This window comes from Siphonobacter aquaeclarae, from assembly GCF_900103285.1.
Taxonomy (GTDB): domain Bacteria; phylum Bacteroidota; class Bacteroidia; order Cytophagales; family Spirosomataceae; genus Siphonobacter; species Siphonobacter aquaeclarae.
In genome coordinates, this window is sequence record NZ_FNGS01000003.1 from 415,340 (window position 1) to 473,010 (window position 57,671).

Below are 57,671 nucleotides of genomic sequence, written 5' to 3' on the forward strand. Positions count from 1 at the left end.
GGGTACTCCAATGGGTGTTGTTCTCGCCCTTGCTGGTACCGCTGTGTATTGTGATGGGGGCGTTGGAAGGTATTCAGCACACGCTGGAGAAAGTGATTCAGCAAATCAAATCCGATGTAGCCTCCTGAAGGTTTTTATTGCCATATCTTAAAGCCCGGGCGTTTGTCCGGGCTTTTTGCTGCCCAGGTATTCAGCGGTTTTTTCCACGAGCTGATTGTGCCCGCATCGGAGTACCACCCGGGTCGCGGTTTCAGACAGCAGGTGTTCGACCGATGCAGGAGGCATCAGCCGGTCATACTGACCCATGACAAAAAGGATAGGTACACCGGGAAGAGTACCGGAAAACGTAAGCTTCCGGAAAGCCGTCCATGCCAGGTATACCCGGGTCTGTTTTTCCCGCGAATCCAGCATCCACCGCACAAACCGCGTGACGCTGGCATGAACCCAGCCCCATTTTTCTGCCCAGCCACCGAACGCCAGGAGTAGTTCAGGACGAAACACAAGAAACCGGAATACTGCGCGACCCGGAGCAGTGCCCACTGCCAGGCGGTAAAACGGATTTTCCCGGATACCGTCGGGCGCTATGAGGTATACGCCGTTTACCCGGCCTGCCAGGGCCTCCAGCGCTACGAGCGCCAGCCGCCCGCCCATGCTGAAGCCGGCGAGGCTGAACCGGTCGATTCCTTCACCGGCCAGAAACGCCGTCAGCCAGGCAATCCATTCTTTCTTTTCGATAACCTTGCCCGGCGGCACGGTTGATGCTCCGTGAAAGGGCAAGTCAATAGCATACACGGTGAAACGCGATAGCTCCTGCCAGTCGGCAAAAACCCGGTGATCCTGCCCGATCCCGTGGAAGGCGAGCAGGGGCTCCGGTCCGTTTCCCCATTTCTGTACAAAAAGCATAGCGGCAAGATAAAAGAAAAAGCCCCGCCGAAGCGGGGCCGGGCAACTTATCCGTTTTGCTCTTCGCTGATGTCCGACATCAGGTAGGCTTTGATGAACTCGTTGATGTCTCCGTCGAGTACCGCATCTGTATTCGATGTCTGATAGCCGGTGCGGTGATCTTTCACGCGGCGGTCGTCCAGGACATAGCTGCGGATCTGGCTGCCCCATTCGATCTTTCGCTTGGTAGCGTCGAGTTCGGCTTTGGCGGCGAGTCGTTTTTCCAGCTCCATCTGGTACAACCGCGATTTCAACAGGCGCATCGCTACTTCCTTGTTCTGTAGCTGGCTGCGTTCCTGCTGGCATTCGATGATGATACCAGAAGGTTTGTGTCGCAGACGTACGGCCGTTTCGACCTTGTTGACGTTCTGCCCGCCGGCGCCGCCGCTTCGGAAGGTATCCCAGTCGATATCGGCCGGGTTGATTTCAATTTCGATGGTATCGTCGACCAGCGGATACGCGAATACCGACGCAAAGGAGGTATGGCGGCGTGCGTTGGAGTCAAACGGTGAAATCCGCACCAGGCGATGAACGCCGATTTCGGCTTTCAGGTTACCGTAGGCATATTCTCCGAGGATTTCGATTGTAGCCGATTTGACGCCGGCTACGTCGCCGTCCTGTACGTTGACGACGTTGATCTTGAACCCGTTTTTCTGTGCCCACATCGTATACATCCGGAGGAGCATGGAAGCCCAGTCCTGCGACTCGGTTCCGCCGGCTCCGGCGTTGATTTCGAGGACGGCGTCCATGTTATCGCCTTCGTCCGACATCATTTTCCGGAATTCCAGCTCGGCCAGTTTGGCTTCGAGTTTGGCGGCTTCGGCATCTACATCAGCTTCTGTCGCCTCGCCCAGTTCCTGAAATTCCAGCATGGTTTCGGTATCGCCGACGTGCTGCTGCAACTGGTCAAATCCTTCGGTCCAGAACTTGATACCCCGAATTTCCCGGAGGATTTTCTCCGCGCGGTCGCGGTCGTTCCAGAATTCGGGATCAAGTGTTTTCTGTTCCAGTTCTTCTATCTGGTATTTTTTCCCGTCGTAGTCAAAGATACCCCCTCAAGGCCTCTACGCTGGCCTTCAAGTCTTTCAACTTGTCTTGTGTCATGGTGTCGAAAAATAAAGCGACAGGTGTCGCGGTAAGCAGGGATTCCGGCAGGAGTATCCGGCCGGGGCACAAAAATAACGCCAAAAAAGGAAAAACCCGGCGGGGCCGGGTCTTTCCTCTGGTGCGAAGTCTTTATCAGAAGTACTTGGCGCGGTAGTCTTTGACTTTCGCGTTTTCGCGGATGGCTTCGTTGGCGAAGTAACCGGAACGCTGGAGTTCAGAGAGCTGAGCAGCGGTTTTGTACTGCGTGTAATCTGCGATAGCCGGAGCGTCTGCCTTTTTCAGGGTCTGGAGGATGAAGACACCGCCTTCTCCCTTGAACGGAGCCGATTTCTGGCCGGGTTTCAGACCGAAGGCCTTACCGAGCGCGGTCGGATCTGCACCGGCTGAAGTCAGCAGGCCGTTCGCCATGGAAATATCGTTGACCGTTTCCACCAGAGCGCCGGCGCCGTATTTCTGGGCTACCTGCTCCAGCGAGCTGAGGTTGGCCAGGCCGCCGAGTTTCTTCAGGATCTGATCAGCTTTCAGGTCATTGCGGACGCGGGCGGTGAGTTCGTCACGGAAATCATCCACTTTCACGTCTTCTTCCGAGGTCTTGCCGGTGAGGGCAGCCACGATATAGGCGTCGTTTACTTCGAATACCTGCGATACGTCACCAACGTCGGTCTTGTCGTCAAAGGCCCAGCGGACAACCGTACCGGCATTCTGCATCATGTTCAGGTTGGTTGAACCTTCCGGAATCCGGTTGGCCTTCAGCAGAACGATCGATTTGTCTTTCTTGACAGCGGCTTCGATTTCAGCGAGTGATTTGTTGGCAGCTGCAAACGCGTCAGCCTTGCGGTATACCTCGTCACGCGTGGCTTGCGAGGGGCCGAGTTGCTTCGAAACGGCAACGATGCGGTACAGCAGGTTGTTTTTCGCTTCGGTTACTTTGATAATGTGGAAGCCGAAGTCCGTTTCCACGAGGTTCGGGAGGAGACCGGTTCCATTGAATCCGAAGACAGCCGTTTCGAAAGGTTTCACCATCGAACCGTTGTTCTGGAAGTAACCGAGGTCGCCACCGCGTTGCGCGGTTCCGTCCTGGCCGTTCTGCGCAGCCATTGCGGCGAAGTCAGCGCCTGACTTGAGTTGCTTCAGGATGTTTTCAGCACGCAGGCGGGCAGAAGCCTTGGCCGTGTCCGACTGGTTGGCAGCGCGGATCAGAATGTGGCTGGCCTTTACAGTGTACAGGGAGTCACGCTTGGTGCCGCCGTACTTATAGACCGTATACGTGTTGTCGGTGCGGTAGGGGCCGGCAATCTGACCCGGGAAGAACGTCTTCACGGCTTCTTTCAGTTGGTCGTCCATGTCGCGGAGGCTCCAGTACAGCGGGTGCGGTACATCGGAGTTCATCCGGGCGAAAGAAGAGTCGTTAGGCGTCTTGGCCAGGTCTTTGGCAACCTGGGTGAGGGTGTTCTTGAGCGCCGTGCTGTCAGCTTTGGAAGGAGCTACGCCAAATGCCACATAGTCGAGGCTGCGGGTATTCGCGCCTTTGTATTCGTCCTTGTGAGATGCGAGGAAATCTTTCAGCTCGGAATCCGTGACTTTAACTGTAGAGTCTGCAATGGAATAGAACGGAACGTATACGTATTTCACATCGGCCTTGGCTGTCTGTGCTTCGTAATCCCGCTTGGCTTCCGCAGAAGTAACGTAGGTAGACAAACGGATCAGGTTCACGTACCGGTTCATGAGGTGGCTCCGCTGAATATCGCGGACGAATGCCTGCCAGCCTACCTGCTGGATAGAACCTGCGGGCAGTTTCATGATCTGGTTCCGCTGCTGAATCACGCGGTTTTTGTCGAAAATACCGGTTTGCGGATCAGTGAAGCTCTGACGAACAGAAGGATCAATGTATTTTCCGAAGAACATGTCCGTCTTTTCAGCATCTGAGAGCGTCAGGCCGAGGGCGTCGAACTCTTTCTCGTAGGCATAATCCACGAGCAGATCGTTCCATACTTTTTCACGAAGTTGGGCCAGTGCCTGGTCGTTGGCCGACTGACCGGATTGGGCTTCGTATTCCACCCGGGCCTGATCCAGTTTTTTCTGAAAGTCCTGAGCCAGAATAGTATTCCCGGCAATTTCTCCTACTTTTTGTGTTTTGGATCCGAAAAGTCCCCGTGCACCGAGGAGGTCACCGCCGACAATAAATAGAATGAGCGCGACGGCAATAATGGTAATTGCAATCCCTGAACGTTCTCTGATTTTGTTAACTAAAGCCATACGACCATTTTTTAGACCCGCAAAATAAAACCATTTTGAACTGATTGCCAAATGGCTGCAGGAACAATTACTGACAATAAAGAAAGTTGACGGAACGCAGATTTTTTTCGCATCCGGCCGGATTTTAAAATGCCTTGGAGGGTTTTCCCGGTCATTCCGTATTTTCACCGGGTTGAAATTCTTTTTTTACGTTGAACGAAGAGCGAATGACACCGGAGGTAATTACCGTGATCGGCGGCGGCAGCTGGGCAACGGCCATCATCCGGATATTGTCCGAAAACGATGTCCGCATCCGCTGGTGGCTACGCAACCGGCAGGATGCCGAGCATATCCGGAAATACCACCATAATCCCCGGTACCTGAGCGGTGTGACCCTCCACCCGAAAAAAGTCAAACCCTTTACCCGCCTGTCGGAAGCGGTGAAAGGCGCTGGTATTTTGGTACTTGCGGTACCCGGCGCGTTTATTTCTGACGTCCTTTCCCAACTCCGGCCGGAAGACTTCGCCGGCAAAACCATCGTCTCTGCGATCAAAGGCATGGTTCCCGGTGAAAATCTGCTCGTGACCGACTGGCTGGAAAAGCATTACGGCGTTTCCCAGGATCAGTTTTGTGTGATTGCGGGGCCCTGCCATGCCGAAGAAGTAGCTTTGGAGAAGCAATCCTATCTGACGATCGCGTCGTCCGACCGGGAGCGGGCTACCCGTTTCGCCGGCCTGATGCGGTGCCGCTTTGTGAATACGCATCCGCTGACCGATCTCTATGGGGTAGAATACTGTGCGGTGATGAAGAATATCGTAGCACTGGCCTGTGGTATCTGCCATGGGCTGGGTTTCGGCGATAACTTCCAGGCCGTTCTGGTCTCGAATGCCATGCAGGAAATCAAGCGGTTTCTGGATGTAATTTACCCCTATTACCGGGACCTGATGGGATCGGCATACCTGGGAGACCTGCTGGTGACGTCATACTCCCAGTTCAGCCGTAACCGCACGTTCGGAAGTATGATCGGAAAGGGGTACAGCGTGACTTCGGCCCAGGCCGAAATGAACATGGTAGCCGAGGGGTACTATGCCGTTAAATCGATTGACGAAATCAACCGGAAGTACGAGGTCGACATGCCCATCACCCGGGCCGTATATACGATTCTATATGAGAAGGCGAGTCCGGCGACGGAAATCGCGCAGCTGAAAGAGCTGCTGACATAAAAAAGGCCCCGGATATCCGGGGCCTTTTAACTAGGGTTGCGTAGTAGTAAGCGACTTGAGCTTAAGCCATTTGCCGGTTTTGGGAGTGTTGCCGGGATCGATCATCAGGCGTCGGATGTTTCCGCGCCAGCCTTCCTGTTTGGACAGGTCGATTTCATAGGTATGATACTGACCGTCGGGAATGAGGTCAATCAGCAGAGACAGCGATTCATAGTTATCATACGGCTGAGGCGACGACTGCCGGTGCCAGATAAAACGGAGCTGTTGCGGGTCCCCCTGATAGGCAGCCCGGAGATACATCTTCTTGATCTTGGAGGCATCCCACGCTACACTCGGACCCCACAACGGGGTTATTTTGGAATCGAACTTAAGAAACCACTCTCCCTGAAACGGATATTGTCCGTCGTCCAGCGATTCATAATACACCCAATGCTGGCGGTCGGTGGAGAAATCAAATTCCGGCTGCGTCCGGTCCTTCTCATGCTCTTGGGCATACTGACGAACCTCGTCTACGGTGCCTAGAATGTAAGACATTTTGGTCTCGAACCGCATTTTCGGGTCGAGGATTTCCATTTCTCCGGAGTTAAATACGCCGGAATTGCCGGAGAATTCATCGCCGGCATTCGGTGTGCCGAGGAAATACGTGCTGAACGTTGTCGACTGCGGTACCCACATGCCGAGGCCCACGCCCGCATCGTTGTGAAGATACAGCCAGCTTTCCGGCAGGTACATTTCAACGGATCCATCCTGTCGGGCAAACGGCGGTGTTTTAATAGCGAAGTCGACCAGCGGGCCGTCCGTAAATGGTTCTCCTCCGAAATAGGCCTTCACTTTGGTAAAGGAAGAATTCATAAAGGCTACTGCCAGTTCCTGGCCGCGCGGCACGTGGTCGTATGTATCAGTACGTGCGAGTTGCAATACATGCTTGATTTCAAGAGCTTTCCCGTTGAGTTCGGCGGTCGTTTCGACAGAGCAGTCACACGGGACGTTGTAATACCCCCATTGTTTCGGAATAGTTTTAAAGACGACCCGGTTTCCGGAGCGGCTCCGGGAGACCACCTGTGAAGGGTTTCCGTATGCGTCGCCGGTCTGGACCGGATCCCATCCGATGGTAGTCCACGACGGGTGTGGCTTCACACCGTTCGGCGTATAGTTTTCGACGGGATACGAGTAATAGGCATACTGAAACTGGCGGCCGAGATCAAAATTATTGACCATGTTGACGTTGCTTCCGGCCGGGCTGAAATACGTGATCGAGCCTCCATAGTTCATGTTGAACCCTACTTTCACGAACTCGTTTTCGAGGTATTCAGTCGATGCCGGCGTCGTCACAGGAGGGTTAGGGCCGCCAGGAATGGTGGTCGGATCATTCGGGTCGATTTTCTTTTTCCGGAAGGCATAACCGATATCATCAAAGAAACGCCCGCAACTGATCATCGACGAGGTACAGACGGCCAGCAGCAGGACAGATAAAAAACGCTTCATGAGTGGATGGATTTAGTCGAATCCTGATGGTAATAATTCGTTTCCGGAGTCAGTAGCAGTCGGTGTCAGATCGCATGGTCAGGACACCAGAAGGTATGAAAACGTTGTCGGCAGATTCAGTCCGAAACGCGCATCATTCCCTGATACAAAGAAAAAGTTAATTTCCCGAAAGGCAACCCGCCAACCGAAGCCCAAAAACTTTCAGATAAAATTTGGCCTGGGGCTACTCTCTTTCGGTTGTAACCTCTAATTTTGCACGAATTTTGCCCGGACGAATCCGGAATCGTAACCGTTATTCGCTGTCTTTTGCAGGTAATCCGCTGAATAACAAGTGTTTGTCTGTAATTGATGACTGTTGACTGATACACTGAAACAATGCCCAAAAATCCCGACATCAAATCCGTCCTGATCATTGGCTCCGGTCCCATTATCATTGGTCAGGCTTGCGAGTTCGATTATTCCGGCTCTCAGGCAGCCCGTTCTTTAAAAGAAGAGGGAATAGAGGTCATTCTGATCAACTCGAACCCGGCGACGATCATGACGGACCCGATCAGTGCCGATCACGTTTACCTCAAGCCGCTGGAGCGAAAGTCCATTGTTGAGATTCTTCAGAAACACAAAGTCGACGCCGTTTTGCCAACTATGGGTGGCCAGACGGCGTTAAATTTAGCTATCGACTGCGACAAGGCAGGTATCTGGCAGAAGTACGGCGTGCAGATCATCGGGGTGGACATCAAAGCCATCGAGACCACCGAAGACCGGGAGAAGTTCCGCCTGAAGATGCTCGAACTGGGTGTCGGTGTCTGCAAGGGCCGTACCGCGCGCTCCTTCCTGGAAGGCAAGGAAATCGCCCAGGAAGTCGGGTTCCCGCTGGTTATCCGTCCGTCCTACACACTCGGCGGTACCGGTGGCGGCTTCGTCAACGACCCGAAAGAATTTGACGAGATGCTCAACCGCGGGCTCCATGCCTCGCCGGTTCACGAAGTACTCGTCGAACAGTCGATCCTCGGCTGGAAAGAGTATGAGCTGGAATTGCTCCGTGACGGCGACGGTAACTTCATCATCGTCTGCTCGATCGAAAACTTCGACCCCATGGGTGTTCACACCGGTGACTCCGTGACGGTTGCCCCCGCCATGACCCTGCCCGATACCCTGTATCAGAAAATGCGGGATATGGCGATCATGATGATGGACGGCATCGGGAAATTTGCCGGCGGCTGTAACGTTCAGTTCTCCGTCAACCCGGAAAACGACGACATCATCGCCATCGAAATCAATCCCCGGGTATCACGCTCGTCGGCCCTCGCCTCGAAAGCTACCGGTTACCCCATCGCGAAAATCGCCGCGAAAATGGCGATCGGCTACCGCCTCCATGAACTGATGAACCCGGTAACGGGCAGCACTTCAGCTTTCTTTGAGCCGGCGATCGACTACGTCATCGTGAAGGTTCCGCGGTGGAACTTCGATAAGTTCAAGGGCGCCGACAAACGCCTCGGCCTGCAGATGAAGTCAGTAGGTGAAGCGATGGGTATCGGCCGCAACTTCCAGGAAGCGCTCCAGAAGGCGTGCCAGTCCCTCGAAATCAAACGGAACGGCATGGGCGCCGACGGAAAAGAGCTGACCGACCAGGATGCTATCCTCAAGTCGCTCGCCAATCCGTCCTGGAACCGCCTCTTCCATATTTACGATGCCTTCCGGCTCGGTATTTCCTTCAAGAAAATCCAGCAGCTGACGAAGATCGACAAGTGGTTCCTCTTCCAGGTGGAAGACCTCGTCCGTCTCGAAAAGGAAATCGAAAAACAAAGTCTCGAAACCATCTCGAAAGAACTGCTCGAAGAAGCCAAAGTCAAAGGCTTCGCCGACCGCCAGATCGCGCATATGCTCGACTGCCTCGAGAGCCAGGTATACGAAAAGCGGAATCAGCTCGGTATCAAGCGGGTATACAAATGCGTAGATACCTGCGCCGCTGAGTTTGAAGCCCGGACGCCGTACTTCTACTCGACGTTCGCGAGCGGTACGGGATCGACCGACAACGAATCGATTGTTTCTCCGAAGAAGAAAGTCGTCATCCTCGGTTCAGGTCCGAACCGGATTGGTCAGGGGATCGAATTCGACTACTCCTGCGTACACGGGGTACTCGCGGCGAAAGAAGCCGGCTACGAGACGATCATGATCAACTCGAACCCGGAAACGGTGTCGACGGATCCGGATATTGCCGACAAACTGTACTTCGAGCCGGTCTTCTGGGAACACGTATACGACATCATTCAGCATGAGAAGCCGGAAGGCGTAATCGTGCAGCTGGGTGGACAAACGGCCCTGAAACTGGCTGAAAAACTGTCGAAACACGGGATCAAGATCATCGGAACGAGTTACGAAGCGCTTGACCTGGCAGAAGACCGGGGAGCATTCTCGAGCCTCCTCCGTGACCTCGAAGTACCCTACCCGCTGTTCGATACCGTGGAGTCGGCTGACCATGCCGTGGAAGTAGGCCGCAAACTCGGCTATCCGCTGCTGGTTCGCCCGAGCTACGTACTCGGCGGGCAATCCATGAAGATTGTCATCAACGAGGAAGAACTCGAACAACACGTTGTCGATATTCTCCGCGATATTCCGGGTAACAAGATTCTGCTGGATCACTTCCTCGAAAACGCCATTGAAGCCGAATCGGATTCGATCTGCGACGGGGAAAACGTCTACATCATCGGTATCATGGAGCACATCGAGCCGGCCGGTATCCACTCCGGTGACTCGCATGCGGTTCTCCCCGCTTTCGACCTGAGCGAAAACGTCATCAAACAGATCGAAGACTATACCAAAAAGATCGCCGTAGCCCTCAAAACGAAAGGCCTTCTGAATATTCAGTTCGCCATCAAGGACGAGAAAGTATACGTCATCGAAGCGAACCCGCGTGCTTCCCGCACCGTGCCGTTTATCTGCAAGGCATACCAGGAACCGTACGTGAACTATGCGACGAAGGTCATGCTGGATGACAAGAAAGTCACCGACTTCAACTTCCAGCCGGTGAAAAACGGATATGCCATCAAGATTCCGGTGTTCTCGTTCAACAAGTTCCCCGGTGTCAACAAGGAACTCGGACCCGAAATGAAGTCGACCGGCGAAGCCATCTACTTCATCGACGATCTGACCGACGAAGCCTTTCAGCAGGTGTACAGCGAACGCAACCTGTACCTGAGCCGATAAGCGGAATTACCTTTCTGAAAACGCCTCCTGTCACAGGAGGCGTTTTTGTTTGGAAGGGTATCATCCCCCGAAAACAACCTTTGGTCCCGTCAATCGTACGCGCCGTCCGGTTCCGTTCGGGCGGAATACCTGTTTTTTCCTACTTTTACCGCGACCCGTTTTTATACCGGTCTTTCTGCCCATGAATCGCATTCTTGAAGCCGCCAAGCGACTCAATGCCCTGGCACAAGCCGGGCTGACGTATTCCACCAACGCGTATGATCTCGAGCGTTTTGAAGAAATCCGGGCGATCAGCGTGGAAATGCTGAATGAACTGACGGATGAGCCGATCGAAAAAATTGCTCCTCTGTTTGCCGCCGGTGAAGGGGAGTACCCGACGCCGAAAGTCGATATCCGCGCCGTGGTATTCCGGGGAGACGACGAGCTGCTGATGGTTCAGGAGAAAATTGACGGGCTGAAATGGACGCTTCCGGGCGGCTGGGCGGACGTTGGCTATACGCCTTCCGAAGTAGCGGTGAAGGAAACCGAGGAAGAAACCGGCCTGCATGTTAAACCAGGCCGGCTGCTGGCCGTCTTTGATAAACGGGTTCACCCGCACCCGCCGCAGCCCTGGTATGTCTATAAATTCTTCATCCGGTGCGAAGTGACCGGAGGAGAAATCCGTACCGGCATTCACGACATCGGCGAGGTCAGATGGGTGAAAAGAGAGGAGTTGTCGCATATCCCGCTGTCGACCGACCGGGTAACAGCCTCACAACTCGAAATGCTTTTTACCTTTGTAACAAATCCGGAAGCTCCGGCGTTGTGTGACTAAGTGACTTATTTCCAGTGAGATGAAAATACTGTTCAATATTATTCTGGTTTTTCTGGCGATTGCCTTCATCTTTCCGAGGGTGATTCGCTGGGTATTCCGCCTTTTCCTCAACGACCAGTTCTCGAAAGCCGAGCGGGAGTTTATGCGGGAAAAGACCAATGCCCGCAAGCGCGAAGGAAAGGTCAATGTAGATTATTCTCCGCCTGCCCGGGAAGGGTATAAGGGGGGAGATTACATCGACTACGAAGAAGTCAAAGACTGAGTATGTCCGCTCAGTCTCTTTTTCGCGCGTTGTCCGGTCGCCTGACCGGTTTATACGATGGACAGGAAGCCAAGGCGATTGCTTACCTGGTACTGAAGGAGCAATTCGGGCTGGACCGCACTGCTGTTCTGACGGATCAGCCCGCTTCAGTCGACGGAGATACCTGGAGTACTCTTCTCGATCGCCTTCTTGCCGGTGAACCCGTTCAATATGTACTTGGCCGGGCCGACTTCTACGGTCGGTCTTTTTCTGTTACCCCTGCTGTACTTATTCCCCGTCCGGAGACGGAGGAGTTGGTCCATTGGGCCCTGCAATTACTGCCGGAAAGCGCGTCGGTTGTTGACCTTGGTACCGGAAGCGGCTGTATTGCCGTGTCTGTCGCTGCCGAGCGCCCGGATGCACGTGTCGAGGCCTGGGATATTTCGCAGGAGGCCCTGACCGTCGCGAAAGCCAATGCGGCTGCGTTGACTACTGCTGTCGGGTTTCATTTACGGGATATGCTCGATGAATCGACATGGCCGTCCGAAACCTTCGATGCCATTCTTTCCAATCCTCCTTACGTCAAAAACGAAGAGGCCGCCGGTATGCTGCCGCACGTACTCGATCACGAGCCACATCTGGCTTTGTTCGTTGAAGACAATGATCCTTTGCTTTTTTACCGGTCCATCGCCCGGTTTGCGGCAGGTCGCCTGCGGCCTTCGGGTTTCTGCCTGGTGGAAATCAACCAGGCGTTAGGCCCTGAAACGGCTGCTGCGTTTACTCAAGCCGGCTTTTCATCCGTCGAAATCCGAAAAGACCTGTCCGGCCGCGACCGGATGATTCTGGCCCGCCATTCCTCTTAATCAAACTCATCATGCGCGTTTTTTATACGATCGGACTGCTCGTTTTGTCGAATATTTTCATGACCCTGGCCTGGTATGGCCACCTTCAGTTCAAGAACTATCCACGATTGGCTCAACTAGGATTGATGGCGGTCGTGCTTATCAGCTGGGGGTTGGCATTTTTCGAGTACATATTTCAGGTCCCCGCCAACAAAATCGGGTACAAGGGTAATGGAGGGCCGTTTTCCCTTTTCGAACTGAAGACGATTCAGGAGGCCGTTTCGCTGATTGTTTTTATGCTGATTACCGTCTTCGTATTCCGGACGGAACGGCCGGCGTGGAACCACCTCGTCGGTTTCGGCCTCATCGTACTGGCCGTTTACGTGATCTTCCGGAAGTGGTAAGGTTGTATTTCCTGCCGTCTCTCCCTATTTTTCGAACCGAATCAATTCCTCCCGCCACATGGCCGATCTGCATTACTCCCGGAAAATAAAACACATGTTCGCCGAGATGGGCAAGGTCGTTGTCGGGCAGGAACGCCTCCTGAACCGCCTGCTGATCGGGCTCTTTACCGGGGGGCATGTATTGCTGGAAGGCGTGCCGGGTCTTGCCAAGACTTTGACCATCAATACATTGGCGCGGGTATTGGACCTCGACTTTCACCGTATTCAGTTTACGCCGGACCTGCTGCCTGCTGACCTCGTCGGGACGATGATCTTCGACCGGAAGATGGATGATTTCCGCGTCCGGAAAGGCCCGATTTTTGCTAACCTTATTCTGGCAGACGAAGTCAACCGGGCCCCGGCCAAGGTACAATCGGCCCTGTTGGAAGCCATGCAGGAAAAACAGGTAACCATCGGCGACTTTACCTTCCCGCTCGATAAACCGTTTTTTGTCATGGCCACCCAGAACCCGGTCGAGCAGGAAGGTACCTACCCGCTGCCTGAAGCACAGGTAGACCGGTTTATGATGAAGGTATTCGTCGATTACCTCGAAAAGTCCGACGAGCTGGAAGTCATGCGGCGGATGACGAATATGGAAGCCGTCTACGAGGCAAAACCTATACTGAGCAAGGAAGATATTGTAACAATCCGCAAGGAAATCAACCGGATCGCGATCTCCGAAACCCTCGAACATTACATTATCGAGCTGGTTTTCGCGACCCGCCGCCCGCTGCAATACGGTCTGAAAGACGAAGCAAAGTATATACAGTTCGGCGCTTCTCCCCGCGCCAGTATCGCTCTCAACCTCGGTGCGAAGGTACTGGCGTACTTCGACGACCGGGACTACGTTCTTCCCGAAGACATCAAAGAAATAGCACCCGATGTACTGAACCACCGGGTGCTGCTCAATTACGAAGCGGAAGCCGACGGTATCACCAGTCTGCAGGTGATCGATTCCATTCTCCGCCGGGTGGCCATCGGTCGGTAATTACTTGCTGATCTCCAGCATCGCCTTCACGGCTTTCAGGGCTTTGATCCGCGTTTCTTCCGGAACGTGGATTTCCGGCATTTCATAGTACATGCAATTGTACAGCTTCTCGAGGGTATTCATCTTCATGTACGGGCACTCCGAACACGCGCAGAAGTTGTTTTCGTTTGCCGGCGCCGGGATGATTACCTTGTCGGGGTTGGCGATCTTCATTTTGTGAAGAATACCTGCCTCGGTCGCGACGATGAATTTCTTGTGTTCCGACTTTTCGACAAATGTCAGAAGGCCTGTCGTACTGCCGACATAATCCGCAGCGAGAAGAATATCCTCCTTGCATTCGGGGTGGGCGATGAGAAGCGCGTCGGGGTTTTCGGCCCGCAGTTTCGCGAGTTTTTCCCGTGAGATATCGATGTGGACAATACAGGCGCCGTCCCACAGAATCAGTTCCCGGTCCAGCTTTTTCGACACAAACCGGCCGAGGTTGGCATCGGGTGCAAAGATGATCTGCTTGTCTTTCGGGATGGACTCAACGACTTTGAGCGCATTGGAAGACGTACAGATAATGTCCGTCATCGCCTTGATATCCGCCGAGCAGTTGATGTAACTGACGACCAGCGCATCCGGATACTGCGCCTTGAAAGCCGCAAATTCGGCGGCAGGGGCAGAATCAGCCAGGGAGCAGCCGGCATTGAGATCAGGGATGACAACCTTCTTGTTCGGGTTGAGGATTTTCGCGGTTTCCCCCATGAAATGCACCCCGCAGAAGACGATCATATCGGCCTGGGTCTGTTCGGCCGCCTGGGCGAGGCCGAGACTGTCGCCGACAAAATCGGCCAGGTCCTGGATTTCTCCGTCGACGTAGTAATGCGCCAGGATAACGGCGTTTTTCTCCTTCTTCATCCGGAGGATTTCCTCCTTCAGATCTATGTTTTTCGGGACCGAACGGCTGATGTAACCAATCTTGGTCACTTCCTGTTCGGGAGTCATCGGAAATACAGCAGGCATTTGATTCAGTTTTTTTGCTTCGAAGTAAAAATCTCTACCAGGCTTTCAGGCTCAGGTCCAGGCTGTTGACGTGGTGGGTCAGGGCGCCGACCGATACGTAATCCACGCCGCAAAGCGCATAGTCCCGGATGGTCGTTTCGTTGATTCCGCCCGAGGCTTCGGTTGGATACCGCCCGCCAACCCGACGGACGGCTTCCCGGAGGGTATCGTAGTCAAAATTATCGAGCATGATCCGGTGAACGGACTGGGATTCGCCTACCCGTAAAACCTCATCCAGCTCCGCGAGGTTTCGGACTTCGATCTCAATTTGCAAATTCCTTCCTGTTTCGCGGAGGTATGCGTTGGCCTTGGTAATGGCAGCCTCTATTCCACCGGCATAGTCAACGTGGTTGTCCTTGATCAGAATCATGTCATACAAGGCATACCGGTGGTTGACGGCGCCGCCGATGCGGGTAGCCCATTTCTCGCAGATACGGAAGTTGGGCGTTGTTTTCCGGGTGTCGAGGAGCTTGCAGGGAAGGTCGGCGATGAGGTCGGCCATGCTCCGGGTATAGGTTGCGATACCGCTCATGCGCTGCATGCAATTGAGGACGAGGCGCTCGGCTTTGAGGATGGACTGGGAGCGTCCCCCGACCGTCAGAACAATATCACCTTTTTTGATCCGGGCGCCGTCTTCGAGCAGGAGGTTGACCTGAAGGCCGGGATCTACCTGCTGAAAGATAAGGCCGGCAAGTTCGACACCGGCGAGAATGCCTTCGTCCTTGACGAGAAGGCGGGCGCGTCCGGCCGCGTCGGCGGGGATGGTGGCGAGTGAGGTATGGTCGCCGTCTCCGATGTCCTCTTCCAGGGCCAGGCGGATGAATTCGTGGATATCCTGTCCGTAAAGCATAAGCTGTTCATTTCCGGGAAAGTAGGGTGATTCCCGGTTTTTTTGGGGACGAAAGTAGTTATTTTTTCTTCGCGGTATGGGAACGTCCATTTATCGGAAAGACCATTCGGCCTTCCGGAATTTGTACGTTGGGAGAGAAGGCCCTTATTTTCCCTATCACAATCTTCCACCAGCATTCGATGAAGACAACCATTTGCTCCCGGTATCACGTCGGGTATTTCTGGGCGAATTACGCCAGCCTCGTTTTGATGCTGACCGGAGCAGGAATTGCAAGTCACTACATTTTCTGGTCGCACTATGGGCATACCAATACCGGGCAGCAGTTCTTTATGATTGCCGGCTCTTTTTGTGTGATTGTGGCTTGCTATGCCGTCTACTACGCCTTTCTGGGAAACCCGAAAATCCGGATGGATAAGGAATTTATTACGGTTGGTGACAGGACGTATCGCTGGGAAGACCTGGAGTCGACCCGACTCAATAGCCAGGTTTATACAGGTTATGGGACCGGTCGCGGCGTCGAACTCCATTTTTCCGGGAAAAGAAAAATCGCCTGGATAGCTGATTACTATGCCAATAGCGGGGAAATGCTGCGCTTTATTGAGGAGTGTATTCTGGGTGGAAGGGAGGAGCCGGAAGAAAGGCCCTTTATCCCTCCGATTTTTGCCGATAAACCGGAGGTGGAATGGAAGGGAGAACTGTTTTCCAGTATGTTTTTCTATTTGGCGCTATTTTTCGGTATGGTGGGGTTGATACCGTTTCTGCTTAAACGGTGGGATATGCTGCCGATATTGATTCCGGTGCTGATTGTCTGGATCGCATTCGGATACCAGCTCTTTTACGTCGGTCTGTCAGAAGGTCAGCTGATTGTCAAGAACTGGTTTTTCCCCTGGGTAGAGAAAGGATATCCCTTTCAGGACATCAGGCATGTGAGGTTTGAGTACCGCGGGCGTGACGTTTATACCCTCTACATAGAAACGTCGGACTACCGGTACCGACGCTTTCGCTGCGATACCTATACCGCAGAAACCCGCCGCAACCTCAAACGCCTTCTGACAGAAAAAGTCAGCTTCCGCGACGAAACCACCATCAATCCCGAACCGCCTTCCCCCGTAACGCACGAATAATCACCGCGAAATACTTGGCTCTCGGGAAAAAGTTTTATTTTCGTCCCCGCAAATGAAAACCCCCGGATCCATATCGCGCTGGCTGAGCCTGTTCCTGACAGGTGTGCTGCTTGTTGCTTCGGTAGCGGTGAAGGGCGTGTCTGCCCGGACCCTTCCGGTGGAGAAGGCACAGACGGAGAAAAAGGCCGTTCCGGCGCCCAAGGCGACGGTGCAGGCCATGTCTCCGATGGCAACGGTATCGGTGGCGGATTTCTCGTTTACGCAGGAATTCTACCTCCTTCCGCCCGCGGTATTCTCGTTTGAAGTACCCCGTTCGGAAACCGTATCCGCCGGTTCCTCTCCCTTTCTGCATACGTACCTGGAAGTGCTTTTTGAGCACGTGATCTCACCGAACGCCCCGTAGTGTCGGGCCGGTTTCCGGCTTCTTCATCCCTTTTCAGGGAAATCCGTATCCATTTTATTCCAAGTCATCATTTCAATTTCTACTATAAATGCAAAACCGTAGTGTAACGGTGGTGCTGACGGGCATTTTCGCTCTTCTGTGCCTCTACTACCTCTCGTTCACGTTCGTCTCTCAGGACTACAAAAAGAAGGCGACGGAGTACGCGACCAACCTGAAAGGTGAGGTCGACAAAGCCAAACGCCAGCGGTACATCGACTCTCTCTGGAAAGAAGATGTATGGCTGGGAAGTACCCTCCAGCAGGTAACCGAGCGCGAACTCAACCTCGGTCTTGACCTTCAGGGCGGTATGCACGTCATGCTGGAAGTTTCTCCGGTGGAAATCATCAAGTCCCTCTCCGGAAACAGCAAGGATCCGAAATTCCTCGAAGCCCTCGCTGCTACCCAGAAAGACCAGGCCAGCTCGCAGTCCAACTTTGTCGATGCGTTTGCCAGCAACTTCCGGAAACTGAACCCGGACAAGAAACTGGCCGACATCTTCGCGAACGCGGCGAACCGCGGCTCGATCAACTTCCAGACGTCTGACGGCGAAGTTGTCAAGATGATCAAAAAGGAAGTGGACGGCGCGATCGACCGTGCCTTCAAAATCATCCAGCAGCGGGTGGATAAGTTCGGGGTATCCAACCCGAACATCCAGCGGATTCCGGGAACGGGCCGTATTCAGGTGGAATTGGCCGGCGTAGACGATCCCGTCCGCGTCCGGAAGCTCCTTACCGGCGCTGCCAAACTCGAATTCTGCGAAGTATACGAACTGCAGGACTATGCTCCGGCCCTTGACGGTATCGGCGCTATCCTCCTCCAGGAAGAGCTGGAAGCGAAAGCGGCTGTAAAGGCTGCTCCTGCTGCTCAGAAATCCGCTGCTGATACGGCTGCCAAGGCTGACAATGGCCTGGCTTCTGCTCTGACGAAGAAAGATTCAGGCGCTGCCAAGAAAGACACCGCGAAATCGGCCAACGCCGGTACCGCGCTGACGAAGCTCTTCATCCCGATGCAGGATGCACTCGGTGTAGCCGTCCTGGATACGCCCCGCGTAAACGCACTCCTGGCCCGCCCGGACGTACGTTCCCTGCTCCCGACCGATCTCAACTTCGCGTATGAAGTGAAGCCCCGTGCCATCAACGGCAAAGACGTTATGGCGCTCGTTGCTGTGAAGCGCGGTCCGAACGGCGAAGCTCCCCTCGATGGTTCCGTGATCACCAACGCCTCTCAGGATTTTGACCAGAGCGGCCGCGTGGACGTATCCATGCAGATGAACTCCGAAGGCGCCCGCAAATGGAAAAACCTGACGGCTGCCAACGTAGGTCGCCGCATCGCGATCATCCTCGATGGATATGTGTACTCTGCACCGGTTGTAAACGGCGAAATCCCGAACGGTAACTCTTCGATCTCCGGTAACTTCACCATCGAAGAAGGACAAGACCTTGCCAATATCCTGAAGGCCGGTAAACTGCCTGCACCGACGAACATCGTCGAAGAAGCCATCGTAGGTTCTACGCTGGGTTCGGAAGCGGTTACCGCCGGTATTCTTTCTTCTGTAATCGGTCTGCTCGTGGTACTTGCCTTCATGGTCGCGTACTACAACCGTTCCGGTTTCATTGCTGATATCGCGCTGCTCATCAACCTGTTCTTCCTGATGGGTATCATGGCGTCTCTGGGCTCCGTTCTGACACTGCCCGGTATCGCCGGTATCGTTCTCTCAATCGGTATGGCGGTGGATGCGAACGTGTTGATTTTCGAGCGGATCAAGGAAGAGCTGGAACTCGGCAAGCCGTTGTCCATCGCGATTTCCGACGGTTTCAAGAACGCCCGTTCGTCTATCATTGACTCCAACGCCACGACGCTGCTCTCGGGTCTGATCCTGCTGTTCTTCGGTACCGGTCTGATCCTCGGTTTCGCTGTGACGCTGGTAATCGGTATTTTCACGTCTCTGTTTGCTGCCTTCTTTGTCAGCCGCGCGCTCCTTGAATTCTGGGTTGCAAAAGGCTGGAAGATCAACTTCTTCTCTAACCTGACAAAGAACTGGTTCAAGGATTCTTCGTTCGACTTCGTCTCAAAGCGTCGCCTTTACTACACGATTTCCTCCATCATCATCGGTGCGGGTATCGTATCCATCATCCTGAAAGGCTTTGGCCTCGGTGTTGATTTCAAGGGTGGCCGTACGTATGTCGTTCGTTTCGAACAGAGCATCAGCACGGACGAAATCCGTGACGCGCTCGAAGCTCCGCTGGGCGCCGCTCCGGAAGTGAAAACCTACGGTGGCAGTGGTATCGGCGGCAACCAGGTGAAGATCACGACGAGCTACCTCGTTGACCAGACGACGGTAGAAGCCGACCGCGAAGCCCAGGCGAAAGTCCTCCAGGGTGTAGCCAAGTTCGGTAAGGCCGAAGTACTCAGCTCTTCGAAAGTAGGTCCGACGATTGCGGATGACATGATCTTCTCGTCGCTCTATTCGATTCTGGCGGGTATTGCCGTGGTATTCGGCTACATCCTTCTCCGGTTCAAGAAGCTGGCGTTTGGGTATGGCGCGATGGTGGCGGTATCGCACGACGTTCTGATCATCCTCGCCATCTTCTCGATCTTCAACGGATTCCTGCCGTTCTCGCTCGACGTAGACCAGTCCTTCGTAGGCGCCTTGCTGACGATCATGGGGTACTCGATGAACGATACCGTCGTCGTCTTTGACCGCGTACGGGAATACCTCAGCGACAGCACGAAGAAGAACGAATCAATCCCGACGATTATCAATAATGCGTTGAACTCGACACTGAGCCGTACGGCGGTGACGGGTCTGTCGACGATGTTTGTACTCGTTGTCCTCTTCATCTTCGGTGGAGAAACGATCCGGGGCTTCTCGTTCGCCATGCTCATCGGGGTTATCGTAGGTACGTATTCCTCTCTGTTCGTGGCTACGCCGATCGTCGTAGACTTCCTTACGAAAGACCAGGAAAAGAAGAGTGTCGAGCCGAAAGCCCCCAAAGCTCCGGACAAGTTTGCCGTTCCTTCTCCCAAGGATTTCCTGATCGAAGGCGAAGAGCCCCAGCAGGACGCCGCTCCCGAAAAGGAGAAAAAAGTGAAGAAAGACCGCATCATCAAGCCGAAGCTGTAAGGTGATCAGTTGATAACCAAAAAGCGGGGCTGCCCTTTGGGCGGCCCCGCTTTTTGGTTGTTTTCGGTTTTCTGTCTTCAGTTTTCAGTTGGGAAGAGGAGCGACTTGCCGGGTCCAAGCGGACTAGCTATCTGAAAAGAGGCACGGTTATTGCCTGCCCAACTGAAAACAAAAAACCGAAAACCATGGGAGCGAGGTTAAGGCGGGTCGTCAGACCTGCCTCAACCTCGCTCCCACGTCTGGAAGGAGTAGGCGACAGCATGGCGATCATCCGCCGGGTGGTCTTCCTGTGCGGTGAGCTCGAAACCGAGGAAGTCGGGGAAATAGGCATCTCCCTCATAAGTGCCATGAATCAGGGTCAGGTATAGCACAGAAGCTCTTGGTATCGTTTCGGCGTAAATCTGGGCGCCGCCGAGAACGACGACCTCGTCTTCGTCTTTGTACCGGTCAAAGGCTTCTTCCATGCTGTGCACGACTTCGAAACCCGGATCAACCCGGTAGTTGAGCTGACTGGTCATGACGATGTTGCCGGCGTCCGACCAGATGCGGTCGGGCGTGTCATAGCTTTTCCGGCCCATGATGGTCTTCCGGCCTTTGACCAGGCGTTGAACATGAGCATGATCATTGGGCAGAAAAGGCCAGGGGAGGCGGCCATCGTTTCCGATGAGCCGGTTTTCGTCCATGGCTGCGACAATCAGGATACGCATAGAAGTAGAAAAGAAGCAGGCCTGCTCCGGCGGAACAGGCCTGCGGACTGAATAGGAACAGGTCTAAGCGGCTGCCATGACGAAGCGGTCGGCCGTTTCGTCCGGCTTGACGGAGAGCACGTTTGCCAGCGTCAGGGTAATCAGTGTTTTGGAAGCCATCCAGAGCGGAATATGGGCGATCCGGGAGAAATCCTCGACAGTGATTCCCGGATTTTCATCCAGGTACTTCATGAGCACCTGCTCTTTTCTGCCGTAGTTGAATTTCACGTCGCGGGCCCGGTTTTCCCATTTAAGGATCTGCCGGACTTCCTTGCTCGCCTGAATAGAGCGGTCGTTGACCCGTACGTAGGTCTTCTTTTCACCTTCCGGCTCCAGGCTGACGTGGTGCGGCCGGCGGTCGCTCTTCGGGATACGAAAAACGAGTACCTCGCGATCTTCTGCGACAGGTACTCGTTCGAGTGTGTATTCAATTTCTGGAAAGCAGTGCTTCTCGAGGGCCCGGCAGAGGATAAATTCATCGTCGTCGGCAAACTTCAGACCCGGAATCGATTTGTCATCCCCGACGCCGACCAGCAATGTGCCGCCGACCGTATTGGCGAAGGCCACAACCTCTCGGATAATCTTCTCTGGATGGGTCGCCTTTAACTTGAACTCCAGTCGCTCATTCTCTCCCTGTCTGACGAGTTCTTTTAGGGCTTTCAAATCCATGTTGCCCCGAATACTGCGGGTAGCGGTTTTTTCCGCCATCCCCCACCAGCCATCCTTCATGACGATTCGTAGTTAGAGGGTTTGTCAAATTTAACCAATCCACCAGAAGAACAATAGTTCGGCCGGAATAATTTTTTCGGAGAATAGAAGGTGCATTTACAGCGCAGAATTCAAACAAAAGAGGCTATTTTGTGTTTAGTGAGAGGAATAAATCCCGTCTGACAACATGGCCTGGTACTGGAATCTGCTGATCGCGCTGGCAACTTTTCTGCTGATGGAGGGCGTTGCCTGGTCGACGCACAAATACATCATGCACGGATGGCTGTGGTCCTGGCACGAAGACCACCACCGGCCTCACAAGGGCTTTTTCGAGAAGAACGATTATTTCGCGCTGGTGTTTTCCGCCATTGCCATTTTGCTCATCATTGCCGGAGCAAACGGCCGGCCGGCCCTGCTGTGGGCCGGTGTCGGGGTGACGGGTTACGGCCTCTTCTACTTTGTTTTCCACGACGTCATCGTCCATCGCCGCCTAAAAATCCGTTTTGTCGCCCGTTCCCGCTACATGAAGCGCATCATGCGCGCGCACTACATTCACCACAAAGTTCATACCAAAGAGGGCGCGCAGGCGTTCGGTTTTTTGTATGCGCCGAAGAGGTTTGAAGGCGGGAAGCTGTAGGGAATTGCTTTAAGCCATAGGCTATATGCATTAGGCAGGTGCTGCATGAATCATGTGTATAAGCAAAGAGAGCTCACCATTTCCGGTGAGCTCTCTTTGCTTATAGCCTAAAGCCTATAGCACCAGGCCGCCATTCAAACGCTTTATCGCTTCATCATCGGCGGTAATTTCATCTTTCCGTCCTGGACCTTATTCATGGTCTTCATCATCTTCCGCATTTCTTCGAATTGCTTCATGAGGTTATTGACCTGCTGGATAGAGGTTCCGGAACCCGTGGCGATCCGGCGGCGGCGCGAGCCGTCGATCAGATCGGGGTTTTTCCGCTCTTTCAGCGTCATAGAGCTGATGATGGCTTCGATGGGCTTGAAGGAGTCGTTGCTGATGTCGACGTCTTTCACAGCGCCGCCCAGCCCCGGGATCATGCCCATAAGGTCCTTGATATTCCCCATCTTCTTGATTTGCTGAAGCTGGGAGTAAAAGTCTTCGAAGTTGAACTGGTTCTGGCGGATCTGCTTGTTGATCCGGGCCGCTTCTTCTTCGTCGAACGCCTGTTGTGCACGTTCGACGAGGGAGAGGACGTCACCCATGCCGAGAATCCGGCTGGCCATCCGGTCAGGATAGAAGATGTCGAGGTCTTCCATCTTTTCGCCGGTAGACATGTACTTGATCGGCTTCTCGACCACGTGCCGGATCGAGAGCGCGGCCCCGCCGCGGGCATCGCCATCGAGCTTGGTAAGCACCACCCCGTCGAAATTGAGGCGATCGTTGAACGTCTTGGCCGTGTTGACAGCGTCCTGACCGGTCATGGAGTCGACGACAAACAGTGTTTCCGTCGGCTCGATGGCCTTTTTCACATTTTCAACCTCCTGCATCATGGCCTCGTCAATGGCGAGACGGCCGGCGGTATCGACGATGAGGACATTCTTGGAATTTTCCTTCGCGTATTTCAGCGCGTTTTTCGCAATCTGAACAGCGTCTTTGTTATCCGGCTCGGCGTACACTTCCACGCCGATCTGCTGACCGAGCGTCTGCAGCTGGGCAATAGCAGCGGGGCGGTAGATGTCGCACGCAGCGAGCAATACCTGACGGCCCTGCTTTTTGATGTTGTGAGCCAGTTTTCCGGAGAACGTCGTCTTACCCGAACCCTGGAGACCGGCGATGAGTACTACAGCCGGAGAGCCTTTCAGGTTGACGCTTTCGGCCTGACCGCCCATGAGCTCAGTCAGCTTGTCGTGGACAATCTTGACAAGCATCTGGCCGGGCTCAACGGCAATGACAATTTTCTGGCCGATGGCCTCCTCGCGGATCTGATCGGTGATGTCCTTGGCAACCTTGAAGTTAACGTCGGCATCGGTCAGGGCCCGGCGGATTTCCTTCACCGTCGAAGCAACGTTGACATCGGTAATCCGACCGCTGCCTTTCAGCGTCCGGATGGCTTTATTGAGTTTATCCTGAAGATTTTCGAACATAGTCGTAATCGCAAATCGTACCCGTCGGCGAAGGCCACGAAGACCGCAAAATGTGGCGCTACCCGTGTGGAAACCTCCGGTCTGAGAAGAAATTTTTGCAAAGGTATCTATTTCAGGGCACTAATCGGAAGCCGTCCGCGCAGATTATATTCTCAAACGGTGATTTTTGGGTCTTTCATTTTCCCCCGAGGTGGTTACCTTTGTGGCTCAATTCATTACCTGATTCTTTCCGACGTCTAATCATGCAGAAAATCAAAGTGGCCAACCCGGTCGTAGAACTCGACGGGGACGAAATGACCAGAATCATCTGGAAGTTTATCAAAGAGAAGCTTATTCTTCCCTACATTGATGTTGATATTAAGTATTACGACCTGGGAATCGAATACCGTGATGAGACAAATGACCAGGTAACGATCGATGCGGCTAACGCGATCAAGGAATACGGAGTAGGCATCAAGTGTGCGACCATCACGCCGGACGAAGCCCGCGTGAAGGAGTTCAACCTGAAGCAGATGTGGAAGTCTCCGAACGGTACGATCCGGAACATCCTCGACGGAACGGTATTCCGTGAGCCCATCGTCATCAAAAACGTGCCGCGTCTGGTTACGACCTGGACGTCACCCATCATCGTTGGCCGCCACGCTTTCGGCGATCAGTACCGTGCGACGGACTTCGTCGTTCCGGGCAAAGGCAAGCTCACGATGAAATTCGAAGGAGAAGACGGATCGGTTCAGGAATACGAAGTATATCAGTTCAAAGGCCCGGGCGTTGCCATGGGTATGTACAACACGGAAGAATCGATCATCGGTTTCGCCCGTTCCTGCTTCCAGGTAGGTCTCCAGAAAGGCTGGCCGGTATACCTGTCGACCAAGAATACCATCCTCAAAAAATACGACGGTCGTTTCAAAGACCTCTTCCAGGAAATCTTCGACGCTGAATTCGCTGAGAAATTCAAGGAAAAAGGGATCGTTTACGAACACCGCCTCATCGATGACATGGTTGCTTCTGCCCTGAAGTGGAGCGGCAGCTTCGTTTGGGCCTGTAAGAACTACGACGGCGACGTGCAGTCGGATACCGTCGCTCAGGGCTTCGGCTCACTTGGTCTGATGACGTCTGTTCTCCTGACGCCGAGCGGCACTGTCCTTGAGTCGGAAGCGGCTCACGGTACCGTAACGCGCCACTACCGCGAGCATCAGAAAGGTAACCCGACCTCTACCAACCCGATCGCTTCCATCTACGCCTGGACCCGCGGTCTGGCGTTCCGCGGTAAGCTGGACGGCAACCAGGAACTGGTTGATTTCGCCAACGCACTCGAAGAAGTTTGCGTTGAAACGGTTGAAGCCGGCAAAATGACGAAGGATCTCGCGGTAAACATCTATGGTAACAAGGTGAACCACGGCGAGCACTACCTCTATACGGAAGAATTCCTGGACGAACTCGACAAGGGTCTTCAGGTGAAACTCCGGAAATAACAACCGGAAGCATCCGGTCGTTTCGAAAGGACTGGTCTTCGGATCAGTCCTTTCTTTTCTTTAAAAGCCATGAAAAAACGGATTTTCGGATTCTGGCTGATAGCCCTCCTGTCTTCGCTTGCTACCTATGCGCAGCGGACGGTGACCATCGACGATAACACCGAGCAGCATATCTTCCGGGAAGGAGAGCTGGAGTGCCTGGAGGACTTTCAGGGATCTTATACCTTCCGGGACATCCTGCGTCCGGAGATCAGCGCACGGTTTCGGCCGAACCGGACGAATACGCCGCAAAACGACCGCCTTTCCTCGGCCTACTGGTACCGTATTTCCATCGATGCCGGGCGGCCTTCTTCCCGTGACTGGCTGCTCGAATTCTTCGATCAGACGATAGATGAGCTTTCCGCCTATGCCCCGGACGCTTCCGGCAGGTATACGGAGCAGGTCATGGGCGACAGCCGGCCGTTTCGTGACCGTACTTTTCGCCATAAGAACTTCGAGATAAAACTGCCTTACAAAGGCAAAGCGACCTATTATTTCCGGGTACGGTCGCACCAGACCGCCGATGTCATCATTGTACTTCGGTCGGTCAACCGGTTTGTGCAGTATGCGCTTGACGAATACATCCTGTTCGGGATTTTTTACGGGATGATCTTCGTCTTCAGCTTTTATAACCTGCTGATGTTCTTCGCGGTCCGGCAGGTGCAGTACCTGTATTATGTCCTCTATAACCTGTTTGTCGGGCTGTATGAAATGTGCGTCGACGGCATTGCCTACCAGTACCTCTGGCCCCGGTATGCCGAATGGAACCAGTATGCGTATGGAATAGCGCTGTATGGCGTGAGTGTGTTCGCGCTGTTATTCACCCGCAGTCTGCTGTTTACCCGCCGGAAGGCGCCTGGTATCGACAAGATTATTCTGGGTGTCCTGGCGGCCCGTACCGTCTTTTTTCTGTATTGTCTTTTGTGGAACCGGACACTGTTTAATTACAAGTTCCTGGAACTGATTCCGCTGGCCATTGCCTTCTACGCTGGTTTGTATGTGTACCGGCAGGGGTATCGACCGGCCCGTTTCTTCGTGCTGGGGTATGCGTTCCTGACGGCGGGATTTATCTATAAACTGCTCATCATGCTGCATTTCGAAGGGCTGAACTTCGGGGCGGTAACCTATTACAGCCTGAGTATCTGCTTTGTCATCGAGATGATTTGTCTGTCGTTTGCCGTGGGCGACAAGGTTCGCGTCCTCAAGCGGCAGAAAGACCTGAGCCAGCAGCAGACCATCCGCCAGATGGCCGTCAACCAGAAACTGAAGGATGCCCTCAATACCGAGCTGGAAGCCCAGGTCGAGGCCCGAACCAGCCAGGTGAAGCACCAGGCCGAAATCATTGAGGAAAAGAACCGCGAGCTGATGGCAATGAACGAGCTCCTGCGGGATCAGGCTTCGGAAATCTCCCGGATGAACGAACTTCTCCAGGAAGATAACCGGGTACTGCAAACCAATGTAGAGCAGGTTACACGGGCGCGGGTGCTGTCGTCGGAAGTGGATTTTGAGGAATTCAGCAAAATCTATCCCGATAACGAGAGCTGTTTCGAATACCTCGCCGGCCTGAAATGGCAGCAGGGGTATCATTGCCGGAAATGTGGAAACGATCACTATTTCCACGGGCACCTGCCGTTCAGCCGGCGCTGTACCAAATGCGGGTACGACGAATCGGCGATTGCCTACACGCTGTTGCAGAATACCAAAATACCCATTAACAAGGCCTTCTACATGATCTTCCTGATCTACACTACAAAAGGGAAGATATCCTCTCATAAACTCTCGCAGATTCTGCAAATCCGGCAAAGTACCTGCTGGTCGTTCGGTAACCGCATCCGAAAGATGATGGAGGAGAAAAAGCGGGAACCCGACCGCGGCGGTTGGAGTAAAATCGTCTACGATCCGGGTCGTGAAAGAGGAGATATCCCGGCAGATCTGGAAGAAATGCCGGGATAAGCGTGTTGCTTCCCGGATAGGTGCCATACTTTTCTCCAAAAAATCCAGTAGGAAACAGGCGTATCAAAAGAGGCGTCCCATATGGGGGCGCCTCTTTTGTTGCAGCCTGACAATCAAGGGTAAAGCTGACGTATCGTCTTTGTTATTCAAGCGTATCAATGATTTTATAACTATCTGTTAATCAATAGTTTATGTAAAAATATTTCTTGCTTTTCCATTACGCTCTGATATAGATTTGTTCCCAGAATTATTCAAACTTTTATTAGTAAAGTAGAGAATCCATGGCTAAAAAGCTTACGTTTTGGATGGTATGGCTCCTGCTGCTGACCGGTGCGGTACACGCACAGGATCTGACGGTCAGGGGAGTCATCCGGGATCAGAAAGGAGAAGTACTCCCCGGCGCAAATGTTCGGGTGAAGGGAACAACCCAGGGTACGGCAGCCGATGCCTCCGGCGCGTTTACCGTTCGCGTGCCGAACGGGCAGGCAACGCTGGTTGTATCGTTTACCGGGTATTTATCACAGGAAATTGCCCTCGCGGGCCGCACGCAGATTGATATCGTGCTGGCCGACGATCAGACAAACCTGAACGAAGTAGTGGTGATCGGGTACGGAACCCAGAAGCGGGGAGACCTGACGACGTCCATCGCGACGGTGAGTACCAAAGACATCACCGAGCGCCCGATTTTGCAGGCGGCGCAAGCCCTGCAGGGCAAGGCGGCGGGGGTACAGGTGACGCAGCCGTCCGGAAAGCCGGGAGCGGCCCTGTCGATCCGTGTCCGCGGAGCTACCTCCGTGCAGGCAGGTAATGAGCCGTTGTATGTGATCGACGGCGTGCCGACGACGGATACCCGTGACCTCAACGTCAACGACATCGAAAGCATGCAGGTACTCAAGGATGCTTCTTCGGCGGCGATCTATGGTGCCCGGGCGGCAAACGGGGTAGTCATCATCACGACGAAGCGCGGAAAGGCCGGCGACTCCCAGATCAATTTCAGCAGCTACTACGGGTTTTCCGACCTGTCGAAGAAGATCAACGTCCTCAATCCGCAACAATATGCCGATCTGATGGGCGAAATGGGGTATAAAGTCGACCTCACCGGCCCGAAGACCGACTGGACCAAGGAAGTATTCCAGAGCGGTCAAAACCAGAACTACCAGTTATCGTTTTCAGGCGGTACCGACAAGAGCCGGTACTTTGTATCGGGTGCGATTACGAAAGACGACGGTATCGTCAAGCCTGCCAGCTACAAGCGCTACAGCTTCCGGATGAACCTCGACAATCAGGTGAAGAGCTGGTTCAAGCTGTCTACCAACCTGATGTATTCCAATGTCAGCCTTAAGGACGTCAAGGACAACAACAACGCCGGGCGGAACGCCGTCATCCTGGGCGCGCTGGGCGCTCCTCCGACGATGGGCATCTACGAAAAGGACAGCCAGGGCCGGACACGCTTTACGATGAATCCGAACAAAGCCGGCTGGGATAACCCGCTGGCGGCGATTTACGGTCCGACCCAGGGCTCGCGCGATAACCGCCTCCTCGGAAACGTAACGGGCGATCTGACGCTGACGAAAAACCTGTTCGTACGGTCCAACTTCGGTGTTGATTACCTCAACCACAAATACGATTACTACGTCGACTACATCCAGACGACCGAAGGCCGGAATAACCACGGCCTGGCTCAATCCGAGAAATCCAACTCGTTTACCTACCTCTGGGAAAACACGGTCAACTACGAGAAGAGCATCGGAAAGCATACGTTTTCCGCCCTGGCAGGGATGACGGTACAGGACAACAAGTGGAATACCTCCTACATCGCCGGGCGCGATTTCCCGGAAGATCCCACGGTAAAAACCCTGAATGCCGCCAACGTCATTTCAGACGCATACACAACCGAAACCGAGTGGTTCCTTAATTCCTACATCGGCCGGGTGATGTACAACTATGACAGCAAGTACCTCCTGACGGCGAATTTCCGGGCAGATGGTTCGTCTAAACTCGCTAAAAACCACCGCTGGGGCTACTTCCCGTCGGTATCAGCGGGCTGGCGTATTTCCGCTGAGCCGTTCATGCAGAACGTAAAGGCCATCAACGACCTGAAACTCCGCGGAAGCTGGGGACAGAACGGTAACCAGGAAGGACTTTCAAACTATGCTTCCTATGGGCTGAACGGCTATACCCGCCGGACGCCGACCGACCCTCCGTCTGGCCCCGGTATTACCCGGCCGGACTATGCGCCGAACCCGGATCTGAAATGGGAAACGACGACCCAGACCAACATCGGTATCGACCTGGCACTGTTTAACTCGCGCCTGACAGTGACTGCGGATGCCTATCTCAAGAAGACAAAAGATCTGCTCCTGAATGTACCCCTGCCCAATACGAGCGGATACTCTTACATTCCGCGCAACTCAGGCAGTATTGAAAACAAAGGGCTTGAATTTGTCGTGTCTTCGGTCAATATGGACAAAGGCGCTTTCCGGTGGACGACGGACTTCAACATCGCCTTCAACCGGAACAAAATCACGAACCTGGAGCTGAACAATATCTACCGGTACGCTGCCGTCGAAGGCCGCAGCGATCAGATTATCATTCTGCAAAAAGGCCTCGCACTCGGTACCTTCTACGGGTATGTAGCAGAAGGAGTCGATCCGGAAACGGGCAATATGAAGTACAAGGATGTGGATGGCAACGGGCAGCTGACGCCGTCTGACCGTACGGTCCTGGGTTCTGCGCAGCCGAAGTTTACCTATGGGATGAACAACAACCTGAGCTACAAAAACTGGTCGCTGTCATTCCTCTTCCAGGGATCGTACGGAAACAAGGCGTTCAACGCGTCCCGCCTCGAAACGGAGGGGATGTATGATTCGAAGAACCAGTCGACCGAAGTACTCCGTCGCTGGAAAACCCCCGGACAGATCACGGATATTCCGAAGGCAACAGACGGTAACGTCTACAATTCAATGATTTCTTCCCGTTTTGTGGAAGACGCCTCCTACCTAAGGCTGAAGAGCGCGACGTTGTCCTATGGCCTCGACAAAGAGGTTGCCAACCGCCTCAAGCTGGCCCGCGCGTCTGTGTACCTGACAGCCCAGAACCTGTTCACGCTGACGAAATACAAAGGTTTTGATCCGGAAGTGAACGCTTTCAACGGCGGTGGCGCGACCCTCGGCATCGACTACGGAACTTACCCGGTAGCCCGCGCCTTTATCGTCGGCCTGAATGTGTCCTTTTAATTCGTTATCCAGAAACTGACCATGAAAAGATATTATTTCCGGGCATTGGCCTATGTGCTGGCGGCAGGAATGCTGACGGCGTGTGACAAGCAGCTCGACCTGAAACCGGTGTCCAATACGGTTGTCGGAAACGACGGGCAGGGTACGGCCGGTTCGTTTATCAAGGATGCGGCGTCTGCCGAAGGTGCTATCGGCGCCTGCTACGGTATTTTCCGGAACGGTTCGTCGGAATACTATGTGATGGATTATTTCCTGGCAGGGGATGCCCAGTCAGACAATGCCTATGCCGGTGCAGATAACCCGTCAATTTTCGAGATGGATGAATTCCGGATGCAATCGACCAACGCCCTGGCCGCGCGCGACTGGAGTTACCTGTTCAACCACATTGCCAGCGCCAACTCCATCATCGTCAATGTCCCGAAAGTGACGGATGCAGCGCTGACGACTACGCGCAAGAGCCAGATCGTTGCAGAGGCGAAGTTCATCCGTGCCCGCGCCTATTTCGATCTGGTGCGTTTGTACGGGGAAGTGCCGTTGATCGTGGATGAGTTACCGACGATTACGTCGGAGAATGTGGCCGAAATCTACCCGAAACTATACCCGGCCCGGAACAAGACGGACGAGATCTATGCGCAGATCCTGAAAGACCTGACCGAAGCCGCTCCGGCGGTGCCGGCGTCTGGTCCGGATAAAATGACCATTACCCCCGGGGCCGTCTATACGTTGCTGGCCAAAGTATATGCTACCCAGAAAAACTGGGCGGAGGTAATCGCCAACTGCGACAAGGTCATGGGGCTCGGCTATACCCTCCTGCCCGACTATGAACAACTGTGGGATGGTAACCACGAAAACAGCAGCGAAGCCATTTTTGAGCTGAATTTCGACGGTTGGGCAACAGGCGGCAACTGGGGAACATCCATGTTCTACGGAAACGACTGGAAGAAGTTCAATACGCCGTCGAACGACCTGATCAAAGCATTCGACGACGAAAAAGACGCCGTCCGGAAAGCCTCCAGCATCGCCTTTATTGATGCTACCGGGCGGTGGTCAGACAAGTATTTTCCGCTGACCAAGTATCCGTTGGCCTATAAAATGCGGAAGACGGACGCCAGTCAGAACATCATTGTCTACCGCCTGGCCGATGTACTCCTGTTGAAAGCCGAAGCGCTGAACGAAACCGGCAGCCTGGAAGATGCCCGGAAGCTCGTCAACCAGGTACGTACGCGGGTCAAACTCGGCGCTACGCCGGCAACGGACCAGGCTTCGATGCGTCTGGCGATTGAAAAGGAACGCCGCCTCGAACTGGCATTTGAAGGCATCCGGTGGTATGACCTGGTACGAACCGGCCGCGCCATGACGGTTATGCAGGCTGTCAAAGACGGAAGCGGCAACAGCCTGGGCTATGGCATCTCCGCCGATAAGCTCATCTGGCCGGTACCGCAGACTGAAATTGACAAAAACGCCAACCTTACCCAAAACAACGGGTATTGAGTTAAACAGTGGCGGAGACTTCGGTCTTCGCCACTTCACGTCTTTCTTCCCATGATTCGATCTATTGTCTTTATCGGTGTTTGCCTCGGGCTGTACAGTTGCTCGGCGACATCGCCCAAACCCAGCGGTTCGCCGGTTGACTCGTCCGCAAAAGTCAGCAGCTGGGTGACGAATGGTACTCAAACCAAACTCCTGCAAAAAGAATCGGCGACGCCGATTCAGAAGCCATCAGCAACGGCATTGCCGCTTATTGAGGTGGATGAGTCTCAGGTATTTCAGGAAATGGATGGATTCGGAGCTGCTCTTACCGGTTCCTCGGCCTATCTCATCCAGCAGAAAATGAATGCCTCCCAGCGTACCGCCTTGCTGACGGAGCTGTTTGATCCGCAAAAGGGAATCGGGATCAGCTATGTGCGGATTACAGCCGGCGCTTCCGATTTTTCTCTTTCGGATTTTACCTATCAGGACGACCCGTCGAAGCCTTTTTCCATTGAAAAAGATAAGGCAGACCTCCTGCCGGCATTGAAATCAGCCCTGACGATACAGCCTGCTCTCAAGATTATGGGATCTCCCTGGAGCGCGCCTGCCTGGATGAAAAGCAGCGGCAAGCTCGGCGGCGGGAAGCTCAAGCCGGAGTCATATGGTGATTTTGCCGGATACCTTGTCAACTATATTAAAGGATACCGGGCGGAAGGGATCAACCTGGAAGCTATCAGCGTGCAAAATGAGCCCCTGCACGAAGCGGCCTATCCGTCGATGCGCATGGAGGCATCCGAGCAGCTGGATTTTGTGAAAAACCACCTCGGGCCGGCTTTTCGCAAAGAAAGCATCGCCACTAAAATACTGCTGTACGACCACAACTGGGATCGTCCGGACTATCCCGTCACGATTCTGAACGATCCTGAAGCCAAACAGTATGTAGCCGGTTCTGCTTTTCACGCCTACGCCGGAAAGGTATCGGCGATGAGCGAGGTTCATGCCGCGCATCCGGACAAAGGCCTCTATTTTACGGAGATTTCGGGAGGAAGCTGGGCGACGAACTTCGGCGATAACCTGAAATGGAATCTGTCGAATATCTTCATCGGAACGGCAAATAACTGGTCCAAAAATGCCCTCCTCTGGAACCTCGCGCTCGACCCCGACGCGGGGCCGCAGAACAAAGGATGTACCAATTGCCGGGGCGTAGTGACGGTTTTGCCCGATGGCTCCTTCCAGCGAAACGTTGAATATTATGCGCTGGCTCATTTTTCAAAATTCGTCAGGCCCGGTGCTAAACGCATCGCTTCAGGCCAGAGTCCGGCGTCTGTGGAGAAAGTAGCTTTCCGCAATCCCGATGGTTCAAGAGTACTGATTGTACTCAATACAGGCACAGAGACAGCCCGTTTTGCGGTAAAAGACGGAAACCGGCAGTTCAGCTATTCGCTGGAGCCGGGAGCAGTAAGTACCCTTATCTGGGAATAATCGAATTTATAGAAGAGTCCGGGATGCGCAGGCGTCCCGGACTCTTTCGTTTTCAGGGAGAGAAAAAGAGACAACAGGAACGTTACTCTTCCTCTTCCTCGTCGTCGAGCAGCTCTTCCTCGAAGTCGTCTTCGTACTGCTCTTCTTCGGAGTAGTCGTCGTCTGCCCCGAATTCCTCGGTTTCCTCAGCAGGATCGAGGGTTTCTTCGTCGCCTTCCGGAAAATCGTCCAGCAAATCCGTTTCTTCAAAAGTGAGTTTCATGGTAAACGGTCGTTAGATGTCTCAGGTAACCAAACAAAGATAAAGAGGAGGAAAACGATTTATGTTACCGGGATTTTAATCTTTTGTAACGCCTGCGGAATCGCGGATAAAGGCGTAAAATACAGTGGGATTTCTTCGAAAAATCCTAAAAGAAGGCGATGCCGGCAAGGGAAATTTCTTTTACTTTTGGTCGTCAACACGTCTTCGGCATCATGATCAACTATGTCTTATTTGACGGACCGCGGGTCCGGCCCCACTTGTTACCGCTTGTTTTCACCCGGCCTATTGCAGAATTGCGGGTGGGAATCAGGACGATAGCCGAGAAATGGGCTGACTGGCTGGAGACGGAACCGTCCTACCTTACCCTTCCGTATTTACAGAAAAAGTATCCCCTGAAGAAAAGCCCGGATACGATCTACATCCACGGAGGCCTGTGCCCGAACGAACGGCTTGTTCGCTCACTGGAGCAACTGAAACCCGGCGAGGCCCTCATGCAGGGAAATATCCTGCTGGCGGTACGCGGGAGCAAACTGACACTGGACGAACTCGTCCCCGATAACCCGAACTTTCAAAAGCAGTATTTCTGGGACAAGGCGACGGTTATCCAGCGTCTGCCGGATCTGGTCGTATACAACGGTGACCAGATCGCCATCGATTTCGAACGGATTACGCTGGGCCGTACCTCTCAGCCGATGGAGGACCGGTTTACCGCCTGTTACAACGAATCACAGATCTTTCTCGAAGAAGGCGTACAGCTCCGGTCTGCGGTACTGAATGCTGAAAACGGGCCTATTTACCTCGGGAAGGACGTTCATGTCAGCGAAGGAGCGCTTATCCAGGGCCCTTTTGCTGCGCTGGAAGGTTCCGTTATTAACCTGGGCGGCAAGATGCGGCGCAATACGACGATCGGACCGCACTGCAAGGTTGGCGGAGAGGTCAGCATGAGCATTGTCATGGGGTATTCCAACAAGGGGCACGACGGATTCCTGGGTAATTCCTATCTCGGAGAATGGTGTAACCTCGGCGCCAATACCAATAATTCGAACCTGAAAAACGACTACGGTAACGTCAAACTCTACGACTACGCCACCGGAAAACTGGAAGATACGGGTCGCCAGTTTGTCGGTCTCTTCATGGGAGACTACTCCAAAGCCGGGATTTCCACCATGTTCAATACCGGTACTATTGTTGGTGTAAACGTGAACCTCTTCGGCGCCGGGTTTACCCCGAAACACGTCCCTTCTTTCAGCTGGGGCGGCGCCGATTCCGGCTTTCAGCCCTACCGGTTCGAAAAGGCGGTGGAAGTAGCCCGGAATACGATGGACCGTCGCGGAAAGCTCTTCACCGAAGAAGAAGAGGATATCTGGCGGGCGATCTACGACATCGAGCAGCGCAAACCGGACTCAGAATCGCTGTAATTGCTCCGATTCGAGTACCTGCATGCCGGCAACCGGCTCCCGGCTGAGGGTAATCATGGCGTCGGCGACTTTTCCTGCCTGTATGCCGCGGTATCTCCGTAATGGCGGGATGAGGAGGGAAACCGGCGTCAACAGCCAGTCTGCGACCTTTCCGAAAATTTCTCCGGGTCGGAATTGCTTCCGTTTTCCGAGAAGAATCGACGGCCGTAAAACGGTATAGCTCGGAAAACCTATTCGGGCAATGGCCTGTTCGACCTCGCCTTTTACCCGCGAATAGAAGATGCGGGAGGAGGCATCGGCTCCCACCGAGGAGATCAGCAGGTAGTGCCGCGCCCCCGCGGCGAGCGCCAGCCGGGCGATTTCGATCGGATAGGTAAAATCAACTTTCCGGAAGGCTTCCTGTGATCCCGCCTGGCGGATGGTTGTCCCGAGGCAGCAGAAGACAACCTCTGCGCCGGCAACGTCTTCCGGGCGCAGGTGATCAAAATCGACCACCCGCTCTTCCAGCTTCGGATGCTTGAGGTGAAGCGGTCGCCGGGAAAGGGAAATCACCCGATCGTACTCATCGGATTTCAAGAGCTTAAAAATCAGGTAGTTGCCGATAAGGCCGGAAGCGCCGGCCAGCAAAGCGGTTCGGGGAGTCGTCATCGGGGCAGTCGGGCGGGAAACGGTTTCCATGCAAGGTAGGCCGGGACGGGGAAAAGAAAAAGGTAAGGCTGTCCGGACCGGCGTCGTCCACCTATATCTATTCACCCAAATTTCTTTTCCGGCGTCGTTGCCCAACTGGATATGCCTTTCTACTTTTACGCCGGATTTTTCTGTTCTTTGCCAGGACAGCCACATTCTCTCCGATACTGGCCACTGCAAATCCCATCACTATGAGTGTATTAGTTAACAAAGATTCACGAATCATTGTACAAGGCTTTACCGGGTCAGAAGGAACCTTCCACGCCCAGCAAATGATCGAATACGGCACCCAGGTTGTGGGTGGCGTAACGCCGGGCAAGGGCGGTCAGAAACACCTCGACAGACCTGTTTTCAATACGGTAGCCGACGCAGTCCGTGAAACCGGCGCTGATGTTTCTATCATCTTTGTACCTCCGGCCTTCGCTGCGGATGCAATCATGGAAGCGGCAGATGCCGGCGTCAAAGTGATTGTGACCATTACGGAGGGTATCCCCGTGAAGGATATGATCGCCGTGAAGGAATACCTCAAGAATAAAAGCGTCCGGCTCATCGGACCCAACTGCCCGGGTGTCATTACGGCCGACGAGTGCAAGGTGGGTATCATGCCCGGATTTATCTTCAAGAAAGGCACGATCGGACTGGTTTCCAAGTCAGGTACCCTGACGTACGAAGCTGTTGACCAGTTGACCAAAGCCGGTCTCGGTCAGACGACTGCTATCGGTATCGGCGGTGACCCGATCATCGGAACCACAACCCGCGAAGCGGTTGAGCTGCTGATGAACGATCCGGAAACCGAAGCGATTGTCATGATCGGTGAAATCGGTGGCGGCATGGAAGCCGAAGCCGCTTACTGGATCAAGGAAAACGGTAACAAGAAGCCGGTTGTCGGGTTCATCGCCGGACAAACCGCGCCGAAAGGCCGCCGGATGGGCCACGCAGGCGCCATCGTCGGTGGTGCCGACGACACGGCCGAAGCCAAAATGCGGATCATGCGCGAATGCGGTCTGTACGTGGCTGAATCGCCCGCCGTTATTGGTGAGACGATGGTGAAGGCCCTGGAAGATTTCAAAGCCAAAGCCTGATTCTTTCGTTTTTCCGTAGATAAGGTATCTACTTTCTGTCAGCGAGATCCGTGGTGAGATTCCGCACGTTTCCGTGTCAGAGGACAGTATACGTCAAGCCTGTGGGTAGAAAGCTACTCCACAGGCTTCACTGTTTTCTGATTTTCTTCTTTTTCGGTTTAACAGCGGCTGCCCAGACGACCGGTCCGGGGAACGGGTACTTTCTTGTGCATGATTTCCGGGATGACTGGAATGTGTATGACGAGGACCTGAAGAGCTACATTCCCTACATCCGGGAGCTTCACCAGGACTATCGGTCCTACAGCCTGCTGCTGGATGTGGAAAAAAACCGGCATTATTACCTGCTTTACAAATCGGATCAGGAGAACTTCCTCTTTATCAACGGCGCGTTGCAGAAGAAACTGCCTGCAAATGAGTGGGTTGTGATGCGTTTTGACAGTCTTTTCAAAGCCTATCACCAGCACCGCGTGTTGCTGACGCTCTACGGCAATCAGTCCGGCATCGAAAAGAAAAACCTCTATATCGGGCACAAAGTCGCAACAGGGCAGAAACCCATTGTTGTCTCGGAGTCTTTTCTCCAGGCCCGGCCGCGGGAAGACTCGCCCTTCGACGACTTCTACGCACTCGGTGCGTTGTTGCTACTGGCGATGTACGTCTTTCTCTATCAGGCGTTTAATAAGGGTTTTGCCCGGTACTTCAGTATCCGGGATTTGCTGACAATTCCGACCCGCGAGGGGGTCGGCGCCCTGACCCGGAGCCCGTTTGAACTCAGTAACCTGTCGTTCATTCTGCTGCTGAGTTTTCTGCTTTCCTACCTCTATCAGCTGGTGCGCTACCGCGGGGTTGATTTATTCGGAACACAGGGATTTTTTCAGGAAGAAGAATCGCTGGGTATGCTCTTTCTGTCGTTCTTCATCGTCGCTGTCGTTTTTCTGGCCGGTTTCATTCTCAAGTATGTGATTTTGAATACCCTCGGGCAGATTTACCGGTTCGATCGGCTCGTGAACATCCACTATTTCAAGGCCATACAGGCGTCTGCCTTGTTTTATACGGTGCTCGGCCTGGTCATGATCATGATGATGACGACGTTTCCGGTGGCGACCTTCCGCTGGGATGCAATCCTTTTTATCCCGGTGACGCTCTTCTATTTAGCCAGGCTTTTATTATTGTACTTTTCCATTAATAAATTGTCTGATGCTAAAAATCTCTACTTATTTTCATACCTTTGCATCGTTGAATTGGTTCCTTTCATCATTGGGGTGAAGTTCGCCCTGTGATCCGGGGAGGTTTCCCACGTGTTTAATCAGGAGTTGACAATAAGGAATCGTTCAGACAGCACGACTCTTTACTGTTTTTCCAAACTTCTCTTATTTTTTGAACCTGAATGAGTGAAACGACGAACAAGACGGACGAACGACTCACGAAAGTTTCCAGCATTTTGGTGACGCAGGCTCGTCCGGCTGACGAAAAATCGCCCTATTTCGAACTTGCCAAAGACTACAACATCAAAGTAGATTTTCGGCCTTTCATTGAAGTAAACGGCGTTTCTTACAAAGATTTCCGTAAGCAAAAACTAGATATCCTGGCGCATACGGCCATTATCTTTACCAGCCGGAATGCGGTTGATCATTTTTTTCGTATCTGTAAGGAAGCCAAAATCGAGATGCCGCCGGAGATGAAATACTTCTGCGTGACCGAACAAACGGCCAATTACCTGCAGAAATACATCGTTATCCGGAAGCGGAAGATTTTTGTCGGCGCGAAAACGGCTGCGGATCTCCTCGATCTGATCAAGAAGCACAAAACCGAGAAATTCCTGTTCCCCTGCTCAGACAAGCGGCGGAATGATATTCCCGGCTTTATGGTCTCCAATGATATCCACCTTTCCGAGGCGGTGATGTATGAGACGGGCTCTGCGGATCTGTCGGATCTGGAAAACGTTTTTTACGACGTTATCTGTTTCTTTAGTCCATCGGGTGTGAAGTCACTTTTCGACAACTTCCCGGATTTCAAGCAAAACAAAACGCGCATTGCCGCACTCGGACCTACCACAGCCAAGGCTGTGATCGATGCCAATCTGATTCTGGACATCGAGGCTCCGATGCCGAATGCGCCCTCGATGACCGGTGCGCTGGATCTGTATATCCGCAAGGCCAACGGTCTCAAATAAGAGACGATCCGTCTGGAACCTCCGGCCCGCCGCCGGAGGTTTTTTTTGTCCTGCTGTAACAATAGCGGGGTTTTGTCGTTTGGTTAATGCCGGCGGAAAAATAGGCCACTCCCGGCACTGTTTCCGGAAATAGTTTTTAGTTTTAGCTCCGTTAACGTGCTTGTCCAAGCCATGCGAAAAACGCTATACCTGTTAGTACTCTTGTTGTTGACTTCTTCGGGACGCCTGTTTGCCCAACAGGATCCGCAGTTCAGCCAATACATGTATAACCAGTCGTTCCTGAATCCGGCCGCCGCCGGAAACGACGGAATGACGCGCTTTCAGCTCATTCACCGTCAGCAATACATTGGTTATCAGAGCAGTTTCGGAGACGATGGCGGCACGCCTGTTTCCCAGCTCTTCACCTTTCAGATGCCGTTGGCGGGGATCCGTTCGGCTGTGGGCCTGAATATTCTCAACGATCAGGCAGGACCTCAGATCAATCAGCAGGTACAGGCGGCTTATTCGTATCGCGTTGCGCTGGGAGAGGACCGTACCCTTTCGTTCGGCGTCCTGGGCGGTTTGCTGATCCGTACAATTGATTTCGACAAGCTCCGGGCACGCGATCCGGGTGACCCGCTCCTGGGTACCGGAAAGTTTACCGAATCGCGCCCTGACGTCGGTGCGGGCGTTTATTACTCGACTTCAACCTACTATGTGGGGGCTTCCATGATCCACATCAATCAGGCAAAATTTTCTTTTGGGCAGGATGTGGCAACCAACAGGGCCCAACAAACCGTATTTATTAACGGCGGCTACCGGTACTACGTCAACGAGGAGGTGGAGCTTAATCCTACTGCACTCGTCAAAACGGATCTGAATACGTTTTCAGTAGAAGCTTCGTTGTTAGCGACGTGGAGAAACTTCATCTGGGTAGGAGCCGGCTGGAGACAGGGTGACGGTGTGCCGGTGTTCGCCGGGGTGAACTGGAACAAATTGCGTTTCGGAGCCTCGTATGACATTATCCTGGGTGGTGTGAATGCCAAATCCCCCGGTTCGTATTCGGTGCTGGTGAGTTATGCCATGCCCGGTCCGAAGCCGAATAAGCGGGTTCCGGTTCGCACGCCGCGCTTCCGTTTTTAAAATACCGGTATTTTCCAAATACCAACCAATATGCCTGATACGTTACCTCGAAGTAATCCGCCTGACAGCCGCTATTTCGGGTACACTCACGACCGATAATCCGAAGTTTATCGAAACGGTCTGAGGACAATAGAGATTTTTTTTATTTTTGCCGCTTCACATAAATACGAATCGGACGTGTTCAGCGTTCTTTTGCGGCATATACTCGAAACCCAGCGGATAGCAATGAAATCTATTTTTCCGTCAGTAATGCCAAACCGATATCGAAAAGAAAACAACTATATGGTCATGGATGAGCGGTTTATGAAAAGACGCCTCATTTGGAGTGTTCTGGTTCTGGTTCCGCTGCTGATGCTGCAGAGTTGCGGGTTCTTTGGCAGTAAGAAAGACGGAGGCAAGGGCGGAGATGCAGCGAGTGGAGGAAAAGGAGGCAAAAGCCGGAAAGGCGATGTCGGAATTTACAACGGTGAAGTCGTCGCCGATGCCCGGAAAGGGTGGAAGCAGCCGACACCATATGGGATGGTCCTGATTCCTTCCGGTTCGTTCTTGATGGGCCAGGCTGACGAAGACGTTGCCACGGCGCAGGTGAACTTCAACAAGCGGGTGACGATCAGCCAGTTTTTTATGGATGATACCGAAATCACCAACCACGAATACCGGCAGTTTGTCAACCGTATTCTGGAAGACTCGGTGTCTATCCTCGGTGAAGAATATATCATGACCAAGCTGTACCCGGATACCACGGTTTGGAAGAAGGATTTTACCTACCACAACGGCGACCCGATGACGGAGTACTACTACTCCAGCCCGGCGTTTGACCGCTACCCGGTAGTCGGGGTAAGCTGGGAAGCAGCGCGCGAATTCTCCCGCTGGAGAACCAGCCTTCTGAACGAGTACCGCAAGGGCGAAAACCAGGCAGCTATGCCCCGGTTTGACCTTCCGACGGAATCTCAGTGGGAATGGGCGGCCCGTGGCGGTAAGTCCGGCGCCAAGTATCCCTGGGGTAACCCGTACGTAGCAAACGGAAAGGGTTGCATGCTGGCCAACTTCAAACCGCAGCGCGGAAATTACGATGCGGATGGCTACGCATACACCGCGCCGGCCAATGCCTATAATCCCAATGACTACGGTCTGTATAACATGGCCGGAAACGTTGCGGAATGGTGCAAGGATGCCTGGGCTGACAATTCTGTTGTCGTCACCTGGGATCTGAACTCTGACAACATCAATGATGACGAGCCCCGCAAAGTGATCCGCGGTGGTTCCTGGAAAGATGTGGCCTATTTCCTCGAAACCGGGACCCGTTCCTGGGAGTATAAGGATGCCCGTCGCTCCTATATCGGTTTCCGTTGCGCAATGCAACACATCGGGATGTCTTCCGGACGGGAGTTCCGCTAGACCCTTATCGACATAACACCTGTAGAGCGGGGCCGTTCTGCAGGTGTTTTTCTCTGTTTATCTACCTCGTTTGTTACCCAAAAGTCCTTTTCACGTAAACCTCTTTTTTTGCTCATGGCGGCGAAACGTAATGTCTTCTTCGACAAAATTCTTCCTGTAGTGTATAGTGTGGGGGCTGCTGTCGTAATTCTCGGAGCCCTCTTCAAAATTCAGCACCGCCCCGGAGCGGATGAAATGCTGACCATCGGGATGGGTACGGAAGTAGCAATTTTCCTTCTCTTTGCACTTCAGCAGTTTATTGCCCCGAGTACCGAGTACCAATGGGAAAAGGTTTATCCCGAACTGGATGATGATTTCAAAGGTGAACTGCCGGTCCGGACGGCTGCTGCTCCGACGCAGAACCTTGGCCTGACGGCGAAAATGGACGACATGCTCGCCAATGCGAAAATCACGCCTGACGTCTTCAACAACCTCGGTTCCGGTCTGCGTAATCTGACGGACACGGTCGGCAAAATTGGCCAGTTGACCGACGCAACCGTTGCCACCAACGAATACGCGAAAAACGTGAAGAGCGCCGCGGCGTCTCTTCAGGAAATGAATACGTCTTACGGAACGGCTGTATCTGCCATCTCTGAAATGGCGACTGCTTCCCTCGATGCGAAGGAATACCGTGCCAAGTTCCAGCAGATTACCCAGACAATGGGCGCGTTGAACGCCGTATACGAGCTTGAGCTCCAGGATACCCAAAAGCACCTGAAAGCGATGAACTCGTTCTACGGAAACCTTTCTTCTGCGATGGACAACATGAAGGACGCGTCGAAAGATGCCCAGCAGTTCAAAAACGAAATGGGCCGCCTGACCACGAACCTTCAGTCGCTCAACAATATTTACGGCGGCATGCTGTCAGCCATGAAAGGCGTTCAATAACCCGGCTACCACACCGGCTCATTTCTGACACTGAAAAACACTATTGACTTATGGCAGGTGCCAAAGAAACACCCCGGCAGCGAATGATCGGGATGATGTACCTGGTGCTGACAGCAATGCTGGCCCTACAGGTGAGTTCAGCTTTGATCGACAAATTTGTCCTGCTGAACCGAAGCCTTGAATCAGCCAACGGTACATCGAATACGACGAACCAGCAATCGGTAAAAGGAATTAAGGATAAAGCAGCGGAGAGCGGAAACCTCTACGCAGACGTTATGCAGAAGGCTGACGCGGTTCGCAAGCTTTCTTCCGATATGTACAATGAACTCGCGACGCTCAAAACCGAGCTGATCGACAAGAGCGGCGGGTATGACGAGCAAGGCAACCTGAAAAACCCGAAAGAGGAAGAGCAAATCGCTGTTATGATGGTTGGGCTCGGAGGCAAAGGCAAAGCCTACGCGCTGAAAGATCGTCTGAACAAGTACGTGACAGATTTGCAGGGATTTGCTGATAAAGGCACGCAGTTTACCCCGCTGGCCCTCGACGCGAAGGAAGACCCTGTAACCAGCAAAGACAAGGAACAACGCAACAAGGACTTTGCCGAACTGAATTTCGCTCAGACGCCCCTGCCGGCAGCCCTGGCCGTATTGAGTCAGAAGCAGTCTGAAGTACTGCGTTACGAAAACACGGTACTTGACCAGCTGGCAGCGAAAGTAGGTCTGAAGGAAATCAAGTTTGACAAGATTTTCCCGGTTGTTTCTGCAAAATCCAATACGGTCGTAGCCGGGATGAAGTACGAAGCTGAACTTTATGTAGCGGCTACTTCTACCGCGATTACTCCCCGGATGAGCTTCAATGGCGCGGCTGTCCCCATCAAGGACGGACGCGGTCAGATTCAGTTTGTTGCCCAGGGCGGCGCATACGGTGCTGACGGCCTTGCCAAGAAGAGCTACAACGCTACGATCGCTTACCCGGCTCCCGGCGGCGAGATGAAGACGTTCACGGTTACCGGTGAATACTTCGTGGCGAAACCGTCCTATAGCATCCAGCTGGCACAGACGCCGGCGCTGTATTTTGGTTGCGCGAACCGCGTTCAGTTTGTGAGCCCGCAAATGGGTTCGCTCTGGAATCCGTCGTTTACTGCGAACGGAGCGGAAGTTATTTCCGGCGGACAGGGTAAGGTTACCATCGTACCGACTTCAAAAGACGTAAGTATCAACGTCATTAACATGGGTAATACCCTCGGTACGGAACGTATGCAGGCTCGCCTGGTGCCGCGTCCGAAGTTTGTCGTACTCGGAAATGGCCGGCCGCTTGATATTCGTTCAGGTGGCAGCGCATCGCAATTGCGTACGCTGGAAATCAAGGCGCAGGCAGACGACGATTTCGCAGCATCGAATCCGGAGGATGCGAAATTCCGTGCCAGCGACGTACAGATTTCTCTCGGTCGCGGATCGAAAAAAATTGCCGGTCCGGTACCGATGGGCAATATTTCGTCCCTCGCGGCCGTTGCACAACCCGGAGACCGTTATGTGATCGAAGTCAAAGGATACCAGCGTCAGAACTTCCAGGGAAAGGTTTCGACTCACAACATGAACGAGCCCTTTGTTGTGCCGTTAAACTAACATCCATTTGCCATGATGAATTTCAAAGGAATTGCGGGATTAGCCCTGTCGCTGGCAGCGACGGGATCAGCCTTCGCCCAGCAGCAGCAACCTGCAGCTCTGGCGGAACGCCCTGCCCCCGTGGCGGAGCGTCCGATGGCTGAGCGTGGAAAAGCCTCTGAATCGCTCCGACCGATCGACGAAGAGGACATCATGTACAAGACGACTCTCTGGAGACGGATGGACCTGCAGGAAATCCAGAATCAGCCGTTTTTCTCGACTAACAACGAGATTACCCGGTACCTGATTGACGGAATGAAAGCAGGTGTTCTGAAGGCATACAAGAACGATTCTCTCGCGACAGAACTCACGCCCGAACAATTCCAGGCCAACCTGACGATGGAAGGCGCCGGAGATGCCCTTTCGGAAGAAGAGCGGGCAGCGGGGTTTGGTAACGAAGCCGCCGGCGGTGACGACGGCTGGGGAGATGGCGCCAAAAAAGATACCAAGAAGGACGCTAAAAAGCCTGCTGCACTTTCTGATGCCGATGACGGCTGGGGTGGCGGCGGAAACGCCAAAAAGAACCCGAAGAAGGATACGGCTGCCGGAGCAGCTCCGAAGCAGGATACCTTCACTGAGCAAACTACGTCGGCGCCTTCTGCTTTCGAGTACTTCCCGACGGATATCACGGTACTGGAACTGAAGGAAGATTACGTATTTGACAAGCGTCGTTCACGTCAGTATTACGACATGAAGTCGATTACCCTGATCATCCCGGCATCCAAGACTCAGGCCGGCTTTGACAAGGAAGTAGCTACATTCCGCTACAAGGATGTAGATCGGTACTTCCGCAGCAATCCGACGAAATTCATCTGGTACAACAACCAGAACAACGCGAAGCACCTCAATATGGCGGATGCCTTTGACCTGAGACTGTTCTCGTCCCGTATTCTGAAGCAATCCAACGCGAAAAATGCCTACCTCTCACAAATCTACGGTGGTGAAAAGGAAGGTCTCGTGAAGGCTCAGCAACTCGAATACAAAATGATGGAATGGGAGCATAACCTCTGGGAATACTAAGAGCAAAGCTTTCGAAGATACGGCGGCCGGGACATATGTTCCGGCCGTTTTTGTTTGTCAAAATAGTCTGGGACAGATGATGCGCTGCCGGTTCCTGAGCATGAAACCCAGGACAATTTCGTGCGTGCCGCGGGAAACTGTCCGGATATCCGACAAAGTGAAATCATAGGAATAACCGAGGTTCAGCCGATAGTTGATGTTGACGCCGATCAGTCCGACGATAGCGTCGCGGTGGCGGTACGAACCACCTACCCAGAACCGGTCAAGGTATGAGAACTTGGCATTGAGATCATAGGATACCGGAGCGGGACGTACCGACTTGATCATGACGGACGGCAGGAACGACCACTCTTCCGTAATCGGTATCCGGTATCCGGCTGTCAGGAAATAGTGATTGTACAGGGTTCCGAGCCACTCATATCCGGAGTTACCCGTAGTGCCGTAATCCAGCTTTTTAAACAGCAACTGGTTGACCGATAACCCGAGATAAAAGTCGGGATCATATATCAGTACTCCGGCGCTGAGCTCCGGTACAATCCGGCTGAGCTTCCCCTGCTGAACGACGGGATCATTGGGGTTGAGCAGGTGTAGCTGATCGAAATCGAGGGTATGTTGCGTAATACCTGCGCCGATGCCCGCCGATACCTTGAACCGGTTGTTCAGCACGAAGTGATGGGCAAAGGTTCCCATCAGGGTACTTCGCATACTCGGGCCGGTTTCGTCGTGCAGAAAGATACCCCCGATACCATTGTGCGCAGGTGGAGGCTGCTGCCCGCGAAAGGTACGCGTACGGCCAAGTGGGCGGCCATAGGGTCCGCGGACAGAGAGGGAACTGGTGCGGTCGGTCTTGTCAAGTGCACCGTGACCGGCAACGTAAAACGTCTTCGGCGTTCCCTCCAACCCGGCCCACTGACTCCGGTAACCCAACTTCACGTCGACAAAGTCTTCCAGCCCGCTCAATGCCGGATTCAACACAAACTGATTCAGCATGTACTGGCTGTACTGAGCCCGCTGCTGTCCTTCGGCCGGAAGTAGCGGGAGCAGCAAAAAAAGGAAGAGCCAGTAGCGCTGACGCATAGTCTTTTCGAAAAAAGAAAACGTAACATCCAAAAACCATCTCCCGAAAGCAAGCGGAGAGACGGGAAAAGAGCTTGCCCGATAGAGGAAACGGGACAGAACCCGACAATATTGAGACCAGCCCGGATTAAACCCCTGGCGGGGAAATCAATCATAGGCATCGTTGCCGGGAAGAGAGTAGCACCTTATCGTCGGATTCGGAGACAGAATACCATCCGGCATGATTCCGGTTCCGGAAAATTATCATCCGTGTAACTCCCTGAACCAGTAGAAAATAAGCCGGAATAGGTTTGATCTCAAATTCCTTCGCTTTCGTCGAAATTCAAGCAGGTATCGGATTGTTTGGTGGAATTTTGATCAGAGCTGTTCCGAAGAAATCTCCCCCGAAAAAGTAACTAAACTCCTTACACACCTATTTCGCCTCTGAAAAAGGGGCCCAATGCAATGATAACGTTTTTACAGCGAGCGGTGAAGCAGATTATATGTTCGGTTTTTCTGGTAGTGGCCGCCGGCCCTGTCTTTGCCCAGTTTCCGGGCGGGATGCCCGGGGGAGGCAACCAGCGTCCTGCGGCTATCCCGGGTACGGCGACCGATCAGACTCCAAGAGGAAACTCGAAAATTACGGGTTTCGTGGTCGACTCGTCTGTGACTAAAGCCGTCGAATTTGCGAGCATAGCTCTTTATACCAAGGTGACCAACAAGGCAGTGGATGGAACTGTCGCCGACGACAAGGGCAAGTTTACCCTCAACCGCGTAGCGCCGGGCGAATACAAACTGATGCTGACGTTTATCGGCTTCAAAACCAAAACCATCAATGACGTTAAAGTTGTAAAGGGTGAAGACCTCGACCTGGGCGTTATCAAACTGTCTCCTGAAGTCAAAACCCTCAACGAAGTAACGGTTACCGGTCAGAAGGAAGTCATCGAAGAAAAAGTAGACCGGCTTGTATTCAACGCAGACCGGGATATCGCTGCCAAAGGCGGGGATGCAACGGAAATTCTGCGGAAAGTACCGATGCTGTCGGTTGACCTCGACGGAAACGTGCAATTACGCGGTAGTGCCAACGTACGGGTACTGATCAACGGGAAGCCGTCGACCATCGTCGCCCAGAACGTTTCTGACGCGCTCAAGCAGATTCCGTCTGACATGATCAAGACGGTGGAGGTCATTACCTCTCCTTCTGCCAAATATGATGCGGAAGGTTCCGGCGGGATCATCAACATCATCACGAAGAAGAATACACTGCAGGGCCTTACACTGAATATTGACACCGGCGCGGGTAACCGCGGCTCCAACCTGGGCCTCAACGGAAACTACCGCAAGGGTAAACTCGGCATCAGTCTGAACGGCCACGGCCGGGCGATGTATAATGTGAAAGGCAAAAGCACGAGCGATCAGACGGCGACGATCGACGGTGTCGAAACCATCACCCGGCAAAACGCCTCTACGCTCAACCAGAACCTCTTCGGCAACTATTCGCTGGGGATGGATTATGACATTTCGAAGACGGCTTCCCTGACGGGTAATATCCGCTTCGGTACCCGCAACGGGATGAATACGCAGGACTTGTCGACCGAAATCTATAAAGCCGGCGCCCTGACGGGTTCAAACTCCCGCTATGTCGATTCGAAGAACTTCTCCAATACGGTTGATGCGAACCTTGACTATACCAAGACCTTCAAGCCGCAGCAGGAATTCAGCCTTTCCGGTCAGTTCAGCCGTAACAACCAGAAGAGCAAGTACCTCGCTGACCTGTTCGACGCAGATGGCAACGTCAACAGCCGTCAGAAGAACGACAACCCGAGCTACAATCAGGAAATAACTTTCCAGGCGGATTACCAAACGCCTGTGGCGAAAAATCAGCTGATTGAATTTGGGGGAAAGACGATCTTCCGTCAGGTGGAAAGCGATTACAAATACTACGTTGCGCAAGGTTCGGACGGAGAGTTCGTGACTGACCCGAGTCGCAAAAGCAACATCCTGAATTACAATCAGAACGTAATGGCCAGCTACCTGTCCTATCAGTTCGCGACGAAGAACAAGTGGAATTTCAAAGTGGGCTCCCGGTATGAGTACACGGTGATCAACGCGGATTTCAAGAATAGCTTCACCCTCGATATTCCGGATTACGGCAATCTGGTGCCGAGTGTGAACATCTCGAAGATGATCAACGGCAAGACGTTCAAATGGGGATACAACCGCCGCCTCCAGCGTCCGGGTATTCAGTCGCTGAACCCGAACCTTAACCTGGCTAACCCGCAGAATATCAGCCTCGGGAACCCCTACCTGAAGCCGGAAATGACCGACAACTTCGAAATGTCCTGGAGTACGTCGTTCAAAGGTACCTACCTGAACTTCACCGGGTTCTACCGCCACACCGGTAACTCCATTACGTCGGTACGGTCAAATGCGGCAGATATCCGCCAGATTTTCTCCGGCACGCCGTACGGTGAAATCCTGACGACCGCGCTCGAAGGTGTTTCAAACAGCGCCATTGTAACGACGTCCAGCAATATTGGCAAAGAGCAGGCCGTAGGTCTGAATATCTTCGGAAACGTGAATATCACGCCGAAGTTTACCATCGGCGGGGGTACGGACATCATGTACCAGATGCTGAGCAACGGCAGCCAGACGACACTGAAAGCCTCCAATTCCGGTATGACCATTGGCGGGCGCTTCTTCTCGAACATCACGCTGAAGAATAACTGGGCGGTACAGGGCTTCGGATTTGTCCGCAGCCGGCAGGTACAGTTGCAGGGAACGATGGGCGGCTTCGCATTCTATTCGCTCGGCATCCGCAAGGAGTTTGCCGACAAGCGTGCCAGCGTAGGTGCAGGTCTGGAGAACTTCTTCAATTTCAACGGCTTCAAAGTTCGCAGCAGCTTCAACTCTGCGGCCTTTACACAGAAAACCACGAGTACGCAGTTTAACACAGGTGTTCGTGTAACCTTCAGCTACCGCATCGGTAAGATGAGCTTCAACCAGCCGCAACGCCGGCGTGGAAAGGGCATCAACAACGATGACGTGAAGGACGGCGGCGGAGGCGGCGGAGACGCGCAGCCCCAGCAGCAAAACAGTACTCCTGCAACGAACGGCCCCGGCAACCGGCCTGGTGGCGGACGTCCAGGTGGTCAGAAGAACTGATCCCACTTAACCCGATCGAAAAAGCCCCCGGCAGCGCCGGGGGCTTCTGTTTTTCAGAAACGAGCCGTTTCAAAATAACTCCGGACTTTCAGGGCCTTGTCCCTTCCCAGTACCCCCTCCATTTCTTCAAAAGTGGCCTCCCGGATGGCCTTGATGGTTTTGAAGTGCTTGAGCAGCTTTGTGGCGGTTATCTTGCCGATCCCTTCAATGTCTTCGAGTTCGCTGACGATGAACGTCTTGCTTCTGCGGTCCCGGTGATGCGTGATGCCAAACCGGTGGGCTTCGTCCCGCAGACGCTGAATCAGCTTGAGACTTTCCGAGCGTTTGTCGATGTACAGCGGAATCGGATCTTCCGGGAAATAAATCTCTTCCAGCCGCTTGGCAATACCGACAATCGGTACCTGACCGTATAGTTTGAGTTCTTTCAGGGCTTCACAGGCGGCGGATAGCTGGCCTTTGCCACCGTCGACAATAATCAGGTCAGGCAGGGGTTCTTCTTCCTCCAGCAGGCGGGCGTAGCGTCGTCCGACAACCTCCTTCATCGTAGCGAAATCATCAGGCCCGATAACAGTTTTCGGAATAAAATGCCGGTAGTCTTTCTTGGACGGAGCACCATCTTTAAAACACACCATCGCCGAAACCGGGTTGGTTCCCTGAATATTGGAGTTATCAAAACACTCGATATGCCGCGGAATACTCTTCAGCTGCAGGTCGTTTTTGAGCGTCATCAGTACCCGCATTTTCGGGTTGCCTGCGGTGTCTTCGGCTACCTGCCGGTCGGCTTTTTCTTTCCGGAAGAACAGGACATTTTTCACAGATAATTCCATGAGCTTACGCTTGTCGCCGATCTGGGGAACGGTATTGGATATGCCCTTCAGCTCAACCGACAGCGGAAGATTGGTGATGATTTCTCTGGCTTCGGAATTGTACTGCGTCCGAAGTTCCCAGGCCCACATGGTCAGGATTTCTTCGTCGGTTTCGTCGAGTTTTTTCTTGATTTCGAACGTTTGCGTCTGGCTGATAAAGCCGTTCACTACGCGCATGAAATTGACGTATGCAGTTGTCTCGTCAGAAACGATCGTGCAGACGTCCACATCGCCGATATTCGGATTGACAACCATGCTCCGGTTCCGGAAGCTTTCGAGCATTTCCAGTTTTTCTTTCCATTCCTGTGCTTCCTCAAAAGCCATCCGGACGGCGGCATCGGTCATGCGGTCCTGGAAAAACTGCCGCGGAATCGCCAGGTTTCCCCGGAGGATGTACTTTACCTGGTCGATGTTCTTGTTGTATTCTTCTTCCGGCTGAAGCCCTTCACAAGGCCCTTTGCACCGCCCGATGTGGTATTCGAGGCAAACCTTGAACTTCCGGTTTTCGACATTGGCCTGTGTCAGCGCGAAGCTGCACGTCCGGATCGGATATAGTTGCCCGAACATCTCTATCAGGCTGTGCATCGCCCGGACGTTGGCATAGGGGCCAAAAAAGGTGCCGAGCTTCTTGTCTACCTTCCGTAACGTCAGAATCCGGGGAAACCGCTCATTTGTGATACAGATGAACGGGTACATTTTATCATCCCGGAGCAGGATGTTGAATTTCGGCTGGTACTGTTTGATGAGGGAATTTTCGAGCAACAGGGCGTCAAACTCCGTCGGAACGATCGTGAATTCGATCTTTCGGATATGGGAAACAAGGCGCTTTGTTTTGCGGTCGTGATCCCGGGAGGTCTGGAAATAACTCCCTACCCGATTGCGCAGATCCTTAGCCTTGCCTACGTAAATGACGGTTCCCTGATCGTCAAAGTATCGGTAAACCCCAGGCTGATGGGGTATTTTGGTAAGTTCGGTTTTATAGTCGAATGACATAGTTCAGTATACCTTGGTTTTCCGGGACGCCGTCCGGTACAGTTCGGCCGTCCAAAAAGCCGCTTCTTTCAGGGCATCATAAGCGGAAGCCAGTGCCTGGTCCAGCGACGCAGGCCTACGCAGAATAGACGCAGCATAGCTCAATCCCAGCTCCCGTAACGCGACAGGATCCGCGTCGAGCGTTCCGCACAGGGCCAATACCGGAATTTCGGATTTTGCCGCGCGTTCGCATATCCGCCCGATGAGTTTGCCCTGCAGGCTCTGGGTATCGAGTTTTCCTTCCCCCGTCAGAATCAGGTCCGTATCGGGTAACAGGTCGTCGAAGCCCAGAAGTTCCATCACGAGATCCGCTCCCGGCCGGAGTTCCGCCCCACAAAAGGTCAATAGCCCGTAGCCGAGCCCGCCTGCCGCCCCCGCGCCGGGAAACAGACGGTAGTCCTGTGGCAGGGTATCGCGCACCACGTCGGCCAGGTGCGCGAGTCCGGCATCCAGGTCAGCGACGTCTTCCGGCGACGCACCCTTTTGCGGGCCATATACACCGGCGGCGCCGTCAGGGCCATCGAGCGGAGCGGTTACGTCGGAGGCGACCGTTACACGGATACCCTTCAGAAGGTCTTCTTCCGGAGGGAGAATTGTTGCAATCTTCCGGAGACTACTCCCGGAAGGATGTAAGTCCTGCCCGTCGGCATCCAGAAAACGCCAGCCGAGTGCCGCTGCCATGCCGATGCCGCCGTCTGTCGTAGCTGATCCGCCGATACCCAGCATCAGGTGCGTGGCGCCGCGGGAAACCGCTTCCCGGATCAGTTCTCCGGTTCCGTACGTAGTCGTCTGTCCGGCGCTTCGTTCGTCCGGGGCGAGCAGCGCCAGGCCGGACGCTCTTGCCATTTCTATCACGGCCACCTCGCCGGCAATACCGGCTTCGGCCAGGATGGGTCTTCCGAGCGGGTCGGAAGCCGTCCAATGCTGTATGGCGCCGCCCAGGGCTTCAGTGAGGGTTTCAAGAAAGCCTTCGCCGCCGTCCGAAAGCGGTAGTGAACGTATGTATGCGTCAGGAATAGCGGCGCGTATGCCTTCCGTCATCGCCCGGCAGGCTTCCGGAGCGGACAGCGATCCGCGGAACTTATCCGGACAAAGAAGAATATTCAGCATAGAGGAACGGCAGTTGCCGGAGCGAAATTACTAAAATACGCTGTTTCGGTTGGGGTTGACGCAGGCAGACGCCCGCCCGGGAATTTTTTCTCCCGTTTTCCGGATTCCAATGGTATCTTGCAGATTCTTAACGTTCCCCTTGCCGGTCTCATGAAGTATTGGATTCTGGGCTTTCTGCTGGTTTTTGCCGCTGCCTGCCAACATTCCGATCGCAGGCAGGCGTACGTAGCACCGGACGATCCCGTTTTCATTAAAATGTCGGTCAATCAGACCGGCCTGAACTTCCGGAACCAGCTTCCTTCTCTCGATAGCCTTTTCAGTAGTTTCCCGGCCGATTCCGGTACCCGGGAGCGTACGCTCCGCCTGGTTGAGCGCCTGCTCGGCGCCGGAGGAGTAGCAGCGGGAGATCTGAATAAGGACGGCCTTCCCGATTTGTACTTTACCTCGGCCAATGGCGTCAATAAACTCTTCCTCAACCGCGGCGGCTGGCGTTTCGAGGACGTTACCGATGCGGCCGGCCTTACCGGTAACCGGCAGTGGAGCGCAGGCGTTTCCTTCGCCGATGTCAACGCGGATGGCTGGCTGGATATCTATGTCTCACACTTTGGTCCGGATAGCCGGAACGAGCTTTTTCTCCATACCGGCCGCCTCAACGCAGACGGTATTCCGCTTTTTACCGAACAGGCTTCAACGCTTGGTCTTTCGCACAACAACCTCCAGGCTGTTCAATCTGTTTTTTTTGACGCGGATCTGGATGGCGATCTCGACTGCGTCATAACCGACTATGCTACGTCGGATTCGCTCGGGGTAGTACCCGGCGACCGCCTTTATCTCAACGAGAAAGGAAAATTCCACGCTACCCTGCTGAGTAAAGCCGGCAACGGCACAGGTATCGCGGTAACGGATATCGATCACGACGGCTGGCCCGACCTGCTGATTTCCCGGGACACGCCGGCCGGACTGACCGTTTACCGGAACGAAAAGAAAGGCGTCTTCAAAGAGACATCCTTGTTTTCCCATGTTTCGGAGCGAAGCCTGGGCGTTACCGCTGCCGACCTCGATAACGATGGGATCGACGAAATCTTCACCGCTTCCGTTTTACCGGAAGATGCGGTCCGCCGCCGGTCGCAATACCGTTTCGGGACCAGAAAGGCATCGGCTGTTGCCCACAATACCCTGCAGCAGTACAGAGACCAGGCCTGGACAGACAGGGCCTGGCACGCGGGTGTCGCTGCTACCGACCTCAGCCACGGAGCGTTGATGCCGGATTTGGACGGAGATGGCTGGAAAGACCTGATCGTTCCGAACGGGCAGGCGAGAGACGCGCGCGACCTCGATTTTCTGGAATTGCTGACGACATTCAAAGGAGAAGTTTCCCTGCAGAAACTGATGGAGCGGATGCCGTCAACTCCCCAGTCAGACTATGCGTTTCTCAACAAAAAGGGAATGCATTTTGAAAGCGCCGGCGTGCGGCTCGGGTTGGGAGAACCGGGCTTCTCCAATGGCGCCGCTTATGCGGATCTGGATAACGACGGGGATGCCGATCTCATCTTCAACGAAACCGGGAGAGAGTCTGGCCTGTACCGGAATGACTTTGACCTTGAAAATGATTTTCAATACCTGAAAATCAAACTCAAAGGCTCCGAAAAGAATGTCTACGGGTATGGCGCTCAGATTGAGATTTACATAGGAAAAACACGCCAGAAATTGGCTCTCCAGCCGAATCAGGGATATCAGTCGAGCCAGGATCCGGTTTTGCTGGCCGGTCTCGGCAAATTCCGCAAAGTAGATTCCCTGGTAATTACCTGGCCGGATTTCCGACGACAGGTTATCCGGGAAGTTGCCGCCAATCAGGTACTGGAGGCAGACTACCGCGATGCCAAACCCGGCTATGCGCCGCCGGGTCTTCCGGAGAACGCCCGGCTGGAGGAAGTCTCCGGAGAGGTTCTGGAAAAAGAACTGATTTACCGCGGAGGTAGCGCGGAGGATTTACGTGACTATCCGTCTCTTCCGCATACCCTTTCCCAGCAGGGGCCGTGTATGGTTTCGGGAGATGTAAACGGTGACGGCCTGGACGACCTCTTCATCGGCGGCGCACATGGCGAGCCGGGGCGATTACTGCTCGCGAAAGGAAAGAAGTGGGTACTATCGAAGCAGGAGGTATTCCGAACGGGTACCGAAGATGCCGCTGCCGTGATGCTGGACATTGAAGGAGACCATGACCTGGATCTGCTTGTTGTCTCGGCAGGAGGCGCCGACAGTACCCAGATTCGTCTGTACCTCAATGACGGCTCGGGCCGGTTTACGCTGTCTCCCGATCGGGTACCCGCGCTGGCAGTCAACGCCTCGTGCCTGGCGGTTGCGGATATCGACAAAGATGGAGATCCGGACGTTTTCATCGGGGCGCGGAGTGTACCCGGATCCTACGGCGTAACGCCCCGGAGCTACCTGCTGCGCAACGACAGAGGCATTCTGAAAGACGATACGCCGGAAGTCATCAGCCGGATCGGGCTTGTCACGGATGCGGCATGGAGCGACCTCGATCGCGACGGACTGCCGGATCTGATTGTAGTCGGCGAATGGATGCCTGTATCGGTCTTTTACAACCGGAAAGGGAAGTTTACGTATTCACACAATCAGATTATCCCGGCTTCGGAAGGATGGTGGAAGACCATAGAGCCTGCCGACCTGGATGGCGACGGAGATATCGATTTCGTGCTGGGTAACTGGGGCACCAATACCGAATACCAGGCGACTGCCGCCCGCCCGCTGTACCTGCATATCAATGATCTGGATAAAAACGGCGTGATCGACGCGCTGATGAGTACCCCCGAAGCAGACGGAGAAAAGTACCCGCTGGCAAACCGCGACGAATGGAAGCGTATCCTGCCGGCGTGGCCATATCCGCTTCCCTCGTACAACAAGTTCGCAGAATTGCCTTTTTATCAGCTTATCACCAATGAACTGCGGAAAGGTACGCTGGAGAAAAAGGCGGTGGAACTCCGGTCTGTCATCCTTTGGAACGAGGGCAACGGAAACTTCCGGCTGGAAGCATTGCCTGCCGCCGCGCAGCTGAGCCCCGTATATGCCGTTCTGGTATATGACGTGGACGGTGATGGCTCCCGTGACATTCTCCTGGGAGGCAATTGCTATGGTTTGCCGGCTGGCCGGGGGCGGGCGGATGCCGGTCGTGGATTACTGCTGAAAGGAAAGCCGGGACGAAAATTCGAAGAAGCCGGGAGTCTTCTCTTACCCGGCCAGATCCGGAGCTTTTGCCGGATCCAATCGCTTCTTTTTATCGGAAGAAACAACGCCAGACTGTCCGTACGGCGGCTTTAACCGACATTTGTCAACTCCTTCTGAATCCGCTTTTCTGGTGTTGGTCTCAAAAAAATAAGGGGGAGTCTCAATTAATTGTGTCTTTATGTCAGAAAATGCACAAAAAATCCCAAAACTTTCTCCTAATTTTGAAATAGAAAATTTACTGGATAAAATTGAAGGATTTTTGAACAAAACCTAAGAACACGCTCCCGCCGGGCTTAACCAAATCTCTGACATTATCTGGTTTTCTTTCCAGCAGAAACTTTCGGCAGAAGCAAATTGAAACAAAAAGGCGACCCGCAAGGTCGCCTTTTCTTTTAGAGCAGCTCGCCGTCGGCGGGTCGCTTTTCATTGGGAATCACAATGGTGGAATCCCCGAAGGCTTTATCGCCGAAAGGATTGTCGCAGACTTTGTCGTTCGCCGGTTTCTTGAAAGGCACCTTTTTGAGGCCGATGGACTCGTCGGCATAAACCTTGTTCATAAACTTGGCCCACGCCGGCAGCGCCATCCGGGCGCCCTGCCCGAGCGCGCCGGACCGGAAGTGTATCGCACGATCCTCAGCTCCGACCCAGACGCCCGTTACCAGGCCCTGCGTTACGCCCATAAACCAGCCATCGGAGTAGTTGGAGGTAGTACCGGTTTTCCCGCCGATCTGGTTGTTCTGCCCGCAAGGCTCGCGGTTGAGGCGGACAGAAGTACCACCCGGCTCCTGCGTGGCGCCCTGCAGCATGTATACCATACGCCAGGCCGTTTCCGGGCTCAGGGCATCGTGTGTAGTCGCTTCGAACTTCCGGAGGAGGTTTCCGTAACGGTCTTCGATGCGGAGAACCGTCTGCGGTTCGTTCCAGGCTACGCCGCCGTTGGCAAACGTGCAATAGGAATTGACCATCTCGAGCAGGTTGACTTCGGCGGTGCCGAGACAGATCGTCACGTCTTTCGGAAGCTTCGTTTTGACCCCGATCCGGTTCGCATATTCGATGATGGTTTCGGGTCCGAATTTCTTCATCAGCTGCACGGAAATCGTGTTGACAGATTTGGCAATGGCTTGTCTCAGCGTCATCGTACGCCCCGATCCGCCGCCTTCAAAGTTCTGCGGGCACCAGGTGCCGATACAGGTCGATACGTCCTGAACCATGTCGCAGGGGGTGTATCCCTTGTCGATCGCCGTCGCGTACACAAAAGGCTTGAAGGCGGACCCCGGTTGCCGCTGCGCCTGCTGCACGTGGTCGAACTTGAAATGCTTGAAGTTAATACCGCCAACCCACGCCTTGATATTGCCGTTGTTCGGGTCTTCGGCCACCATACCGATCTGCAGGAAGCGGGCGTAGTACCGGATCGAATCCAGCGGTGTCATGACCGTATCGCGCTCGCCGCGGTACGAGAATACCCGCATCTTGGTCGGGCGGTTGAGTACTTCACGGATTTTTTCCTTGTCGTCTCCGTAGCTGAGCTTGAGGGTACGGTACCGTTCCGTTCGGGGGACGATGTAGTTTTCGATAAAGCCCTTGATCTCTTTGCCGTTTTTGTCGGCCCAGGGGTTACGGCCTTTCCAGTGCGCGTCGAAGAGGCGTTGCTGCTCCCGGATATGATCCCAGCAGGCGTCTTCGGCGTAGCGCTGCATACGCGAATCGATCGTGACGTAGATTTTCAGGCCGCTGGTATAGAGGTCGAGGGGGTCGTCGCTCGAACGCTGCTTGTTCAGTTCGTCGATTTCCCGGAGAAGTTTATCCCGCAGCACGGCGATGAAGTACGGCGCCTGGTTGCTGTTATGATTGAGGGATTTCAGGCGAAGGGCAATGGCTTCGTTCTTGTAAGAATCAAATCGCGGGGCATCGAGAAAGCCATAGCGTACCATTTGCTGAAGCACGATATTCCGGCGCTCTTTCGACGCTTCCGGGTGCATACGGGGATTGAAGCGGTCGGGGTTCTGACACATGCCGACCAGCACGGCGGCTTCCTCCACATCCAGTTGCGAAGGCTCTTTGCTGAAGTAGTGAAGGGAGGCGGTGCGGATACCGTAGGCGTTGTCGCTGAATTCGACGGTATTGAG

General features: G+C 53.8%; 43 protein-coding genes (2 of these 43 running past the window's edge). 28 read left to right on the forward strand and 15 right to left on the reverse strand.

Translation table 11 applies throughout. From position 1 onward, the window contains the following. Positions 1-128, forward strand: partial view of a hypothetical protein gene (locus tag BLR09_RS25485; RefSeq protein ID WP_176785497.1) — the 3' portion only. It extends 22 nt beyond the left edge of the window; only the last 128 of its 150 coding nucleotides appear in the window; its start codon lies off the left edge, out of view; its stop codon occupies positions 126-128. A 19-nt stretch (positions 129-147) separates the two neighbouring features. Here the strand turns inward: BLR09_RS25485 and BLR09_RS08910 are convergent, their stop codons facing one another. The 3 genes from BLR09_RS08910 to BLR09_RS08920 form a co-directional block, all read right to left on the reverse strand. After that, entirely contained in the window at positions 148-903 is a 756-nt protein-coding gene (locus BLR09_RS08910; protein ID WP_093200617.1) for an alpha/beta fold hydrolase, read from the reverse strand. 47 nt (positions 904-950) lie between these two features. Continuing rightward, a protein-coding gene (gene prfB / locus BLR09_RS08915; RefSeq protein ID WP_143011067.1) for a peptide chain release factor 2 occupies positions 951-2,046 on the reverse strand; the annotation gives its coding sequence in 2 pieces (ribosomal slippage) (positions 951-1,985 and positions 1,987-2,046; 1,095 coding nt in all). A gap of 135 nt (positions 2,047-2,181) precedes the next feature. Beyond that, positions 2,182-4,305, reverse strand: a complete 2,124-nt coding sequence (locus BLR09_RS08920; RefSeq protein WP_093200620.1) for a peptidylprolyl isomerase — start codon at positions 4,303-4,305, stop codon at positions 2,182-2,184. A gap of 206 nt (positions 4,306-4,511) precedes the next feature. On the opposite strand from BLR09_RS08920, the gene BLR09_RS08925 reads away from it, so the two are divergent. Further along, positions 4,512-5,507 (forward strand): NAD(P)H-dependent glycerol-3-phosphate dehydrogenase, encoded by a 996-nt coding sequence (locus tag BLR09_RS08925; protein WP_093200622.1) that lies wholly within the window; start codon positions 4,512-4,514, stop codon positions 5,505-5,507. A 30-nt stretch (positions 5,508-5,537) separates the two neighbouring features. Here the strand turns inward: BLR09_RS08925 and BLR09_RS08930 are convergent, their stop codons facing one another. After that, positions 5,538-6,992 carry a hypothetical protein gene (locus BLR09_RS08930; protein ID WP_093200625.1) on the reverse strand — a complete coding sequence of 485 codons (1,455 nt, stop codon included), beginning with the start codon at positions 6,990-6,992 and terminating at the stop codon, positions 5,538-5,540. Positions 6,993-7,367: 375 nt separating this feature from the next. On the opposite strand from BLR09_RS08930, the gene carB reads away from it, so the two are divergent. The 6 genes from carB to BLR09_RS08960 all read left to right on the forward strand — a co-directional run bounded on the left by carB (position 7,368) and on the right by BLR09_RS08960 (position 13,524). Continuing rightward, positions 7,368-10,196, forward strand: a complete 2,829-nt coding sequence (gene carB, locus BLR09_RS08935) for a carbamoyl-phosphate synthase large subunit (protein WP_093200627.1) — start codon at positions 7,368-7,370, stop codon at positions 10,194-10,196. Positions 10,197-10,377: 181 nt separating this feature from the next. Then, complete coding sequence (locus tag BLR09_RS08940) at positions 10,378-11,010, forward strand: NUDIX hydrolase (RefSeq protein ID WP_093200630.1); 633 nt, start codon at positions 10,378-10,380, stop codon at positions 11,008-11,010. Between the two features lie 19 nt (positions 11,011-11,029). Continuing rightward, positions 11,030-11,272, forward strand: coding sequence for a hypothetical protein (locus BLR09_RS08945; RefSeq protein ID WP_093200633.1), 243 nt, complete (start codon positions 11,030-11,032; stop codon positions 11,270-11,272). A 2-nt stretch (positions 11,273-11,274) separates the two neighbouring features. Further along, positions 11,275-12,114, forward strand: coding sequence for a peptide chain release factor N(5)-glutamine methyltransferase (gene prmC, locus BLR09_RS08950; RefSeq protein WP_093200635.1), 840 nt, complete (start codon positions 11,275-11,277; stop codon positions 12,112-12,114). Positions 12,115-12,125: 11 nt separating this feature from the next. Continuing rightward, positions 12,126-12,497 carry a DMT family protein gene (locus BLR09_RS08955; RefSeq protein WP_093200638.1) on the forward strand — a complete coding sequence of 124 codons (372 nt, stop codon included), beginning with the start codon at positions 12,126-12,128 and terminating at the stop codon, positions 12,495-12,497. Positions 12,498-12,555: 58 nt separating this feature from the next. Beyond that, the gene (locus BLR09_RS08960) at positions 12,556-13,524 is read left to right on the forward strand and encodes an AAA family ATPase (protein WP_093200640.1); all 969 of its coding nucleotides are present in this window, start codon (positions 12,556-12,558) and stop codon (positions 13,522-13,524) included. On the opposite strand, the gene nadA is transcribed toward BLR09_RS08960, so the two are convergent. Both nadA and nadC read right to left on the reverse strand, forming a co-directional pair. Continuing rightward, entirely contained in the window at positions 13,525-14,511 is a 987-nt protein-coding gene (gene nadA, locus BLR09_RS08965) for a quinolinate synthase NadA (RefSeq protein WP_093201422.1), read from the reverse strand. 52 nt (positions 14,512-14,563) lie between these two features. Further along, on the reverse strand, positions 14,564-15,418 hold the full coding sequence (nadC, locus tag BLR09_RS08970; RefSeq protein WP_093201425.1) for a carboxylating nicotinate-nucleotide diphosphorylase: 855 nt from the start codon (positions 15,416-15,418) through the stop codon (positions 14,564-14,566). 179 nt (positions 15,419-15,597) lie between these two features. On the opposite strand from nadC, the gene BLR09_RS08975 reads away from it, so the two are divergent. The 3 genes from BLR09_RS08975 to secDF all read left to right on the forward strand — a co-directional run bounded on the left by BLR09_RS08975 (position 15,598) and on the right by secDF (position 20,108). Beyond that, positions 15,598-16,542 (forward strand): hypothetical protein, encoded by a 945-nt coding sequence (locus tag BLR09_RS08975; RefSeq protein WP_093200643.1) that lies wholly within the window; start codon positions 15,598-15,600, stop codon positions 16,540-16,542. A gap of 52 nt (positions 16,543-16,594) precedes the next feature. Continuing rightward, a complete protein-coding gene (locus BLR09_RS08980) occupies positions 16,595-16,945 on the forward strand; it encodes a hypothetical protein (RefSeq protein ID WP_093200646.1) in 351 nt (116 codons plus the stop codon). An 88-nt stretch (positions 16,946-17,033) separates the two neighbouring features. Next, positions 17,034-20,108 carry a protein translocase subunit SecDF gene (gene secDF / locus BLR09_RS08985; RefSeq protein WP_093200648.1) on the forward strand — a complete coding sequence of 1,025 codons (3,075 nt, stop codon included), beginning with the start codon at positions 17,034-17,036 and terminating at the stop codon, positions 20,106-20,108. A gap of 221 nt (positions 20,109-20,329) precedes the next feature. Here the strand turns inward: secDF and BLR09_RS08990 are convergent, their stop codons facing one another. Together BLR09_RS08990 and BLR09_RS08995 are read right to left on the reverse strand one after the other, a co-directional pair. After that, positions 20,330-20,815, reverse strand: coding sequence for a dihydrofolate reductase (locus BLR09_RS08990; RefSeq protein ID WP_093200650.1), 486 nt, complete (start codon positions 20,813-20,815; stop codon positions 20,330-20,332). A gap of 63 nt (positions 20,816-20,878) precedes the next feature. After that, positions 20,879-21,583, reverse strand: coding sequence for an AlbA family DNA-binding domain-containing protein (locus BLR09_RS08995; RefSeq protein ID WP_245689889.1), 705 nt, complete (start codon positions 21,581-21,583; stop codon positions 20,879-20,881). A gap of 166 nt (positions 21,584-21,749) precedes the next feature. Between BLR09_RS08995 and BLR09_RS09000 the strand changes: the two genes are divergently transcribed. Continuing rightward, complete coding sequence (locus tag BLR09_RS09000; RefSeq protein ID WP_093200653.1) at positions 21,750-22,199, forward strand: sterol desaturase family protein; 450 nt, start codon at positions 21,750-21,752, stop codon at positions 22,197-22,199. Between the two features lie 143 nt (positions 22,200-22,342). Here the strand turns inward: BLR09_RS09000 and ffh are convergent, their stop codons facing one another. Continuing rightward, positions 22,343-23,668, reverse strand: a complete 1,326-nt coding sequence (ffh, locus tag BLR09_RS09005; protein ID WP_093200655.1) for a signal recognition particle protein — start codon at positions 23,666-23,668, stop codon at positions 22,343-22,345. Positions 23,669-23,910: 242 nt separating this feature from the next. On the opposite strand from ffh, the gene BLR09_RS09010 reads away from it, so the two are divergent. The 5 genes from BLR09_RS09010 to BLR09_RS09030 all read left to right on the forward strand — a co-directional run bounded on the left by BLR09_RS09010 (position 23,911) and on the right by BLR09_RS09030 (position 33,320). Continuing rightward, a complete protein-coding gene (locus BLR09_RS09010; protein WP_093200658.1) occupies positions 23,911-25,140 on the forward strand; it encodes an NADP-dependent isocitrate dehydrogenase in 1,230 nt (409 codons plus the stop codon). A 69-nt stretch (positions 25,141-25,209) separates the two neighbouring features. Continuing rightward, positions 25,210-27,132: a 7TM diverse intracellular signaling domain-containing protein gene (locus BLR09_RS09015; RefSeq protein ID WP_093200660.1), complete on the forward strand. Its 1,923-nt coding sequence runs from the start codon at positions 25,210-25,212 to the stop codon at positions 27,130-27,132. Between the two features lie 281 nt (positions 27,133-27,413). Then, positions 27,414-30,368 carry a SusC/RagA family TonB-linked outer membrane protein gene (locus BLR09_RS09020; protein WP_245689890.1) on the forward strand — a complete coding sequence of 985 codons (2,955 nt, stop codon included), beginning with the start codon at positions 27,414-27,416 and terminating at the stop codon, positions 30,366-30,368. Positions 30,369-30,389: 21 nt separating this feature from the next. Beyond that, positions 30,390-31,859 carry a RagB/SusD family nutrient uptake outer membrane protein gene (locus tag BLR09_RS09025; RefSeq protein ID WP_093200663.1) on the forward strand — a complete coding sequence of 490 codons (1,470 nt, stop codon included), beginning with the start codon at positions 30,390-30,392 and terminating at the stop codon, positions 31,857-31,859. Positions 31,860-31,910: 51 nt separating this feature from the next. Continuing rightward, complete coding sequence (locus BLR09_RS09030) at positions 31,911-33,320, forward strand: glycoside hydrolase family 30 protein (protein ID WP_093200665.1); 1,410 nt, start codon at positions 31,911-31,913, stop codon at positions 33,318-33,320. A gap of 82 nt (positions 33,321-33,402) precedes the next feature. On the opposite strand, the gene BLR09_RS09035 is transcribed toward BLR09_RS09030, so the two are convergent. Further along, on the reverse strand, positions 33,403-33,582 hold the full coding sequence (locus BLR09_RS09035) for a hypothetical protein (RefSeq protein ID WP_093200668.1): 180 nt from the start codon (positions 33,580-33,582) through the stop codon (positions 33,403-33,405). Between the two features lie 212 nt (positions 33,583-33,794). Between BLR09_RS09035 and BLR09_RS09040 the strand changes: the two genes are divergently transcribed. Beyond that, positions 33,795-35,000, forward strand: a complete 1,206-nt coding sequence (locus BLR09_RS09040) for a GlmU family protein (protein WP_093200670.1) — start codon at positions 33,795-33,797, stop codon at positions 34,998-35,000. On the opposite strand, the gene BLR09_RS09045 is transcribed toward BLR09_RS09040, so the two are convergent. Then, positions 34,986-35,678 carry an NAD(P)H-binding protein gene (locus BLR09_RS09045; RefSeq protein WP_245689891.1) on the reverse strand — a complete coding sequence of 231 codons (693 nt, stop codon included), beginning with the start codon at positions 35,676-35,678 and terminating at the stop codon, positions 34,986-34,988. The two genes, BLR09_RS09040 and BLR09_RS09045, sit on opposite strands and share 15 nt — an antisense overlap. A 200-nt stretch (positions 35,679-35,878) precedes the next feature. On the opposite strand from BLR09_RS09045, the gene sucD reads away from it, so the two are divergent. The 8 genes from sucD (at position 35,879) to porN (ending at position 45,070) form a co-directional block, all read left to right on the forward strand. Beyond that, positions 35,879-36,769, forward strand: a complete 891-nt coding sequence (gene sucD / locus BLR09_RS09050) for a succinate--CoA ligase subunit alpha (protein WP_093200671.1) — start codon at positions 35,879-35,881, stop codon at positions 36,767-36,769. A 101-nt stretch (positions 36,770-36,870) separates the two neighbouring features. Continuing rightward, positions 36,871-38,046 (forward strand): DUF4271 domain-containing protein, encoded by a 1,176-nt coding sequence (locus BLR09_RS09055; RefSeq protein WP_093200673.1) that lies wholly within the window; start codon positions 36,871-36,873, stop codon positions 38,044-38,046. A 107-nt stretch (positions 38,047-38,153) separates the two neighbouring features. After that, positions 38,154-38,939, forward strand: a complete 786-nt coding sequence (locus BLR09_RS09060; protein WP_093200674.1) for a uroporphyrinogen-III synthase — start codon at positions 38,154-38,156, stop codon at positions 38,937-38,939. Between the two features lie 171 nt (positions 38,940-39,110). Then, positions 39,111-40,061 carry a PorP/SprF family type IX secretion system membrane protein gene (locus tag BLR09_RS09065; RefSeq protein ID WP_093200677.1) on the forward strand — a complete coding sequence of 317 codons (951 nt, stop codon included), beginning with the start codon at positions 39,111-39,113 and terminating at the stop codon, positions 40,059-40,061. 288 nt (positions 40,062-40,349) lie between these two features. After that, on the forward strand, positions 40,350-41,459 hold the full coding sequence (gene porK, locus BLR09_RS09070) for a T9SS ring complex lipoprotein PorK/GldK (RefSeq protein ID WP_093201436.1): 1,110 nt from the start codon (positions 40,350-40,352) through the stop codon (positions 41,457-41,459). A 114-nt stretch (positions 41,460-41,573) separates the two neighbouring features. Continuing rightward, positions 41,574-42,386 (forward strand): type IX secretion system motor protein PorL/GldL, encoded by an 813-nt coding sequence (porL, locus tag BLR09_RS09075; RefSeq protein WP_093200679.1) that lies wholly within the window; start codon positions 41,574-41,576, stop codon positions 42,384-42,386. 50 nt (positions 42,387-42,436) lie between these two features. Then, positions 42,437-44,011, forward strand: coding sequence for a type IX secretion system motor protein PorM/GldM (gene porM / locus BLR09_RS09080; RefSeq protein ID WP_093200682.1), 1,575 nt, complete (start codon positions 42,437-42,439; stop codon positions 44,009-44,011). Positions 44,012-44,023: 12 nt separating this feature from the next. Further along, entirely contained in the window at positions 44,024-45,070 is a 1,047-nt protein-coding gene (gene porN / locus BLR09_RS09085; RefSeq protein ID WP_093200685.1) for a type IX secretion system ring subunit PorN/GldN, read from the forward strand. A gap of 57 nt (positions 45,071-45,127) precedes the next feature. On the opposite strand, the gene BLR09_RS09090 is transcribed toward porN, so the two are convergent. Continuing rightward, positions 45,128-46,147, reverse strand: a complete 1,020-nt coding sequence (locus tag BLR09_RS09090) for a PorP/SprF family type IX secretion system membrane protein (protein WP_143011068.1) — start codon at positions 46,145-46,147, stop codon at positions 45,128-45,130. A gap of 444 nt (positions 46,148-46,591) precedes the next feature. Here BLR09_RS09090 and BLR09_RS09095 point away from each other — a divergent pair, with 444 nt between their 5' ends. Then, entirely contained in the window at positions 46,592-49,291 is a 2,700-nt protein-coding gene (locus BLR09_RS09095; RefSeq protein WP_449441354.1) for a TonB-dependent receptor, read from the forward strand. Positions 49,292-49,344: 53 nt separating this feature from the next. Here the strand turns inward: BLR09_RS09095 and uvrC are convergent, their stop codons facing one another. After that, entirely contained in the window at positions 49,345-51,150 is a 1,806-nt protein-coding gene (gene uvrC / locus BLR09_RS09100; RefSeq protein ID WP_093200690.1) for an excinuclease ABC subunit UvrC, read from the reverse strand. Between the two features lie 3 nt (positions 51,151-51,153). Next, positions 51,154-52,299 (reverse strand): glycerate kinase, encoded by a 1,146-nt coding sequence (locus BLR09_RS09105; RefSeq protein WP_245689894.1) that lies wholly within the window; start codon positions 52,297-52,299, stop codon positions 51,154-51,156. 150 nt (positions 52,300-52,449) lie between these two features. Between BLR09_RS09105 and BLR09_RS09110 the strand changes: the two genes are divergently transcribed. Further along, on the forward strand, positions 52,450-55,638 hold the full coding sequence (locus tag BLR09_RS09110) for a VCBS repeat-containing protein (protein WP_143011069.1): 3,189 nt from the start codon (positions 52,450-52,452) through the stop codon (positions 55,636-55,638). A 299-nt stretch (positions 55,639-55,937) separates the two neighbouring features. Here BLR09_RS09110 and BLR09_RS09115 read toward each other — a convergent pair whose 3' ends face one another. After that, positions 55,938-57,671: the 3' portion of a penicillin-binding protein 1A gene (locus BLR09_RS09115; RefSeq protein ID WP_093200696.1), read on the reverse strand. The gene runs 552 nt beyond the window's last position; the window shows 1,734 of its 2,286 coding nt (coding positions 553-2,286); its start codon lies off the right edge, out of view; its stop codon occupies positions 55,938-55,940.

Excerpts from the sequence above, each read along its gene's own strand:
- BLR09_RS09015 (WP_093200660.1), top strand. The coding sequence starts at position 25,210 with ATGAAAAAACGGATTTTCGGATTCTGGCTGATAGCCCTCCTGTCTTCG.
- BLR09_RS08945 (WP_093200633.1), top strand. The coding sequence starts at position 11,030 with ATGAAAATACTGTTCAATATTATTCTGGTTTTTCTGGCGATTGCCTTC.
- BLR09_RS08990 (WP_093200650.1), bottom strand. The coding sequence starts at position 20,815 with ATGCGTATCCTGATTGTCGCAGCCATGGACGAAAACCGGCTCATCGGA.
- prmC (WP_093200635.1), top strand. The coding sequence starts at position 11,275 with ATGTCCGCTCAGTCTCTTTTTCGCGCGTTGTCCGGTCGCCTGACCGGT.
- BLR09_RS09020 (WP_245689890.1), top strand. The coding sequence starts at position 27,414 with ATGGCTAAAAAGCTTACGTTTTGGATGGTATGGCTCCTGCTGCTGACC.
- BLR09_RS09060 (WP_093200674.1), top strand. The coding sequence starts at position 38,154 with ATGAGTGAAACGACGAACAAGACGGACGAACGACTCACGAAAGTTTCC.
- uvrC (WP_093200690.1), bottom strand. The coding sequence starts at position 51,150 with ATGTCATTCGACTATAAAACCGAACTTACCAAAATACCCCATCAGCCT.
- secDF (WP_093200648.1), top strand. The coding sequence starts at position 17,034 with ATGCAAAACCGTAGTGTAACGGTGGTGCTGACGGGCATTTTCGCTCTT.
- nadC (WP_093201425.1), bottom strand. The coding sequence starts at position 15,418 with ATGCTTTACGGACAGGATATCCACGAATTCATCCGCCTGGCCCTGGAA.
- BLR09_RS08995 (WP_245689889.1), bottom strand. The coding sequence starts at position 21,583 with ATGAAGGATGGCTGGTGGGGGATGGCGGAAAAAACCGCTACCCGCAGT.
- nadA (WP_093201422.1), bottom strand. The coding sequence starts at position 14,511 with ATGACTCCCGAACAGGAAGTGACCAAGATTGGTTACATCAGCCGTTCG.
- BLR09_RS09030 (WP_093200665.1), top strand. The coding sequence starts at position 31,911 with ATGATTCGATCTATTGTCTTTATCGGTGTTTGCCTCGGGCTGTACAGT.
- BLR09_RS09040 (WP_093200670.1), top strand. The coding sequence starts at position 33,795 with ATGATCAACTATGTCTTATTTGACGGACCGCGGGTCCGGCCCCACTTG.
- carB (WP_093200627.1), top strand. The coding sequence starts at position 7,368 with ATGCCCAAAAATCCCGACATCAAATCCGTCCTGATCATTGGCTCCGGT.
- BLR09_RS08910 (WP_093200617.1), bottom strand. The coding sequence starts at position 903 with ATGCTTTTTGTACAGAAATGGGGAAACGGACCGGAGCCCCTGCTCGCC.
- porN (WP_093200685.1), top strand. The coding sequence starts at position 44,024 with ATGATGAATTTCAAAGGAATTGCGGGATTAGCCCTGTCGCTGGCAGCG.
- porK (WP_093201436.1), top strand. The coding sequence starts at position 40,350 with ATGGATGAGCGGTTTATGAAAAGACGCCTCATTTGGAGTGTTCTGGTT.
- BLR09_RS09110 (WP_143011069.1), top strand. The coding sequence starts at position 52,450 with ATGAAGTATTGGATTCTGGGCTTTCTGCTGGTTTTTGCCGCTGCCTGC.
- BLR09_RS09000 (WP_093200653.1), top strand. The coding sequence starts at position 21,750 with ATGGCCTGGTACTGGAATCTGCTGATCGCGCTGGCAACTTTTCTGCTG.
- BLR09_RS08980 (WP_093200646.1), top strand. The coding sequence starts at position 16,595 with ATGAAAACCCCCGGATCCATATCGCGCTGGCTGAGCCTGTTCCTGACA.
- BLR09_RS09105 (WP_245689894.1), bottom strand. The coding sequence starts at position 52,299 with ATGCTGAATATTCTTCTTTGTCCGGATAAGTTCCGCGGATCGCTGTCC.
- porM (WP_093200682.1), top strand. The coding sequence starts at position 42,437 with ATGGCAGGTGCCAAAGAAACACCCCGGCAGCGAATGATCGGGATGATG.
- BLR09_RS08940 (WP_093200630.1), top strand. The coding sequence starts at position 10,378 with ATGAATCGCATTCTTGAAGCCGCCAAGCGACTCAATGCCCTGGCACAA.
- BLR09_RS08960 (WP_093200640.1), top strand. The coding sequence starts at position 12,556 with ATGGCCGATCTGCATTACTCCCGGAAAATAAAACACATGTTCGCCGAG.
- BLR09_RS08920 (WP_093200620.1), bottom strand. The coding sequence starts at position 4,305 with ATGGCTTTAGTTAACAAAATCAGAGAACGTTCAGGGATTGCAATTACC.
- BLR09_RS09095 (WP_449441354.1), top strand. The coding sequence starts at position 46,592 with ATGATAACGTTTTTACAGCGAGCGGTGAAGCAGATTATATGTTCGGTT.
- ffh (WP_093200655.1), bottom strand. The coding sequence starts at position 23,668 with ATGTTCGAAAATCTTCAGGATAAACTCAATAAAGCCATCCGGACGCTG.
- BLR09_RS09045 (WP_245689891.1), bottom strand. The coding sequence starts at position 35,678 with ATGGAAACCGTTTCCCGCCCGACTGCCCCGATGACGACTCCCCGAACC.
- BLR09_RS08930 (WP_093200625.1), bottom strand. The coding sequence starts at position 6,992 with ATGAAGCGTTTTTTATCTGTCCTGCTGCTGGCCGTCTGTACCTCGTCG.
- porL (WP_093200679.1), top strand. The coding sequence starts at position 41,574 with ATGGCGGCGAAACGTAATGTCTTCTTCGACAAAATTCTTCCTGTAGTG.
- BLR09_RS08925 (WP_093200622.1), top strand. The coding sequence starts at position 4,512 with ATGACACCGGAGGTAATTACCGTGATCGGCGGCGGCAGCTGGGCAACG.
- BLR09_RS08975 (WP_093200643.1), top strand. The coding sequence starts at position 15,598 with ATGAAGACAACCATTTGCTCCCGGTATCACGTCGGGTATTTCTGGGCG.
- BLR09_RS09010 (WP_093200658.1), top strand. The coding sequence starts at position 23,911 with ATGCAGAAAATCAAAGTGGCCAACCCGGTCGTAGAACTCGACGGGGAC.
- BLR09_RS09035 (WP_093200668.1), bottom strand. The coding sequence starts at position 33,582 with ATGAAACTCACTTTTGAAGAAACGGATTTGCTGGACGATTTTCCGGAA.
- BLR09_RS09090 (WP_143011068.1), bottom strand. The coding sequence starts at position 46,147 with ATGCGTCAGCGCTACTGGCTCTTCCTTTTTTTGCTGCTCCCGCTACTT.
- BLR09_RS09065 (WP_093200677.1), top strand. The coding sequence starts at position 39,111 with ATGCGAAAAACGCTATACCTGTTAGTACTCTTGTTGTTGACTTCTTCG.
- BLR09_RS09025 (WP_093200663.1), top strand. The coding sequence starts at position 30,390 with ATGAAAAGATATTATTTCCGGGCATTGGCCTATGTGCTGGCGGCAGGA.
- sucD (WP_093200671.1), top strand. The coding sequence starts at position 35,879 with ATGAGTGTATTAGTTAACAAAGATTCACGAATCATTGTACAAGGCTTT.
- BLR09_RS08955 (WP_093200638.1), top strand. The coding sequence starts at position 12,126 with ATGCGCGTTTTTTATACGATCGGACTGCTCGTTTTGTCGAATATTTTC.